This window comes from Rahnella victoriana, assembly GCF_004330295.1.
Classification (GTDB): Bacteria; Pseudomonadota; Gammaproteobacteria; order Enterobacterales; family Enterobacteriaceae; genus Rahnella; species Rahnella victoriana.
Genome location: NZ_SJOJ01000004.1, coordinates 57672 through 115342, shown reverse-complemented (window position 1 = coordinate 115342; position 57671 = coordinate 57672). Strand labels below are relative to the sequence as shown.

Annotated in this window: 30 protein-coding genes (2 of these 30 cut by a window edge); 18 read left to right on the top strand and 12 right to left on the bottom strand. The window is 55.7% G+C overall.

Going from position 1 to position 57671, the window contains the following annotated elements:
- Window positions 1-1106 carry the 3' portion of an MFS transporter gene (locus tag EYY67_RS04905; protein ID WP_095922798.1) on the top strand. Its footprint begins 247 nt before the window's first position, so 1106 of the gene's 1353 nt are visible here — the last part of the coding sequence; its start codon lies beyond the left edge, outside the window; it ends in the stop codon at window positions 1104-1106.
- 51 nt (window positions 1107-1157) lie between these two features.
- Here the strand turns inward: EYY67_RS04905 and EYY67_RS04900 are convergent, their stop codons facing one another.
- Together EYY67_RS04900 and rsuA are read right to left on the bottom strand one after the other, a co-directional pair.
- On the bottom strand, window positions 1158-2357 hold the full coding sequence (locus EYY67_RS04900; protein WP_095922799.1) for a Bcr/CflA family multidrug efflux MFS transporter: 1200 nt from the start codon (window positions 2355-2357) through the stop codon (window positions 1158-1160).
- Window positions 2358-2383: 26 nt separating this feature from the next.
- Window positions 2384-3091 carry a 16S rRNA pseudouridine(516) synthase RsuA gene (gene rsuA / locus EYY67_RS04895; RefSeq protein WP_095922800.1) on the bottom strand — a complete coding sequence of 236 codons (708 nt, stop codon included), beginning with the start codon at window positions 3089-3091 and terminating at the stop codon, window positions 2384-2386.
- 332 nt (window positions 3092-3423) lie between these two features.
- Here rsuA and radD point away from each other — a divergent pair, with 332 nt between their 5' ends.
- Both radD and rplY read left to right on the top strand, forming a co-directional pair.
- Window positions 3424-5187 (top strand): DNA repair helicase RadD, encoded by a 1764-nt coding sequence (gene radD, locus EYY67_RS04890; RefSeq protein ID WP_119822552.1) that lies wholly within the window; start codon window positions 3424-3426, stop codon window positions 5185-5187.
- 136 nt (window positions 5188-5323) lie between these two features.
- Window positions 5324-5614 carry a 50S ribosomal protein L25 gene (gene rplY, locus EYY67_RS04885; RefSeq protein ID WP_095922802.1) on the top strand — a complete coding sequence of 97 codons (291 nt, stop codon included), beginning with the start codon at window positions 5324-5326 and terminating at the stop codon, window positions 5612-5614.
- A 227-nt stretch (window positions 5615-5841) separates the two neighbouring features.
- Here the strand turns inward: rplY and yejK are convergent, their stop codons facing one another.
- Window positions 5842-6846, bottom strand: coding sequence for a nucleoid-associated protein YejK (yejK, locus tag EYY67_RS04880; RefSeq protein ID WP_119822553.1), 1005 nt, complete (start codon window positions 6844-6846; stop codon window positions 5842-5844).
- A 232-nt stretch (window positions 6847-7078) separates the two neighbouring features.
- On the opposite strand from yejK, the gene EYY67_RS04875 reads away from it, so the two are divergent.
- The 6 genes from EYY67_RS04875 to EYY67_RS04850 all read left to right on the top strand — a co-directional run bounded on the left by EYY67_RS04875 (window position 7079) and on the right by EYY67_RS04850 (window position 13486).
- On the top strand, window positions 7079-7306 hold the full coding sequence (locus EYY67_RS04875; RefSeq protein WP_015696497.1) for a YejL family protein: 228 nt from the start codon (window positions 7079-7081) through the stop codon (window positions 7304-7306).
- A 24-nt stretch (window positions 7307-7330) separates the two neighbouring features.
- A complete protein-coding gene (yejM, locus tag EYY67_RS04870; protein WP_095922804.1) occupies window positions 7331-9112 on the top strand; it encodes an LPS biosynthesis-modulating metalloenzyme YejM in 1782 nt (593 codons plus the stop codon).
- Between the two features lie 187 nt (window positions 9113-9299).
- On the top strand, window positions 9300-10265 hold the full coding sequence (locus EYY67_RS04865; protein ID WP_131692968.1) for a glutathione S-transferase family protein: 966 nt from the start codon (window positions 9300-9302) through the stop codon (window positions 10263-10265).
- Between the two features lie 80 nt (window positions 10266-10345).
- Window positions 10346-10588, top strand: a complete 243-nt coding sequence (locus EYY67_RS04860) for a DinI family protein (RefSeq protein ID WP_095922806.1) — start codon at window positions 10346-10348, stop codon at window positions 10586-10588.
- 219 nt (window positions 10589-10807) lie between these two features.
- Complete coding sequence (locus EYY67_RS04855; RefSeq protein ID WP_131692967.1) at window positions 10808-12580, top strand: penicillin-binding transpeptidase domain-containing protein; 1773 nt, start codon at window positions 10808-10810, stop codon at window positions 12578-12580.
- Window positions 12581-13099: 519 nt separating this feature from the next.
- Complete coding sequence (locus EYY67_RS04850; protein WP_095922808.1) at window positions 13100-13486, top strand: helix-turn-helix domain-containing protein; 387 nt, start codon at window positions 13100-13102, stop codon at window positions 13484-13486.
- A gap of 133 nt (window positions 13487-13619) precedes the next feature.
- On the opposite strand, the gene ompC is transcribed toward EYY67_RS04850, so the two are convergent.
- Window positions 13620-14738, bottom strand: a complete 1119-nt coding sequence (ompC, locus tag EYY67_RS04845; protein WP_095922809.1) for a porin OmpC — start codon at window positions 14736-14738, stop codon at window positions 13620-13622.
- A gap of 777 nt (window positions 14739-15515) precedes the next feature.
- On the opposite strand from ompC, the gene EYY67_RS04840 reads away from it, so the two are divergent.
- Window positions 15516-17504 carry a DUF4034 domain-containing protein gene (locus tag EYY67_RS04840; protein ID WP_131692966.1) on the top strand — a complete coding sequence of 663 codons (1989 nt, stop codon included), beginning with the start codon at window positions 15516-15518 and terminating at the stop codon, window positions 17502-17504.
- 249 nt (window positions 17505-17753) lie between these two features.
- On the opposite strand, the gene EYY67_RS04835 is transcribed toward EYY67_RS04840, so the two are convergent.
- The 4 genes from EYY67_RS04835 to EYY67_RS04820 form a co-directional block, all read right to left on the bottom strand.
- Window positions 17754-18923: a beta-barrel domain-containing protein gene (locus tag EYY67_RS04835; protein WP_095922811.1), complete on the bottom strand. Its 1170-nt coding sequence runs from the start codon at window positions 18921-18923 to the stop codon at window positions 17754-17756.
- Between the two features lie 17 nt (window positions 18924-18940).
- On the bottom strand, window positions 18941-21118 hold the full coding sequence (locus tag EYY67_RS04830; RefSeq protein WP_095922812.1) for a type I secretion system permease/ATPase: 2178 nt from the start codon (window positions 21116-21118) through the stop codon (window positions 18941-18943).
- A gap of 50 nt (window positions 21119-21168) precedes the next feature.
- On the bottom strand, window positions 21169-22545 hold the full coding sequence (locus tag EYY67_RS04825; RefSeq protein WP_119822559.1) for a TolC family outer membrane protein: 1377 nt from the start codon (window positions 22543-22545) through the stop codon (window positions 21169-21171).
- 76 nt (window positions 22546-22621) lie between these two features.
- Complete coding sequence (locus EYY67_RS04820; protein ID WP_131692965.1) at window positions 22622-36655, bottom strand: Ig-like domain-containing protein; 14034 nt, start codon at window positions 36653-36655, stop codon at window positions 22622-22624.
- 665 nt (window positions 36656-37320) lie between these two features.
- Here EYY67_RS04820 and EYY67_RS04815 point away from each other — a divergent pair.
- The 4 genes from EYY67_RS04815 to EYY67_RS04800 all read left to right on the top strand — a co-directional run bounded on the left by EYY67_RS04815 (window position 37321) and on the right by EYY67_RS04800 (window position 42388).
- On the top strand, window positions 37321-38490 hold the full coding sequence (locus EYY67_RS04815; protein WP_095925179.1) for an MFS transporter: 1170 nt from the start codon (window positions 37321-37323) through the stop codon (window positions 38488-38490).
- A 40-nt stretch (window positions 38491-38530) separates the two neighbouring features.
- Entirely contained in the window at window positions 38531-41227 is a 2697-nt protein-coding gene (rcsD, locus tag EYY67_RS04810) for a phosphotransferase RcsD (protein ID WP_131692964.1), read from the top strand.
- A 4-nt stretch (window positions 41228-41231) separates the two neighbouring features.
- Window positions 41232-41882, top strand: a complete 651-nt coding sequence (gene rcsB, locus EYY67_RS04805; protein WP_013574620.1) for a response regulator transcription factor RcsB — start codon at window positions 41232-41234, stop codon at window positions 41880-41882.
- A gap of 269 nt (window positions 41883-42151) precedes the next feature.
- Window positions 42152-42388: a hypothetical protein gene (locus EYY67_RS04800; protein WP_119822562.1), complete on the top strand. Its 237-nt coding sequence runs from the start codon at window positions 42152-42154 to the stop codon at window positions 42386-42388.
- A 133-nt stretch (window positions 42389-42521) separates the two neighbouring features.
- On the opposite strand, the gene rcsC is transcribed toward EYY67_RS04800, so the two are convergent.
- Window positions 42522-45383 carry a two-component system sensor histidine kinase RcsC gene (rcsC, locus tag EYY67_RS04795; RefSeq protein ID WP_131692963.1) on the bottom strand — a complete coding sequence of 954 codons (2862 nt, stop codon included), beginning with the start codon at window positions 45381-45383 and terminating at the stop codon, window positions 42522-42524.
- A 127-nt stretch (window positions 45384-45510) separates the two neighbouring features.
- Complete coding sequence (gene gyrA / locus EYY67_RS04790) at window positions 45511-48162, bottom strand: DNA topoisomerase (ATP-hydrolyzing) subunit A (RefSeq protein ID WP_131692962.1); 2652 nt, start codon at window positions 48160-48162, stop codon at window positions 45511-45513.
- Window positions 48163-48421: 259 nt separating this feature from the next.
- Between gyrA and ubiG the strand changes: the two genes are divergently transcribed.
- Window positions 48422-49144, top strand: coding sequence for a bifunctional 2-polyprenyl-6-hydroxyphenol methylase/3-demethylubiquinol 3-O-methyltransferase UbiG (gene ubiG, locus EYY67_RS04785; protein ID WP_131692961.1), 723 nt, complete (start codon window positions 48422-48424; stop codon window positions 49142-49144).
- A gap of 69 nt (window positions 49145-49213) precedes the next feature.
- Here the strand turns inward: ubiG and EYY67_RS04780 are convergent, their stop codons facing one another.
- On the bottom strand, window positions 49214-52954 hold the full coding sequence (locus tag EYY67_RS04780) for an autotransporter outer membrane beta-barrel domain-containing protein (protein WP_131693009.1): 3741 nt from the start codon (window positions 52952-52954) through the stop codon (window positions 49214-49216).
- Between the two features lie 718 nt (window positions 52955-53672).
- Between EYY67_RS04780 and nrdA the strand changes: the two genes are divergently transcribed.
- The 3 genes from nrdA to yfaE all read left to right on the top strand — a co-directional run bounded on the left by nrdA (window position 53673) and on the right by yfaE (window position 57426).
- A complete protein-coding gene (nrdA, locus tag EYY67_RS04775; RefSeq protein ID WP_095922819.1) occupies window positions 53673-55955 on the top strand; it encodes a class 1a ribonucleoside-diphosphate reductase subunit alpha in 2283 nt (760 codons plus the stop codon).
- A 79-nt stretch (window positions 55956-56034) separates the two neighbouring features.
- The gene (gene nrdB, locus EYY67_RS04770) at window positions 56035-57165 is read left to right on the top strand and encodes a class Ia ribonucleoside-diphosphate reductase subunit beta (protein ID WP_095922820.1); all 1131 of its coding nucleotides are present in this window, start codon (window positions 56035-56037) and stop codon (window positions 57163-57165) included.
- On the top strand, window positions 57166-57426 hold the full coding sequence (yfaE, locus tag EYY67_RS04765) for a class I ribonucleotide reductase maintenance protein YfaE (RefSeq protein WP_095922821.1): 261 nt from the start codon (window positions 57166-57168) through the stop codon (window positions 57424-57426). It abuts the gene before it with no gap.
- A 139-nt stretch (window positions 57427-57565) separates the two neighbouring features.
- Here yfaE and EYY67_RS04760 read toward each other — a convergent pair whose 3' ends face one another.
- Window positions 57566-57671 carry the final stretch of a nicotinamide mononucleotide deamidase-related protein YfaY gene (locus EYY67_RS04760; RefSeq protein ID WP_131692960.1) on the bottom strand. It continues 1100 nt past the right edge of the window, so 106 of the gene's 1206 nt are visible here — the last part of the coding sequence; its start codon lies beyond the right edge, outside the window; its stop codon occupies window positions 57566-57568.

The following is a 57671-nucleotide window of genomic DNA, read 5'->3' as shown; positions in this document are numbered from 1 at the left end:
GCTCGCTGATTGCCTGGGCGGTGATCTCTATCCTGACCGGCTTTATCACCAATCAGTATCAGCTTCTGTTCCTGCGCTTCGCGCTCGGCGTGGCAGAAGGCGGGATGTTGCCGGTGGTGCTGACCATGGTCAGCAACTGGTTCCCGGATAAAGAACGTGGCCGCGCCAATGCTTATGTACTGATGTTCGCGCCACTTGGCGGAATGATCACCGCACCGCTGTCGGGCCTGATCCTGGATACGCTCGACTGGCGCTGGTTGTTCATCATCGAAGGGACGTTATCTTTCGTGGTGATGCTGTTCTGGTGGTTCACCATCAGCGACCGTCCTGAAGAAGCCAAATGGCTGTCAGACCGTGAACGCGACTATCTGGTGACTGAGCTGAACCGCGAACGTGAGGCCCTGCGGGCACTGGCGCCGGTGAATAACGCGCCGCTGAAAGAGGTGTTCCGCAACAAGTCCATCGTCAAACTGATCATCATTAACTTTTTCTATCAGACCGGGATTTACGGCTATACGTTGTGGTTGCCCACCATCCTGAAAAACCTGACCGGCGGCGACATGAGTTCGGTGGGTATGCTGGCGATTATTCCTTACGTCGGCACCATGCTGGGGATCCTGGCGATGTCGGTACTGTCGGATAAAACCGGTAAGCGCCGTATGTTCATCGCCCTGCCGCTGTGTGGCTTCGCCGCCTGTCTGGCCGCGTCTGTGGCATTCGGTCATAACATCATGGCGGCCTACGGTTTCCTGGTCGGTGCCGGTTTCTTCCTGCAAGCCGCGACCAGTGCCTTCTGGACCATTCCGGGCAAAGTCACCACGCCGGAAGTCGCGGGGAGCGCACGCGGTGTGATTAACGGTCTGGGGAATCTTGGCGGGTTCTGCGGACCCTATCTGGTCGGCGTGCTGGTCAGTCTGTACGGCCAGAGCACCGCGATTTATGCGCTGGTAGCCTCATTGCTGATTGCTGCGGCGGTCACCACCCTGCTGCCAAAAGAGTGCGACATGGCGCTGGTGCCGGGTGCGAAAGCCAAAGCCATGGCGGATGAATACGCCCGTGCCAAAGCCGCGCGCAGGGTTCAGGGAGTGAAAGCAGAAGTGGTTTAATGACCCAAAACGGTGCTGGTTTAGCTCCTCCCCCTGCGAAGGGGGAGGAAGTTATGCAGATACTGCTTTCGCCGGACGGCTGGCGTAGAGATACAGCAAGGTGGCGGCCAGGACACAGAACGCCATGGAGCCGACCATCGGCCAGGCGCTTTTGGCGGTAAACAGCGACAACACAGAGCCAATCGCCGCACCGGTGCCGAAGCGAATCGTCCCCGCCAGTGACGCCGCCGTACCGGCCATATGCGGGAAGTCATCCATGATCACCGCCATCGCGTTGGACGTCACCATCGCAATCACGCCGACATACCCCGCCACGCCAATCACCATCGCCCAGAATGGCAGCCCGAAAGTGCAGACGATCACCAGCCACATGCCCATCGTCAGCTGCACAAACAGCCCGAAACGGAACATTTTCACCGCGCCGGTCCGGCGCACATTGCGGCTGTTGATCAGCGTCAGAATGACCAGTGCAACGATATTCAGCGCAAAGTAAAAACCGAAATTCTGCGGCGATACACCGTTCAGTTCGATATAAACAAACGGACCGGCGCTGAGGAAGGAGAACATCCCGGCAAACGAGAAACCACTCGCCAGCATATAACTCAGCACACGTTTATGCCGAAACAGGGAAGCAAAGTTGCCGACGCTGGTGCGCAGATGGAATTTTTGCCGCCGCTCTTTGGGCAGCGTTTCCTTGATGTACACGCCCACCAGCGTCGCGGCGATCAGCGCGGCGATAGCCATTGCCCAGAAAATCGCGTGCCAGCTGAAAATCGCCATCAGCAAACCGCCGAGCATCGGCGCCAGCAACGGCGCAACTGTCATCACCAGCACCACGAAAGACATCATTCGTGAGAATTCATCTTTGGTGAACATATCGCGCATCAGCGCATTGATGACCACACTCGCCGCGGCCGCCGCCAGACCGTGCAGGAAACGCATCCAGACCAGTTGCTCGACCGACTGAGCCAGCGCACAGGCACCGGCCGCGACGGCAAAGATCAGCACGCCCCAGAAGATAACCGGCTTACGCCCAAGGCTGTCCGCCATCGGCCCGTAAAACAGCTGCCCTATCGCAAACCCCAGCACGTAAGCGCTGAGGGTCATTTGCACGCTGCCCGCCGGAACGCCATATTCCTGCGCAATCACGGGCATACTTGGCAGATACATATCGATAGCCAGAGGCATCAGCATCGATATCAATCCCAGGATGAAAATCAGTCCGATGTGGGAGACCGGTTTTTCTTGCACTTTCAGCTGCTCCAGTTAATAAAAAACTATCGCGAGGGAACGCCAACGCTGGCCACTTCCTGCTCAGTTAAAGGCCGGTACTGACCCGGTTCCAAATCTTCATCCATCACAATCTCACCGATACGTTCACGGTGCAGCGCGATCACGCGGTTACCGACCGCAGCAAACATGCGTTTTACCTGATGATAACGGCCTTCGCTGAGGGTCAGACGCACCAGACAGTCCTCGATTTTCTCGAGTTGTGCCGGTTTGGTCAGGGAATCTTCGTTATGCAGCTGAACGCCCGCTTCAAACTGCGCGGCGGTATCGTCAGCCAGCGGATGTTCCAGCGTCACCAGATAGGTTTTTTCGCAGTGATGGCGCGGGGAGGTAATGCGGTGCGACCATTGTCCGTCATCGGTCATCAGCACCAGCCCCGTGGTGTCGATGTCCAGACGCCCTGCCGCATGCAGCTTGTAAGCCACCGGCTCTTCGAGGAAATACAGCACGGTCGGATGATCAGGATCATCGGTGGAACACACATAACCCTGCGGTTTGTTAAGCATGAAATAACGCGGGCCGGTGATTTGATCCAGCACATTGCCATCAAATTCGACGCGTTGTTCAGGGCTGATTTTCATCGCGCCGGTTTTGACGATTTCACCGTCGACGGTGACACGTTTATTGCGCAGTTCACGCAACACAAGCGCGCGGCTTACACCTAATTGCTGAGAGAGAAATTTGTCCAGACGCATTGGATCGACTTGCCTTCATGGCGATCTGAGTGATCGCGTTACTGATAAAACACAAGACCCCGCCGCTGCGCTCAGGCAACTGACAGGGTTCAGGGTTGTTCGTTTCGTAATAATTGCAACGAGTTATTATTACTTCGGGGGGGCAGACACGCTGCCGCATTGAGGTGACCAGTATAGCCGCGCATCCGGTAAGGAAGAAGGAAAATAAGCAGGCTAAACATTCACGGCGGGTGATTTTTTTGCTCATCGCCATCCGGTGGATTTCTTGGCATACTTCATTACTGTTTTTATAAACAGGGTTGTTAACCGGAAAATCAACAGGTGATCATCGCGTGACTGCTTTTACCCTCCGCCCCTACCAGCAAGATGCCGTGGATGCCACGCTGCGTCACTTCCGCCAGCACGATGAACCGGCGGTGATTGTGCTCCCCACCGGTGCCGGAAAAAGTCTGGTGATTGCCGAACTGGCCAGGGTGGCGCGCGGGCGTGTGCTGGTGCTCGCGCACGTTAAAGAACTGGTGGCGCAAAATCACAGTAAATATCTGTCCTACGGGCTGGAAGCGGACATCTTCGCCGCCGGGCTGAACCTGAAACAAAGCAGCGGCAAAGTGGTGTTCGGCAGCGTGCAGTCCGTCGCGCCGAACCTTGACCAATTCAGCGGCGAGTTTTCCCTGCTGATTATCGATGAATGCCACCGGATTTCTGACGATGACAACAGCCAGTATCAGCAGATCATCGGCCATCTTAAAGCGCAAAACCCCCGTCTGCGTCTGCTCGGCCTGACCGCCACGCCTTATCGTCTGGGCAAAGGCTGGATTTATCAGTATCACCATCAGGGCATCGTACGCGGCGATGCGAACAGCCTGTTCCGCGACTGCATCTATGAACTGCCGCTGCGCTACATGATTAAAAATGGCTTTCTGGTGCCGCCTGAGCGGCTCGATATGCCGGTGGTCAGTTACGATTTCAGCCGCTTACAGGCCAACAGTAACGGCCTGTTCAGCGAAGCAGATCTGAATGACGAACTGCGTCAGCAAAAGCGCATCACGCCACACATCATCAGCCAGATCGTCGAGTTCGCGCAGGATCGCAAAGGCGTGATGATTTTTGCCTCGACGGTAGAACATGCCGGAGAGATTTACGGATTGCTGCCGGAAGGCGAAGCGGCGCTGATCAGCGCACAGACCCATGCGGTTGACCGTGACCGGCTGATCAATGCTTTCAAAGCCCGGCAGTTGCGCTATCTGGTGAATGTGTCGGTACTGACCACCGGTTTCGATGCACCGCATGTGGACTTGATCGCTATTTTGCGCCCTACCGAATCGGTCAGCCTTTATCAGCAAATTGTCGGACGCGGGCTGCGGCTGGCACCCGGCAAAACCGACTGCCTGATCCTCGATTACGCTGGCAATCCGCACGACCTGTTTACGCCGGAAGTCGGCAGCCATAAACCGGCGGGTGATAACAAACCGGTACAGGTCTTCTGCCCGGCCTGCGGTTTTGCCAATATTTTCTGGGGAAAAACCACCGAAGACGGCACCATTATTGAGCATTTTGGCCGCCGCTGTCAGGGCGTGCTGGAAGATGACGAAGGCAACCGCGAGCAGTGTGATTTTCGCTTCCGCTTTAAAAGCTGTCCGCATTGCGGCGCGGAAAACGACATCGCCGCACGGCGTTGCCATCAGTGTCAGGAAATTCTGGTCGATCCGGATGACATGCTGAAAGCGGCGCTGCGTCTGAAAGATGCGCTGGTCCTGCGCTGCGGCGGCATGAATCTGGAAAATGGCCGCGACGACAAAGGCGAATGGCTGAAAATTACCTATTACGATGAAGACGGTGCCGACGTTTCCGAACGCTTCCGCCTGCAAACACCGGCCCAGCGCATGGCGTTTTTGCATAACTTCCTGCGTCCCCACCAGCGCGCGCCGGGCGTACCGCTGGAATGGAACACCGCTGCGGATATCGTCGCGCAGCAGGTTTTATTACGTCATCCGGATTTTGTGGTGGCGCGCATGAAAGGCCAGTTCTGGCAGGTGCGGGAAAAAATGTTTGATTATGAAGGCCGCTACCGGCGCGCCAATGAGTTGCGCGGGTAACCGACAATAGGACTTTTAGTCCGGGTGGTTATCCGGTATCATACCGCCCGCTTTCGCCTTGTGTGGAAGTTGCAGTACTCAACTCGTCACTCGGTCGCAGGTGGCGGGGCAAACTTTCTTATATAGAGAAACATACATGTTCACTATCAATGTAGAAGTACGTCCACAGGACGAGCAGGGCAAAGGTGCGAGCCGCCGCCTGCGTACAGAAAACAAATTCCCGGCTATCGTTTACGGTGGCTCAGCTGCTCCGGTTTCTATCAAACTGGACCATGATTCTGTTAAGAACATGGAAGTTAAAGCGGAGTTCTACTCTGAAGCTATTACTCTGGTTATCGACGGTAAAGAAACCAAAGTTAAAGTTCAGGCTGTACAGCGTCACCCGTTCAAGCCAAAACTGGCTCACATCGACTTCGTTCGCGTTTAATCGCTGACCAAGTTGTTGCGCATCGGGACGCCGTGCGAGAACAAATAAAAAACACCGCCCAGGCGGTGTTTTTTATTGGGCGCTATTCAGGTTTGCTCCTCCCCCTGCGAAGGGGGAGGCGGGAGGGGGTTTTAAGGGCTAACACCCTTTGCTAAAGCACACTTCAACATCTTGATTTTGCTTTTAATACCCCACCCCAACCCTCCCCTTCGCAGGGGAGGGAGCGATTATTTATTGCCCGCTTTGCGCTGCAACTGATCCCGCAAATTCGGTGGCGTGCCTTTGATGGTCAGGGTATCCGTGGCCGGATCCCAGAAGATGCGTTCGCCCATCAGCATGGCGTCAAAGTTAATGCTCAGCCCGCCGCCGCTGCCCGCGAATTTGGTGAGCTGACGTAAGGTGCTGCGATCCGCCGGGAAAGTCTCTTCCAGCTGATAACCTTGTTCCTGCGTAAACTCTTTGAATTTCTTGTCATTCCACGGCGGCAGTTCTTCGGACAAATCATCCAGTGCGATTTCTTCGCCCGCCTGTAACTGCTCGTTGCAGTAGGTATAAACCTGCTGACGGTAATTCTGACGCTCATTTTTATCGAGCTGCGCTTCGGTACAGAAATCGTCAACCGCCTGCAACAGGCCGCGGTTTTGCGCCTTGGTGTCCAGACCTTCGGATGCCCCGAGGAAATCCATAAAGAAGTCAGAGACTTTGCGCCCTACCCGGCCTTTCAGGAAAGTCAGGTAACGGGTGGATTCCGGGTTGGTTTCCCATTCGGTCAGATCAATACGCGCCACGATATCCGCATGATTGATATCGAGATAATGAATGCTGCTGACATCCAGCTGTTCATTGACGCGCATGCTGCTGCGGCTGTTGAGCACGGCGACCAGCAAATATTCCACCGCCAGGAAGCGGTAATGACAGAACAACACCACGCCGCCTTCGGCAAACGGGTATTTCGCCAGTTCGTCACGCAAACGCCCCGTGGCGGCGCGGCTGAATGACAGGAAATCGTCGTCCCCTTTGCGGCAACTGCGTAACGCCACAGCCAGTTCGCTGTCTTCATTGAACAAACCGTAGGCTTTGCTTTTGGCACTGTAAACGCGGTGCAACTCCGCCATCATTTCATCAACGGCCGCATTTGGCGTCAGCAGCGTATCGCGCAGCACAACATCCAGCGTTTGCTCGTCACGTTTGTTCAACTGGTGCAGAGCGATCTGCTCAATATCCAGACTCATGGGGGACTCTCTCCTGTAAGAATTGCAGCCGTTTAAGAAGGGCGTGCCTGCGGGGCGTATTCAAACACCGAAGTTCTAAAGCCGCAACCGCTCATGCCTTAGAAAGAAGAATTTAATCGCGCAGCCCGCGCATCAGCAAGACGAAGTAGGAAGGGGGTTATAAAAATGCGGAAAGTGAGTCTGTGATACGCTAAGATATTGGACTTTGTCAGATCAAGAAGCACAATACTCTATGGCACAATCATCCCGTTACAGTGACGAACACGTTGAACAACTCCTTTCCGAGCTGGCAACCGTTCTGGAAAAACACCGCGCCCCGACAGACCTGTCTTTGATGGTTCTGGGCAATATGGTGACAAACCTTATTAATACCAGCGTCGCTCCTGCACAGCGCAAAGCCTTGTCTCAGTCTTTTGCGAAGGCGTTGCAAGCGTCGATAAGAGAAGATAAAGCCCATTAATCCATTACTTGCCCAAAACCTCTCATGGTGACGAATCGTCAGCGCTATCGCGAAAAAGTATCCCAGATGATCAGCTGGGGCCACTGGTTCGCCCTGTTTAATATCCTGCTCATTCTGGGGATCGGCAGCCGCTACCTGTTTGTTTCTGACTGGCCTTCTTCATTGCAGGGGCGTATTTACGCACTGGTCAGCTGGCTTGGGCATTTCAGCTTTATCGGTTTTGCTGCCTATCTGCTGATTATTTTCCCGCTCACTTTTGTGGTGATGTCGCAGCGCCTGCTGCGGTTCCTGTCTGCCATTCTGGCGACCGCCGGGCTGACGCTGATCCTGGTCGATACCGAAGTCTTTACCCGTTTCCATCTGCACATTAATCCTGTGGTCTGGGAACTGGTGGTGAATCCCGGCCGGGGCGAGATGGCGCGTGACTGGCAGCTGATGTTTATTGCTGTGCCGGTGATTTTCCTGCTCGAAATGTTGTTCGGCACCTGGGCGTGGCAGAAGCTGCGCAGCCTGAACCGCCGTAATTTTGCCAAACCGATTGTGGTGCTGTTTATTGCCAGCTTCTTTGCGTCGCACCTGATGTACATCTGGGCGGATGCCAACTTCTATCGTCCGATCACCATGCAGCGCGCCAATCTGCCGCTGTCGTATCCGATGACAGCGCGTAAGTTCCTCGAAAAACACGGTCTGCTGAATGCCGAGGAATATCAGAAACGCCTGATCGAACAGGGCAATCCGGAAGCGCTGGCAGTGGAATATCCGCTGAACAGCATCAGTTTTGCGAAAACAGGTTCCAAATATAACTTGCTGATGGTGGTGCTGGACGGCGTTCATACCGCCACGCTCGATAACGACATGCCGGTGCTGAGCGACTTCGCCCGACACAACATCCGTTTTGATCAGCATTTCAGTTCCGGTAACCGTAACGATACCGGCCAGTTTGGCCTGTTCTACGGGATTTCACCGAGCTATATGCAGGGCATTCTGGCGGCACGTAAGCCTTCTGCGCTGGTGACCTCGCTGGAGCAGCAAGGCTATGAATTTGGCCTGTTTGCTTCCGACGGCTTTAACAGCCCGCTGTACCGTCAGGCATTGCTGACTGACTTTACCCTGCCGCCGCCGGTGAAACAGACCGACGCGCAGACGGTGTATCAGTGGCAGCAATGGCTGAATGTGCGCGGTAACGGCCCGTGGTTCTCGTATGTGAACCTGAACGGTATCAGCGCGGCATTACGTCAGAATGGCGACAGCGTACCGGTCGGCAAACCCTTTATCCGTCGTTATCAGTCGGGTGCGCAGACGGTCGATGAACAGATCAAGGCGATTCTGCAGGCACTGAAAGATCGCGGCGAACTGGATAAAACCGTGGTGGTGATCACCGCGTCTCACGGCATCGAATTCAACGAAAACGGGACCTGGGGTTCCGGCAATGCCATGAACCGCCAGCAGTTGCAGGTTCCGCTGATCATCCACTGGCCGGGGACACCGGCGCAAAGTATCGATAAGCTGACCGACCATGCCGATGTGATGACCACGCTGATGCAGCGCCTGTTGCACGTGACCACCGCGCCTGCCGATTACTCTCAGGGTGAGGATTTATTTGCAGCCAAACGTCGTCACAACTGGGTAACCACCAGTGATGACGGAACGCTGGTGATCACCACGCCAGATCAGACGCTGGAACTCGAGACGGACGGTGATTTCCGCGCGTTCGATGCGCACGGCAAGCGGATTAAAGATCAGAAACCGGAGCTTGGCCTGCTGTTGCAGGTACTGACCGATGAAAAACGCTTCCTGGCAAACTGACGTTCGCCGCCAGACATGAAGCCGAAAAAGCCAGCCCTCAGCGGTTGGCTTTTTTTTGCCCCGCATTTCCCCTTCAAATTATTTGACCTTCTCTATGAAAATTATGTCGTTTATAGCCCGGCCTGAAACCGTTAGCTTGGGATCTGAATTCTAACAAGCTGATAAAAACAGAGCGGAGTGCGCCATCGTGTCAGGACTGGTCAACGGAAAATGGGTAAGCGGCGACGTCGCGAAAGAAGAAATCAAAAACGGTGCCTTTCATCGGGAAGACACCGCGTTTCGTGAAACGCATATCGAGCCGCAGGCGGGGCGCTACCAGTTGTTCATCTCTTTGCTCTGCCCGTGGGCATCGCGCACGCTGATTTTCCGCCATCTGAAAGGACTGGAAAAATTCATTCAGATTTCGGTCGCGCAGCCGGTAATTGGCGAAAATGGCTGGACGTTCGATACGCCGCAAGATGCAGGCGATAAGATTGCGCCGGTCAGCTATGTTCATCAGCTGTATACCGCCAGCGACGCCACTTACACCGGTAAGGTATCGGTGCCGGTGTTGTGGGATCGCCAGGAAGGCCGCATCGTCAACAATGAATCCGCCGACATTATCCGCATTCTCAACCATGCCTTTGATGCGCTGACGGGTAATCAGGATGACTTCTACCCTGCCGCCCTGCGCGAAGAGATCGACCGCTGGAATGAGATGATTTATCACGACGTCAACAACGGGGTTTACAAGACCGGCTTTGCGAAAACGCAGGAAAGCTACAACGCGGCCGTAACCCGGTTGTTCAGCACGCTCGATACCCTCGAGGCACATTTACAGACTCACCGTTATATCGCCGGTGAATATCTGACCGAAGCCGACTGGCGGCTGTTCGTCACGCTGGTGCGTTTTGACAGTGCCTATCACGGTGCCTTCAAATGCAATATCCGCCGTATCGAAGACTACCCTAATCTTTCAAATTATTTGCGCGAACTCTACCAGTGGCCGGGGATCAGCGACACGGTAAACCTCCCGCACATCAAACAGGGCTACTACGGCATTCTGTGGCTTAACCCGACCGGCATTGTTCCGGCAGGCCCGGAACTGGATCTGCGCCGCCCGCATGATCGTCAGCGTCTCAGCGGACGCGGGGTGATGCACACAACCGGCTAAAAATCACTTGGACCCGCAGGCATAACACTGTATATTTGAACAGCTATTTTTTTTTGCCAGTCATATTGATGAGGAATGTTATGCGGGTCGAACTGATTTTTGACAAACGGAATGTCTCCGGTATCCCGAATGCCAGTGAAAAGATTGAAGCGGAACTGGTCAAGCGGGTTCACCGGCTGTTTCCTGACGCGGAAGTAAAGGTCAAACCGATGCAGGCCAACGGGCTGAACACCCACGGCGCCAGCAAGCAGGAACGTTCGCAATTAAACCAAATGTTAGAAGAAATGTTTGAAGAAGCCGATGAATGGCTTTCGGTGGAGTAAAAATCCGCGCCGCCGTTGCACTTGCTTACAAAGGGCAATTGAAATAAACAATCCATCGCGGTGGCTTAATATAAGATGTGCGTGTTATACGAAATTCATTATCAATCAGAGCGATGAGTTGCACAAAACGTGGTTCAGACAGGGCTGATTTCTCCGGCCACTTGTTCCCCGCGCCTTCGCTTTTCGCTTCACATGCGTCAATGACTTTGCGAAACCGCCATGCCACCGAGCCCAAGAAAATCCAGCGCCCAACCTAATTTTTACACCAAGCGCTTTGCGCTGATTTGTCTCGGTATTGTCTTCTGCCTGGCGCTTCTGCTGGGCCGCGTGGGTTATCTGCAGTTACTTAACCAGCCAATGCTGGAGAAGGAAGCCGACTCACGCTCTCTGCGCTCCACCGTCATTCCTGCCGGACGCGGAACCATTGTAGACCGTAACGGTCACCCGCTGGCGCTGAGCGTCGCCTCAAAAGACATTATTGCGGATCCGTTCCGTGTGCTGGAACTGCACAGCGATCTGAACAGCCCTAAGTGGCAATATCTTGCTTCCGCGCTGAATATGCCGCTCTCCCAGTTGCAGCAAACCATCACCAGTGATCCGCAACGCCGCTTCGTTTATCTTGGCCGCAAAATCGAAGAAGGCATTGCCGCCGATATCAGCCAGCTTCACCTTGGCGGTATCACCAGCCAGCTTGATGACAGCCGCTATTATCCGATGAGTGAAGCCGCCGCCAATCTGGTGGGAATTGTCGGCACCGATAATGAAGGGCTGAACGGCATCGAGAAAGGCTTTAATACGCTGCTGCAGGGCAAACCGGGTATGCGCGAATACCGTCAGGATCGCCATGGCAATGTGATCGGTGTGCTTAAAGAGGTGCCGCCGCAACAACCGCCGACCATCAACCTGAGCATCGACAGCTTCATGCAGTACGTGCTGTATTCCCGGCTGCGTGATGGCGTGACGCTCAACCAGGCGGAGTCCGGTGCCGCCGTTCTGGTGGATGTGAATACCGGCGAGATTTTAGGCATGGCCTCCTACCCTTCTTACAACCCGAATAACTACGCCGGAGTTCAGGCGAAGAACATGCGAAATGTGGCGATCAGCGACAGCTTCGAGCCGGGTTCGACGGTGAAACCGCTGGTGGTGATGGCCGGTCTGAACCGCCATATGATCCGCCCGGATTCGGTACTGGATACCCATCCGTACACCGTTAACGGTCACCTGATCCGCGACGTCGGCCACTGGCCTGCGCTGACCATCACCGGCATTTTGCAAAAATCCAGTGACATTGCCGTTTCGCATATCGCGCTGGCGATGCCCGCCAACGTGCTGGTGCAGCTTTATCAGTCGTTCGGTTTAGGCAAGCCGACCGACTTAGGCATTGGCGGCGAAAGCAGCGGTTATTTCCCGGCGCACCGTGATCGCTGGGCCGATATCGAACGCGCCACTTTCTCGTTTGGCTATGGTCTGCGCGTCACCCCACTGCAAATTGCCCGCGAATACGCCACTATCGGCGCGGAAGGCATTTACCGTCCGCTGTCGATCACCAAGGTCACGCCGCCGGTGCTGGGCACCCGCGTGATGTCGGCTGATGTGGTCAGAACGGTTATTCATATGATGGAAAGTGACGCCCTGCCGGGCGGTTCCGGCCTGAGCGCGGCAGTGCCGGGCTACCGTCTGGCCATCAAAACCGGTACGGCGGAAAAAATGGGTGCCAGCGGCAAATACGATGGTGGTTATATCAACTACACCGCCGGTGTGGCCCCTGCCAGTAACCCGCGCGTGGCGCTGGTGGTGATGGTCAACAACCCGCAGGCAGGTAAGCACTTCGGGGGGTCAGTGGCCGGGCCGATCTTCGGCCAGATTATGGGTGAAATCCTCAACCATATGAACATTGCGCCGGATGCGCTGGTGCCGGAAACGCCACCAACAACGGTGATTAATGGGGGTCAGAAAACCGATCTGGTGCGCCGTCCGGCAACGGATGGTTAAACGAAACCTCTAAAATTCGTTAAAAATTCCTGACAGGCTGGATCTCACAGAAATAAGCGGTTAACGTTCGCAGACTTATTGGCTGAACGGCTGGCTGAAGACCTACTGTGGAGGAAGAGCGTACGCTCTGAAAGAAAAAGCATGAAACGGCTTCTTATCGTCTTTCTGATATTTGTTGCGGTTTGTCTGGGTGTGATTGCACTGAATATGCAGGGCAACGGCCCGTGGTAACTGATTGCCGTTCCCTGACGCGGAACAGGGGGAGGCATCACTTTGCCGGGGCGTAAGCACTTCGTGATGTTGATTATTCTTATTCTGGTCGGGATCGTTCTGGTGGATGACGGCATCGCCCGGTTAATCCACTGGATCCTGTTACGTTAGGATCAGGCCCGTCTGGCTGTGCGGCTTACCGGGCCATTGTTGTCTGCTCAACCCCTGACCCACTCAGAGCAACACCTGCCACGCCAACCTGACGAACTCGTGTATAATAGCGGTATTCAACCTTAATACAGACTGGTTATGGCTCAAGACATTCATCTCGCTATCGTCTGCGCACTCAGCAAATGGATTGAAGGCCACCTTGGTCGCGTGATCCACCTGGAAGAACTGGCTGAGTACTCAGGTTATTCGCTCTGGCACATGCAAAAACTGTTCAAGGAATCGACCGGCATTTCTCTGGGGAAATACATCAGGGAAAGACGTCTGGCGAGCGCTGTTTATCAGCTGAGCAGCAGTGAAACGCCGATTTTCGATATCGCGATGGATTTCGGTTTCGGCTCGCAATCGCATTTCACCTACATGTTCCGCAAGCGTTTCAACATTACGCCACATGAATTCCGCCAGAACCCTGACATCGAACTCGATGTGTCTCCCCCGCTGCATCTGATCCATCAGAAATCAGCCTGAGGCTGCCTGAGTCCTGCTCGTCTCCCCCACGCTTTACCCAAAAAAAACGCGACCCTCAGAGGCCGCGTTCTTTTTACTGCACATTCTTTATTGCTAAAGACTACGCGCTATTCTGTGTCTGAGAAAGGCACGCTTAGAACTGATACACCAGACCTACCGCCGTCACGTCATCGGTGTTGATACCGGCGTTATCGGTGAAGGTGCTGCTGTCGATCAGGTTGATTTTATAGTCAACGTAGGCTGACATGTTTTTGTTGAAGTAGTAAGTCGCACCCAGGTCAACAAATTTAACCAGATCCTGATCCTGATAGTTGTTACCCAAACGGTCTGAACCTAAATCTTTACCGCGGGTTTGGTTATAGGCCACGAACGGACGCAGACCGAAATCGAACTGGTAGCTGGCGTAGGCTTCAAATGCCTGAGATTCGTTTGCATAACCGTAAGCTTCTGAATCGGTAGAACCGAAGCGGGAAGCGTTATACGCCTGAGTAAACATCGCGGCCAGATAGACGTTATTGGCGTCATATTTCAGACCGCCGGTATAGCCTTCGGCTTTTTTACCGTCGCCCATGATACCGGTTGCGGAGTTTTGCTCATTGGTACGGTCAGAGTTAAAGAAGGCACCCGCCACGCTGACGCCCGCGCCAATGTCGTAGCTCAGGGACATACCGTAGCCGTCGCCGTTCTGCGTCAGCACATCACGCGTACCCGGTTCGCCGCCGCCGTCATTTTTACCCTGATATTGCAGAGCAAAGTGCAGGCCATCCACCAGACCGAAGAAGTTATCGTTACGGTAAGTCGCCACGCCGTTAGTACGCTGGTACAGGAACTGGTCTGCGCCGTACGTCGAACCATCGAACTCAGGCTGCATGTCGGTCCAGGCGGCCACATCGTACATCACGCCATTGTTACGACCGTAGTCGAAAGAACCCATGTCGCCAAATTTCAGACCCGCGAAGCCATAACGGGTGAAGGAGGTATTGCTGGAACCTTCATCCTGATTCGCCTGAACCTGATATTCCCACTGGCCGTAACCGGTCAGCTGATCAGTGATCTGTGTTTCACCTTTGAAGCCCAGACGGATGTAGCTCTGGTCACCGTCTGAACCCGCATCATTTGAGAAGTAGTGCAAACCATCAACTAAACCGTACAGGTCCAGTTTATTACCATCTTTATTATAAACTTCTGCCGCACTTGCTGAACCCGCTACCACTAACGCAGGGATCATGAGTGAAAGAACGCGGAGTTTCATTTTTCTGTCCTCGATAGGTGTCGGACCGTGCCACTGAATGTAAAGTACACGTTTTTTACTGTTTTAAATCTGCTTAACGCTTATTGGTATCTGTATAAATGTTGGCCCGACATGGCAAATCCATTCTCATGATATAAATTCTATTAATCCAGAAAGAAAATGATACGAAATTAGTTAAGACATTTCGTTCATATTTAAACGTGTAACAAAATATTAATTTTGAGTAATTTTTCAGCTTAAGATAATTGTTAAAATAAAGCACGCAAAGCTAAATTCAAATAATTACCCTTAAAAACAAACACTTATGCAAAATACTTACCGCACTAAGTGATAAAGCAAACATTCGTATTTAATATATACTCTCTCTCGCTATCATCATTATTTGTTATTTAATTACCCTCATTCCCCGTTTTGTGGAAACAACAGCCGACCCTTTGTGGTCGGTTTTTTTTCGTTTCGTGAAAATATGATCACGTCCTGTGATATTCATCACTAATTATATCGCGACGGTTAACTGTATTTCTCCATAATAACCTCATCATTTCTCCTTATTTCAAAACCCGATTTTCTTAATAATTGCTATCTAATCACCTAAATTAATAAGGTATTTTAGGAAAGTTATTAACCGGTAATTGTGGAGAGGCAATGTTAGTCACTGACCGTTCAGATCCGTTACTATAGCCAAAGTCAGACCAATCCCGCTGAAAGCCAGCGGGAAGACCGTTAGACTGCCGGTGCCACGTAATGCCTTCTTTATTCAACTGTTCAGGGAACCTCATGCCACAACAGGACCAGCTCGACAACCTCTCCAAAGCCAGAATGCTTCTGGCAACCCGCCGTTTTCTAAAACTCGACGAGTGGCTGTTGTCACAGATGCGTGGCTGGCAAAATCAGGGCGAAGGTCACAGCGATTATGGCCTGCTGATGCACCCGTCCACCCTGTTTACCGGGACAGAATCTCCCCCGCTTAATCCGCTGGAAATACTCAGCGACTGGGCGCAGCAGTGTCCGCAAAGCTACCACGCCCATGTGCTGCTGGGCATGGTCTGGCATGAACACGCCTGGATAATCCGCCAGCCGCAGGGCGAAAATGAGACGGAAGATCACCAGTGGCTTGGCGCGCAACTGTGCTGTGATTATGCGGTTCTGGCGTTTTTACGTGCCATAGAATTGCATCCGCGTCCGACCCATGCCCTGCGTCATATGATGAATCTGAGCGGCGGTTTCGGCGAGCCGTACTGGCTGAAAGCCCTGTTTGCCGGTGAAATCCCTAAGCCCCTGCATGAGAAGTTTTCAATTCAGGGCAGTGAAATCTGGCAGGCTGGCGTGGCACATCTCCATGCCCTTGGTTTTGAACCCGCAACCCACTGGCCGCAGGCGTTGCCGGTAGCATTACAACAAACCCGCAAGCCCGGCGAAGACGCGCTGGATTACTGGCTGCGGATGGCCATGTCAGTACGCCATGCTGATGCCGGCACCATGGCTTCCTATCTGTTATTCCATTCCGCGTTCTGGGGCGGCAGCGACGAGCAACAGATGCAGATTATCGACAGTCCGCTTTGTGCTGAATTCAGTGATGAGGAGCGCAATCAGTTCCGCGCTACTGCTATGTGCGATGCCCTCTCCGGGGACATCGCTGACCGCGAGTCGCCACGGGCGCTTGAATTACAGCAACGTTTAGCCGCGTTGCTGGCGACACCTCTCGAACCGGCGACCCGCATCCGTCTGCTGGATCTGGCCGGGATTTGTACCGCGTACTGGCAGGATGATGATCAGGCCGGACTGGCCGTTTATGACGAATTATTTGCCGTTTCCCCGCAGGCGATGCCCGGCCATTCCGCGCAGATGTTTATTTCGCGTGCCGTGCTGGCAAATGGTCACGAGGAAGGGTTGCCGGTCCTGACACAGCTGCTGACCCGCGGACTGAGTCAGGCCAATGATCCGCTGCTGGTGGCGTTTGCCGCCACTGCGCTGCAATTTGGTTTGTACGGATTACCCGCCCGGCCGGAGCTGAGCGACGGCCTGATGGAGCACGCCTGGTCGCTGATCCAGCAGTCCGGCGATGATCAGCCGCTCAGCGATCTGGTCACACTGGCGCATGACATGGCAATCAATGACGATATTGATGCCGCGCATTTTCTGATGACCGGCATGGCCCGTCACGGCAGCGCCATTCACTGTTATGAGCTGTATTTCTTCTACCGCAACGGCTGGCATCAGGATGTGCCGGAGCACTATCACAACGACAGCAATGCGATGGATTGCGTGCTCAGCGCCGCCCGTTCTGGCATGGTGCCTGCCATGTTTACCTGTGCCAACGCCCTGCGTGAAGGGTTGGGTGGCGAACCGGATTACGGGCAGGCGATGCAGTGGTATCAGCGCGCCATGGACGCCGGACACCTCTCCGCCGCCTACTTCCGCGCCAGCTGCGCGCTGGATAATGGCTCAGACGCCGAAAAACGTCAGGCGGCACAAACCTGGTTACCTGAAATTCTGCACAATCCGGCACACCCTGATCGGGCCGACGCCGCCTATACCCTCGGCATGGCATATCTGACCGGTACCGGCGTAAAGAAAAACCGCTACCTCGCTGATAAATTCATGGAATTCGTGCTGGAACTGAACCCGGAATCGGAGGCCGCGAAACAGGTTCACGACGATCTCAACGGTTCCCTGCGCGCCAGAATGAATCTGTGGCAGGACAAGCGGAAGGCCGAAGTGGAAGATCCGGTGGCGGAGTTTCGTTTGCAGGAGCCGCTGCAATAGCGGGCTGATATCTTGGGTTGTCGCCCATTCCGGCCTTAAGGGTTTTAAACGGTATAGACCGGCCACATGGGTAACAGTTATAAATGGCATAGCAGAGGACAGCTCCCTCCCCTGCGAAGGGGAGGGTTGGGGTGGGGTATTAATGCAAAATCAAAAAGTTGATGTGCTCACCTCAACTTTCTTTTCGCTTGTAAAACCCCCTCCCAACCTCCCCCTTCGCAGGGGGAGGAGCAAAACACGTCGTTTTTCTTATCTCTCCCTCAGCGATTCCTTCACCTTATTCAACGGTTTAATCAGATAATCCAGCACACTTTTCTGGCCGGTTTTGATGTCTACATTCGCCACCATGCCGGGCACAATCGGGAACTGGCGTCCGGCTTTGTTGGTCAGGAAGGCTTTATCGGTACGGACATACACGCGGTAGTAATACTGGTCACGCTTTACTTCGTCCTGCAAGGTGTCCGGCGACACGCCTTCGACCTTGCCGTCGAGGTCGCCATATATGGAGGAATCGTACGCTGAGATTTTTACCGTGGCAGGCAATCCCGGACGGATATAGGCGATATCACGCGGATTGATGCGGGTTTCGATCAGCAGCTGATCTTCAATCGGCACGATTTCCATCAGCTTACCGCCGGGTTGTAATACGCCGCCGACGGTGGAGACCTGTATGTCTTTGACGATGCCATGCACCGGCGAATACAGCTCAGACCGCGTGACCTGGTCTTCCTTCCCGGCCATCACCTGCAATTCGGCGTCGAGATCGGCGTTGTTTTTTACCTGCTCCTCACGCGCGCGCACTGCGTACTGGTTAACGGCATCGTCAATTTTTCCGCGCAGTTCACTGGCCTGACGTTTAAGGCGGATCACTTCCACCTGCCCCGCCGCGCCTTTTGCCACCAGCGGTTGCGTCATGTTGATTTCGTCATTCACCAGTTTGAGCGACTGTTGCAGATTACTGACCGTTTCATCCCGGTTCTGCTTGCGCGATAAATATAACTGCCGTTCACGCGCCACCAGTTCGGGGGATTTCATGGTCTCCGGACTGAATTTCAGCGGTGCGCCGGTCAGTTCGGCACTCAGACGTTCAGACGATGCCCGCAGTGTCCGCACACGGGAAGCCGCTTCACCGTAGTTCGACTGCGAACGGGTCGGGTCGAGCTGCGCCAGAAGCTGGCCGCGATTGACCACCGAACCTTCCTGCACCATCAGTTTTAAAATCACGCCGCCGTCGAGAGAATCTATCTGCTGGGCCTTGCTGGACGGCGTCACCTTGCCGGTGCCGACGGTGACTTCGTCGAGCACGGCAAAGCGCGCCCAGACGAAAAATACCAGCAAACTGGCCAGCGTCACCCAGATAATCCACGACACTTTGCGGCTTTCGGCTTCCAGTTCATCATGCAATGTCAGATGTGCCATGCGGTGTCCTTAGCAGCTCAGGCTGCGCCTTGTTTTTTATCGTCCACCACGGCTGCCGCCGGTGCGGGCGTGTTACTGGCCGCTTTGGCGAGGATCTGATCCCGTGGCCCGTCAGCCACCACCCGCCCGTTATCCATCACCACAATTCTGTCCACCAGTTTGAGCAGCGCCGGACGGTGCGTCACCACGATCAGCGTGCGCCCCACCAGCCAGCCGTGTAACTGGCGGATGACGTAATCTTCCAGTTGTTCATCCATGGAGGCGGTCGGTTCATCCATCAGCACCACCTGCGGATTACGCAGGATCATGCGGCTGAGCATCACCATTTGCCGCTGGCCGCCGGACAACCCGCGCCCACCTTCATTGATGATTTTATCGAGGCTCGAGGCATCCGCCTGCACCATCGACAGCGCACCGCTGATCCGCAGCGCCTGGATCATTTCCTGATCGGTGGCATGCGGATAACCCAGCATCAGGTTCTGGCGCAGGGTGCCGAAAAACAGCCGTGAATCCTGCGACAGATAACCCAACTGGCGGCGGATATCGGCCGGTTCAACTTTGGTCATGTCGACACCGTCGATCAGGATTTTCCCCTGTGACGGACTGGCCTGGCCGGACAGCAATTTCAGCAGGGTGGATTTCCCCGCGCCGACTTTGCCGAGGATCGCCACCCGTTCGCCCGGTTTGATCTCCAGCTGGCCGATGCCTAACACGTTCGGCGCGTTTTCTTTGTCGTAGGTGTATTGCAGATTGCGCACGTTGAAATGACCGCTGAGCGTCGGGCAATGCGACAGCTCGGCATCCGCGGGGCGATCGACAGGTTTTTTAAGCAATTCATCCAGCCCGCGCATGGCGCTTTTGGCGTGCTGCCAGCGGGAAAAGACCATCGTCAGCTGCATCAGCGGCGCGATGGTGCGCGATGACAACATGCTGCTGGCGACCAGCGTCCCGGTGGTGATATCGCCGCTCAGCACCAGATACACCCCGAACACCAGCATGCCGCCATAAGTCAGTTGCTGCACGGTAGAGGCCCAGCCGGTCAGGCGTGCGCCCCACACACGTTGCTTCATGCCCACCGCCGCGCTCACTTCGTGGGTCTGCTCCCACTGACGCTGAAAATAGGCTTCCGCCTGCAATGCCTTGATGTCTTCGATGCCTTCGATGGTCTCTACCAGCACGGCGTTGCGCAGCGCACTTTCACGCATACCTTCTTTCGCCAGTTTGGCCATCGGCCACTGGATCAGAATGCCGGGGATGACAATCAGCGGGATCGCCAGCAGCGGAATGATCACCAGCGGGCCGCCGATGAAAAACATGATGCCGAGGAACAGGAACACAAACGGCATGTCTGCCGCCGCGCTGATGGTCGTTGAGGTCAGCAGTTCGCGCACCTGATCGATTTCGCGCAGCTGAGAAATAAAGGAACCGGTGGATTTGGGACGGTCGTCGTTTTTGATGTTCATCGCCCGCACGAAAAACAGCGAGGAGACTTTCAGGTCGACTTTTTTGCCCATTAAATCGGACACCAGCGTGCGCATCAGACGGATGACATATTCCATGCCCGCCGCCAGCACCACGCCGAAAAACAGCACCCACAATGTCGGGTAAGACTGCGCCGGGATCACGCGGTCGTACACCTGCATCGAGAACAAAATCCCGGCCAGCGCCAGCACGTTACCGAGAATGGACGCCAGCGAGATCTCGGCAATTTTGCGTCCGGAGCCACGAAAATTCTCCCAGAACCAGTGCTTTTTATGCGGCTGAACAAACTGGTCGATACGCTGATCGCGCCCGCGCGGCGCCACGCCCACCAGAAAGACCGGCCCGTTGCTTTGTTCCAGCAGCACCACCAGTTCGGCGGAACGCAGTAAATCGCCGCCGTCGCTCAGCCAGTAATCCACCGTGCCGTCGTCGTGCAGATTTTCCAGTACCGCAATGCCGCCCTGTTCGAGGGTGATCACCGCAGGCAATACTTCCTGACGCCAGCGCACCTGATTCCAGCTGACCATACCGACCTGAAGTCCCATCAGACCGCTGAGCCGGTCGAGCTGACGCCGCAACGGCTGATGTTCAAACCAGCGCATTTGCTGGCGAAGATAGAGCGGATCTGCTGGCTTACCGAATGTTTCGGCCACACGCCCCATGGCGCTTATCCAGACGTCGATCGACAAAGGTGTTGTTGCTTCATTACTCATTTCAACCTCGTTATCGAATGCTTCTGGGTTATTCCCGTCCTGCCCGTGCGTTACAGCGACGGGATGGTGTCACCTGTTTGTTTCTGGCGGTCGATGCCTAACATGTCGACCAGATTGTCGACCGCAGCGGCGTAACGCACCGTGGCGTCCCAGCCGTCATACAGCGCGCCGATGCGCGAGGTGTCGGCCTGAAAGACGTCCTGTTCGACGCTGAGTAAATCGTTCAGGCTGCGCTTGCTGAGTTTGTATTCGTCCTGATAGACGCTGCGGGTGTGCGTCGCGCTGCCAAACTGTTGCTCGCCAGCAAGCTGGCGCTGCTGCCCGCCGATCATGTCGGCATAGGCCGTTGAGGCTTTCTGGTTGATATCCAGCTTGGCTTTTTCCACTTCGGCCTGCGCCGCCTGCCGCTGGCCTTCTGCCGCGCGGACTCTGGCGCTGACCGCGCCGCCCTGATACACCGGCGCATCCACCGCCAGCTGAACCTGATCATCCCAGTAAGAACCGCCACCGCCGCTGTTTTCATAGCGCGTGCGTCCCGCCTGTACTTTCAGGGTCGGCCAGTGCTGGGCCTCGTTCTGATTCACTTCTTCGATCGCCGCCTGCTGTTTGGCCTGTGCGGCGCGAACCAGCGTGCTGCTTTCGTAAGGGATTTTGTCGAGGGTCACTTTCTGATCCAGCAGGCTTTGCGGCAGATCCGGCAGATTGTCGGAGACCACGCCGGTCAGCACCGTCAGTTGTGCCTGTGCGGAGCGTTGCTGCGCGCGGTATTGTTCGACGGTGGCTTTCATACCGGCAATGCGCGTTTCCGCCTGCAACACATCGGACTGAGAACTCAGCCCGGCGTCGGCGCGCAGTTTGGCGGTGTCCCGCACCCGTTCAAGAGAGGCAATGTTGTCACGCGCCGCCAGGCTCAGTGCCTGATAGCGTTTGACCGAGAGATAGGCCTGCATGGTGCTGAGCGCCACGTCGGTCATGGTGCTGTAAAGCGAATAGCGATAGGAGTCAGACAGGTATTCCTGCTGACTGATGCTGCCGCCGGTACGACCGAAGTCATACAGCAACTGGCTGAGCTGGACACCCGCCGAGGCGTTGTTGCTCAGGCTGCCCGCGGAGTCGGTCTGATGGGATTTTCCCGCCGTTCCCTGTAAGGAAATCTGCGGATACCACGCACTTTTGGCCTCATCAAGATTGCCTTTGCCGACGCGGATTTGCGCGGCGGCCTCGGAGATTTGCGGATTGCGCGCAAACGCCCGCAGGATGGCATCCTGTAACGTCAGGCTGGCGCGCATTTCTTCCGTTGGCGCGGCCTGCCAGTTAAATTCCGGCTGTTTCACCGCAGCCATCACACCCGTATTCCCTGTTAACCCGGTCAGGCACAAGGTGCCCAATATGACGGTCAGTGACCGCATCACTCTCTTATTTTTCATTACCGACACCACTTAATTACGCCGATTGATTTTTTGGTACTGCGCCTCCCCCTTCGCAGGGGGAGGAGTACAGAAATTAACTCTGTTGTACGTGCAGACCGTGCTGCACCAGAACGTCTCCCAGGGTGTTTGAGGCATCCATGGATGCGTTGTGGTACACGTCAAACGTCAGGCCATCGACGGTGCGTTGTCCGGTTTCACTCCATGCGCCGTCAGTGCCGATGTGCAGATTCACCAGACTGCCCTCGCCGCCTTTGATGATCACTTCATCGGTCGGGTTATCCTTCACGTTCAGCGCCTCATGCAGGTTCAGGGAAATGCTGTTGGTGCCGGAATTGCCCAGGTCGAAGATGTCGATATGCTCGACTTTCAGTCCGAGTACGGTCAGATCCAGATGCTGATTGGTGCCCGCCAGCAGTAAGGTATCGACACCGGTGCCGCCGTCGATTTGCGAGAAATCGAGGGTATGCACTGAGATGGTATCGTTGCCCGCGCCGCCGATAGCCACGCCGTCAGTTGCCGTCAGGTCGATGGTGATACCGCCAATGGAGAACGCCGTGTCCGCGTGCGCGGTAGTGTCTGCCGTGGTGGTGTCGTGCGTGGTGGTGGTTGAAGCACTGGTATCAGTTGTCACCAGCGGATCCGTCAGCGTGCTGGCGGCGTGCGTCACTGAGGTATCCGTAGTTGTACTGGTATCGGTGGTGTGAACCGCCGCCAGCGTATGGGTATCGTCCACTGACAGCGACTGAACCTGCGCAACGTTGGCGTCCGCCGGCAATGTTGAACCTACCGTCAGCCCGACGTGCGCATCGAATCCGTTACCGGCCGCATCGACCGCTTTCAGTTCAACCACCGCGCCGAGCAGTGCGTTCAGTAAGCCAATCACGCCGTAACTGCTCAGCAGTGCACTGGAAAGTTTCACTGTCCACGAACCGTCCGCCTGCACGGTTCCCGCCAGCGTATTGCCCAGCAGGGTCACACTGACCTGACCGCCCTGTGCGATGTTGCGGCTGGTCCCGCTCAGGGTCAGCCCCTGACCACCCAGAATGCCGCCTACCACACCGAGCGTCAGGCCGAGAACCGGGTTCAGTGCCACCTGCGGCAGTGCATGCGTCAGTACGCTCAGCGGGTTAGACACAATCGCGGTATTACCCACAAGATCCGCAACCGAGACAGAAACCTGCGTTGAGCCATCCGACAGCCCTTTCAGCTCTGCCGAGGTGAACGGCACACTCCACGCGCCGTTGGTGATGGTACCGGTGTGTGTTACGCCACCAATACTGACCGACACCGTGCCGTTGAGCAGGTTGGATGTCCCGCTGATGTTGGTGTTAACCCCGGCTTCGGCGGCATTGAGATACTGGTCTCCGCCAAACAGGGTATTGACCAGCAGCGTCGGCAAGGTGTGGATCCCCACCGTCGCCGTGGCGTTACCGCTGACGGCGTGACCGGCGGCGTTAGTCACCGAGGCACCGACGTTCAGCGTTCCGTCCAGCAGGCCCGACAGAGTGAGCTGCGGGACCGCCACGCTGAAGGTACCGTCGGCTTTCACCAGCGCCGTCAGGGTATTGCCGCCCACGTTCAGGGTCACGGTCGATCCCTGCGCGTTGGTGGTGGTCCCGCTGATGGTTTGGGTCAGCAGCGCATCTGCCGCGTTCAGCAGGCCATCGCCAAACAGCGGGTTAAGCGTGATGGTTGGCAGCGACTGCGACACCACATTCAGCAGACCGGTGACAGAGGCCGGGTTACCGGATCCGTCCGTCAGGCTGGCGACCACCGACTGCGTGCCGTTAACGATGGCGGAGAGATCGAGCGCCGGCACGGTGACACTGAAGATGCCGCCCGCGCCCACTGTCGCCAGATAGTTTTTGCCATTCAGGGAAACCTGAACCTGAGTGCCCTGCGCCACGTTGGTGGCGACACCGCTGATGGTCTGTCCGGTCAGCAGGTCAACCACATTCAGCACGCCGTCGCCGAACAGCGGGTTAAGGACAATCGATGGCAGGTTGTGGATACCGACATTCAGCCCCACGGTATTGGACGCCGTGTTGCCCACCGCATCGGTCACCGAGGTGACGATGGTCAGATTGCCGTCCAGCAGCCCGGCCAGTTGCAGCGGGGTCAGCGACGCGGTGAATTTGCCGTCACTGCCTACGGCGGCCGTCAGATTAATCAGCCCCCCGCCGATGTTGATATTGACCGTTTCACCGACATGCCCGTTGGTGACTGTCCCGCTGATAGTTTGCGTCAGCAGGGCTTCAGCCGCGTTGAGGATGCCGTCTGCACCGAACACAGGATCCAGCACAATTTTCGGTACCGCGTTGATGATCGAATTCAGCGTTCCGCTGGTGGTGCTGGTGTTACCGCCGCTGTCGGTCACGGAAACCCCGACCGTGAAGGTGCCGTCGCCGAGGGCTTTCAGGTCACCCGGTTGCAGGGTGATGCTGAACGCACCGCTGGCATCGGTTGCGCCGAGGAAGGTTTTCCCGCCCAGCGTCACCTGCACCTGCGTCCCGGTGGTCACGCCGCTGACCGTACCGCCAATCACCTGCGTGGTCAGTGCGTCAGCCGCATTCAGCAAGCCATCGCCCAGAACCGACGTGAGGTTAATGACCGGTTTGACCAGATCCAGCACCGCGTTCGCCACCGCACTGCCGACGTTGCCCGCCGCATCGGCGACCGTCACGCTGACCGCCGCAGTGGTACCACTCAGCAACCCAAGAACGGACGGCGGAACGGTGACCAGGAAATGCCCCGTCGCATCGACCACGCCGTTAATGGTTTGCGTGCCGACCTGCACGGCAATGGCGGTTCCCGCTGCCACGTTGGAGACCGTACCGCTGATGGTCTGATTCACCAGCAGATCGGCGATATTCAGCACGCCGTCGCCAAACACGGTGTTGAGCACCACCTGCGGCAGATTGTGGATGGCAATGCCCACCGGAACAGTGGTGGTGGAGGTGTTACCCGCCGGATCCGTCAGGGTGATCCCCAGATTCAGATTGCCGTCCAGCAACGCGCCCAAATCGCCCGGCTGGATCTGAAGGTCCCAGGTCCCCGCCGTCACGGTGGTGTTGTAGGTTTTACCGCCGAGGGTCACGGTCACCAGAGTGCCGTCAACCGCCGTCGCTACCCCGCCGATGGTTTGCGCCAGCAGCGATTCCGCCGCATTCAGCAGACCGTTGCCGCCAAACAGCGGATCCAGATCGCCCAGAACCGGAAGCGTTTTAATGACGTCCAGATTCAGCACGGAGGCTTTCACGTTGCCTGCGGCATCGGTGAGGTTAATGTTGAGCACCTGCTGGCCTTCACCCAGCGCACCGAGTAACGCCGCCGGAATGTTCAGCGACCAAGCGCCGTTCGCCCCGACAATCGCCGAAAGCGGCGTGCCGTTGATGACAGTCGAGACCACCGATCCCACGCCCGCGCCAATCGCCGTCCCGCTGATGGTTTGCGCCACCTGCGATTCCGCCAGATTGAGGAAGCCGTCCGTCAGCCCGAGACCGCTGGTCACATTCAGTGCCAGCAGTTTGTTGAAGAAGATATCCAGACCGGTGCTGACGCTGGTGGTGTTACCCGCCTGATCCGTCACGGTAGCTGCCAGAGTCAGGGTGCCGTCGTTGAGCAGAAGCAACTGCGCTGGCGTCAGGTTGAGCGTCCATGCCCCGCCCGGCTGGATCACTGCCGTACCAATTGACGCACCGCCGAGAGTGACGTTGACGGTCTGACCGTCTGCCCCGCTGGAGGTACCGCCGACCAGTACGTTGGCCAGCGATTCCACCAGGTTAATGACGTTATTACCGGCCACCACATCCAGCGCCAGTAACGGTGCGGCGGTATCAACGTTCACGGTATGCGGAACCGCCGTGCCCACGTTGCCTGCCGCGTCTGTCAGCGTCGCGGAGATCACGTTGGTCGCGCCGCTACCTTGTGGTAATGCCTGCAAATCGGCTGCCGGTACGCTGACGGACCAGGTGCCGCCTGCCTGTACGGTGCCGCTGTAGGTTTTGCCATTCAGGTTGACAACCACCACACGCCCCACGTCGCCGGCATCCGCCGCACCGGTAATCAGCTGCGCGGATTTCGACTCGGTGCTGTTGAGAACATCGTCGCCGGTAAAGGCATTGATCGTCACCGTTGGCAAGGTGGTATCCACCAGCACGCCTTGTGTGGCATTGGTTAATGGATCCAGTGTTGACGCGGTAACCGTCGTGGTGGTGCCATTGGTGAATTCAGTGGCAGCCACAGACACCGACCAGACGCCACCGGTGACCGTCGCCGTGTGCGCCACGCTGCCCACCGTCACGATAACCTCTGTGTTGTCCGGTACGTTCAGGGTTTTACCGGAAACGGTTATGTTCAACGGACTGCCATCCGCCACATTAATGATGTTGTCGCCGGTGACCGGATCGATACTGATGGAGAACGCTGGCGGTGTCAGGTTGACCGTGATTGGCGCTGAAGCCCCTGTTGCCGGGTTACCCGCCAGATCGCTCACCGTGACGCCGATCGTCTGCCCGGTGGTCAGCGTACCGAGTTCAGCCGGTGTCAGCGTCACACTCCATGAACCGTCACCCAGCACCGTAGCCTGATGGCTGATGCCGCCGACGGAAACCGTTACCTGCTGCCCCGCCTGCACGTTCACCGTGGTACCGGTGATGGTTTGCGTGCTCTGGCTTTCGGTATAGGTCAGGTCAAAACCGGCACCGGCGAAGGAGGTCACTGCCACCGTTGGCAAGAGCGTCACGGCAATGCCGACATCCGCCATGGCCGAACCGGTATTGCCGCCGCCGTCGGTGACGGTGACGGTGATTTCCTGCGGTCCCTGTGGCAGATCGGCGAGTTCGCCAGCCGTCAGAGGGGCTGACCAGTTACCGTTCGCATCCACCGTGACACCGGGGATCGTCAGACCGCCAATGGTCACCACCACGGTTTGATTTGCCCCCGTCAGCCCCGTCGTCCCGGTCAGGGTCTGCGTGACCCCGGCTTCGGTCGCGTTCAGGTAACCGTCGCCAAACGGCGTGTCGATGGTGACATCCGGCACGGTGAGATAGCTGGTGAATGGCAATGTCGCTGGCGTGGTGTTGCCTGCGGCATCCGTCACCGTCACGTTGATATCGTGCGTGCCACTGCCCAGAGAGTTCAGCACGCCCGCAGGCAGGCTGACCGCCCAGTCGCCCGTCGTCGGATCGACGGTCGCAGTATAAATGGTGCCGCCCACGTCGATGGTCAGTTTAACGTTCTGGTTATCGCCGGTGATCCCGGTGTTACCGGTAATCACATTCACGCCTCCCGCTTCCACGATATTCAGACTGCCATCACCAAAGGGTTGATTAATAACCGGATCCGGGGCAGAAAGATGCGACGTGAAGGACAGGGTGGCATCGGTATGGTTGCCCACGCCATCGGTCGCCGTGACGGTAATCAGGTGTGCCGCCGTCGGGGTGCCAAGACTGGCCAGCTGCACAGGTGTCAGGTTGAGGCTCCAGTTGCCGGTAACCGGATCAACCGCGGCGGTAAACGGACTGCCGGTCATGCCTGCAATCGCCACGCTGACGGTTTGACCTGCGCCTGTCACGCCGGTGGACCCGGTAAGCGTCTGGCCGCCCACAGCCGTCGATTCGGCAATGTTCAGCGTGCCGTCACCGAACGGCAGATTGATGGTCGGTGCCGGCACGTTGTGGATTTGCACGTCAACCGACGCCGTCAGCGGCGAGGTGTTGCCCGCGCTGTCGGTGACAGTCACGACGACCGGCCAGGTGCCGTCCTGCAAGCCCAGCAACTGCGCTGGCGTCAGGGTAACCGTCCAGGTTCCGGCAGCAGAATCCACATCCACCGGCACCGCGTTACCGTTAATCACCACCGTGACGGTCTGACCCGGCGAGGTAATACCGGTGGTACCGGTAATGGTGCCGCCCGCTGTGGCTTCATCGAGATTCAGCACGCCGTCACCGAACGGGATATTGATTCCCGCCACAGGCAGAACATGCGTCAGCGCCGTGAAATCGAGCGTACCCGCTTCACTGCTCGGGTTACCCGCACTGTCTGTCGCCGTCACCGAAATGGTGTGCGTGGCATCCGTCAGCCCCAGTAACACAGAAGAAGGCACCGTGGCGGTCCATACGCCATCCGCCCCGACGGTCGCGGTGACCGCCGTGCCATCTATCGTCACCGTCACGGTCTGGCCTGCGCCGACAATGCCGGTGGAGCCAGTGATCAGCTGGGTTGCGCCCGCTTCGGCGGCATTCAGCACGCCATCCACAAACGGCGTATTGATGGTCGGTATGCCCGGTTGGGTCAGTGCCACATTGAGGCTGGCGCTGGAAGAAGCCGGGTTAAGCGCCGTATCCGTCGCCGAGACGCTGATCTGTATTGGCCCGTTGTCCAGCCCGCTGAGCAGACCCGGTGCCACGACGGCAGTCCAGCCTGTTCCGAGGGCATTTACGACACCGGAGATCGGATCCGCCAGCCCCGGAATGGTGACCAGCACGGCAGTGCCCGCCGCCAGCCCGCTGCTGGTGCCGTTCAGGGTAAACCCGGCGGCCGCTTCGGCAATGTTCAGCACGCCGTCACCGGCAATCAGACCGACCGTCAGGGTTGGCAGTGAATGCGTGGCCAGGGTGAAATTGCCCGAGCCGGTGACAATGTTGCCTGAGGTGTCAGTGACGCTGACGCCGAAGGTTTTGTTGCCATCGGTGGTGAGCGCCTGCACATCCGCGCCCGGAATGGTCAGCGACCAGACGCCCTGATCGCTGGCGGTGGTCAGATAATCCTTACCATTGAAGGTCACTTTGACCGTCAGGTTAGGATCGGTGGTCCCGCTTACCGGGACGCCCAGCGCGGCTTCGGCCAGATTGATGATGCCGTCACCGCCGGTATCCACGGTCACGGTCAGCAACGGCGGAATAGTATCCACGGTCACATCGTGCGTGCTGGTGGCGACGTTTTGCGCCACGTCATCCGCAGTAGCCGTAAAGGTGTTGTTGCCGGACGGCATCGCCTGAACCTGCGCGGCGGTCATCGGGAAGCTCCAGCTGCCGTTGGCCTGCACGGTGGCCGTATAGGTCGCCGTGTAGTCTTCGCCGGTAATGACCACCGTCACCGTGCCACCCACAGGAATATGCGTGGAGGTGCCGCTCACGGTCATGCCCTGATTGTGTTCGGTGATATTGATGTAATCATCGCCGGAAATGGCGTTGATGGTCAGGGTCGGCAGGTCGCCCGGCTGGGCGATCACGGTGGCGTTATGCGACGCTGACGCCGGGTTACCGGCCAGATCAGCTGAAGTCGCTGTTACGGTAATCGGCCCGTCGGACAAGGTCGCCAGATCCGCCAGCGGCACGGTTGCCGTCCATTCGCCATTCGCACCGACGAGGGCATTGTAGTTTTTGCCGTTAAAGCTCACCACCACCGTCTGTCCGGCTTCGAGATTGGTGGATGTCCCGGTGATCGGGATATCCGCACCTTTTTCTACCGCATTAATGTAATCATCTTCCGACACCGCTGTGATGGTCAGCGTTGGCAAGTCAGCCGCCGCCGCATCCACGGTGAAGGAATGATTGCCGGTGGTGGTGTTACCGGCGGCATCAGTGATGGTCGCGGAGAGTGTGTAAGTGGTATCTGCCAGCGCCTGTACCACAGAACTTGGCAGCGTGAAGCTCCAGGTTCCGTCCGGCTGGACGATCGCCGTGTAGGTCACATTGTTGAAGCTCAGCACCACAGAAACCGTTTGTCCTGCATCCGGGATATCTGATGTGCCGCTGATCACCACCGGCTGCAAGGTTTCCGCCGCATTAATAATGTCGTCCGTCGCCACCGGATCAAAGCTCAGCGTTGGCAGCGTGTAATCCACGGTGATGGCGCTGTTGGCCGTACCCGCATTACCCGCGCTATCGGTAGCTGTGACCACAATGTTTTGCGGACCTTCGGTGATTAACTGCAAATCCGCCGCACTGATATTCACCGTCCAGATACCGGCCGCATCGACAGTCGCCGCATGATCCACACCGCCGATATTCACAACGACGGACTGACCTGCGCCCGTGACGCCGGTGGTCCCGGTGAGCGTCTGGTCGGTGTCTGCTTCGCGCTGATTGAGGAAAGTATCGCCGAACGGCGTATCGATGGTCGGCACCGGCACGTTCTGCGTCACCACTCCGATACTGACCGGTGGCAGCGTGGTGGTGTTGCCTGCCGCATCGGTCAGTTCAGCGGTCAGCGGATAACTGCCGTCGGCCAGACCGTCGAGGGTGTTCGCCGGAATGGTGGTGCTCCAGCTGCCGTTTGCCTGCACCTCTGCGGTATAGGTCTGGCCGTTGAAGGTCAGTGTCACGATCTGCCCGGCATCGGCCGGATCGCCGTTCCCGCTCAGGGTGATCGGCGCGCCAGCTTCAGCGGCGTTAATCACGTTATCCGTCGCCACGAGATCCAGCGACAGCGCTGGCGGCGTGAAGTCCACGTCCACCGAACCCGGCAGCGTGCCGGTGTTGCCAGCGGCGTCGGTCACCGCCACCGTAATCGTGTTGGTACCTTCACCGAGACCCTGCAAATCTGCCGCAGGAATAGTGACTGTCCAGCTTCCGTCGGTCGCCACGGTGCCGGTGTAAGGCGTGCCGTCAATGGTGACCGTCACCGTCTGGCCGTCGCCGGTCAGCCCGGTTTTCCCGGTCAGGGTCTGATCGGTCGCGGCTTCCGCGCTGCTCAGCAAGCCATCGCCAAACGGCGTGTTGAGCGTCGGTTGCGGCAAGGTGGTGTAAATGCCCAGATCCTGCGTGGTGGTGACCTCTCCCTGATCGGTGGTCACGGTGGTCACAATCACATGACTGGTGCCGTCCGCCAGATTCGCGACATCCCCCGACGGAACATTGACCGTCCAGTTGCCGTCGGCATCGGTCTGTGTGGTGTACGTCGCGGTGCCCAGTTTGACGGTGACGTCAGTGCCTTCCGGTACATTGGCGGTTTTACCGCTGATGTCAAAACCGGTACCCGCTTCGGTGGCATCGATTTTGTTATCGCCGGTGATCGGGTTGATGGTTACACCGCCCAGTGCGCTGTTCACGGTGAAGTCTTCACTGTTAACAGCAGGGTTACCGGCTTTATCCGCGACAGAAACCTCAATGGTTGCCTGGCCGTTTTGCAGCGTCTGCAAGGTCCCCGCCGGAATGCTGACGCTCCATGCGCCGCTGGCCTGCACTGTGGCTTCATACTCAATGCCGCCGACAGTCACGATGACCAGTTGCCCGGCTTCCACATTGGTCGTCGTGCCGCTGACGGTTTGCGGGTTGGTGCGCTCTGCGCCATCCAGCGTGCCGTCTCCGGCAAAGAGATCAATGTCGATGGTCGGCAGGAATGCCGGATCCGCTGTCACGGTCACCGGTGCGGTGGCGGTGCCTGCGTTACCGGCGGCATCGGTGACGGTCGCGGTCAGGGTATAGGTGCCGTTGGCGACGTTCGCCAGCGCATCCGCCGGAATGTTCACCGTCCAGCCGCCGCCTGCTGCCACGGTGCCGGTATAAGTGTGTCCGCCAATGCTGATAGTGACGGTATCCCCCGCCTCACCCGCCCCCGCCGTACCACTGACCGGAATAACCGCTCCGGCGTCGGCGGCATTGATGGTGCCGTCGCCCGCCACCGGCGTGGTGATGGTGACAACGGGCGCGACAGTATCGATGGTCACCGGCGCACTGATATTGCTGGTGTTGCCTGCCGCGTCAGTGACCGCAACCTGTACAGCGCCAGGTCCCTGCGGGAGGGTCTGCAAATCCCCGGCCGGGACGGTGGCGCTCCAGTTCCCGCTGGCATCCACTGTCGCAGGGTAACCATTACCGCCGATGGTAACGGTGACAGTTTGTCCGTCGCCGCTGACGCCGGTGCTGCCGGTCAGGGTCTGACCCGCCGCCGCTTCACTGGCATTAAGCTGGGTATCGCCAAACGGCGTATTAAGCGTGGCCGCCGGTACGGAATGAATGATCACGCCGAAGTCGCTGCTGCCGGACACCGGATTGCCTGCTGCATCGGTCGCGCTGACTTTCACGGTGTTATTGCCGTCATTGAGCAGTGCCAGATCGGCGGCCGGGATTTGTGCGCTCCAGGCACCGCCGACGCCAACCGTTGCCGTGTAGGTTTTGCCGTTCAGCGTGATGGTCACCACGCCGTTAACCGGCACGTTGCTGGATGTGCCGCTGAGGGTAATACCCGCCGCCGCTTCACCGGCATTAAGCTGGTTATCACCCGCCACCGGATTGACCGACAGGCCACTGAGCAGGTTGTTGACGGTCAGGGTTTCGCTGCCGGTCGCCACATTCCCGGCTTTATCCGCCACGGACACGCTGATTTGTGTGGTGCCGTTGGCAAGAAGCGCCAGATCCGCCGCCGGTACGCTGACGCTCCAGCTACCGCTTGGCTGAACCACCGCCGTGTAAGAGTGACCGTTGAGCAGGATCAGCACCGTCTGACCGGCTTCCACATGCGACGTCGTTCCGCTGAGTTGCTGTGCGGTTTTTTGCTCCGCGCCATCCAGCACGTTGTTGCCCGCAAAGGTATTGACGCTGATGGTCGGGCTGTTAGCCGCATCCGCCGCCACCTGCACGCTGGAATTGACCGTGGTGCTGTTACCGGCGGCATCAGACAGCTGAACTTTCACCGGATAGCTGCCGTCTGCCACGCCGTTAAACGCGGCAGCCGGGACGGAAACGCTCCACTGGCCGTTGGGTTGCACAATGCCGGTATAGGTTTCGCCGTTGAGGGTGACGGTGACCGTACGTCCTTGCTCAGAAATCGAGGCCGTGCCGGTGATCGCCACACCGTCCGCCGCTTCTGCGCCGTTGATGTAACCGTCGCCGGAGACCGGATTGACGGTCAGCGTCGGTGCGGTGAAATCTGCGCTCGCATTGCCGCTCACGCTGGCAGTGTTACCTGCGCCGTCGGTGGCATTGACGGTGATCGGCACATTGCCCGCCGGTAAAGCCTGCAAATCGGCCGCCGGCACTTTCACTGTCCAGCTACCGTCTGCGGCGACGGTGGCGTTATAGGTGTGACCACCCAGCGTAACGGTAACCGTCTGACCATCGCCAGTTTTGCCGGTGGTGCCGCTGAGGGTCTGTCCGGCGGCGGCTTCTGTCGCATTGAGCAGGCCATCAGTAAACGGGGTATTGAGGGTTGGCACCGGCGCGACGTTATCCACACCGACGGAGACGCTGTTATTGAGCGTCGTACCGTCCAGCGCCTGAACGCTGGCGGAAAGTTGCAGGCCAGCGGGATCCGTTCCCAGAGATTGTAAATCGGCGGATGACAGTGCCAGAGACCATTTGCCGTTTGGCTGCACCAGGGCAAGGCGGATCAGTGAACCGAACGTCACCGTCACCAGCGCAAACGGCGCGACGCCGAGCGTGGTCCCGGTGATCAAAATACCGTCATTGGTTTCGGTGACGTTGATGACGTTGTCGCCGGTCACCGGATCAATCGCGATGCCATTGTCAGTGGAATCCACCGTGAAGGTATCGTTGCCGGTCGCCGGGTTACCGGCTTTATCAGACACGCTGACATTGATGGTTTTCGTGCCGTCGGTCAGCGCGACCATATCGGCTGCCGGAATGATCACACTCCAGTTACCGCTGGCCTGCACCGTGGCTTCATAGGTATTGCCGTTGAGCGTAATGGTGACAATCTGACCCGCTTCGACGCGGGTCGTGGTCCCGGTCAGCACCTGAGCCGTCTGCACTTCTGCGCCATCCACGGCGTTATCACCGCCAAACGCATTCACCGTAATAACCGGCTGAACCGTGGCATCCGCGACAACGTGCAGCGGGCTGGTGCTGGTGGTGCTGTTACCCGCCGCATCCGTCAACGTGGCGCTGACGGTGAAATCACCGTTCAGACCGGTCAGGGTACCTGCCGGAATTTGCGTGCTCCATGCGCCGTTATCGCCGACCACGGCGGTAAAGGTATTGCCATCAATGGTGATGGTGACCGTTTTGCCCGCGTCAGCCACTGAGGCGGTACCTGACAGGGTCAGTGCGCCCGCCGCTTCGGCCAGACTGATTTGCCCGTCGCCCGCCAGCGGATTGATCACCAGTGTTGGCGCGACGGTATCGACGGATACGTTGGTAGTCAGCGAGTTGTGGTTACCGGCAGAATCGGTGACGTTCACCACCACAGAATTCTGGCCCTGCGGCAGGGTTGATACCGCCGAGGCTGGCAGCGTGACGGTGTAAGTGCCGTTTGGCAGAACCGTGCCGGTGTAAGTGTGGCCGTCGATCACCACGCTGACGGTCTGACCCGCGCCTTTCAGCCCGGTGTTACCGGTCAGGGTCTGGTTAGATCCCGCCTCGGTATTGTTGAGCACGCCGTCGCCGCCAAACGGTGGCGTCAGGGTGACGTCGCCCGGATGCGTAGCCACATTGACGCTGGCGTTGACACTGACGCCCGCCATGCTGACTTTGACGGTGGTCGCGCCATCGGCCAGCGCCTGCAAATCAGCCGCCGGGACGTTGATGCTCCAGGAACCGTTTGCCGTGGTGGTGCCGGTATAGGTTTTGCCGTTCAGCGTCACCGTCACGACGGTGCCAGCTGGGACGTTCGAGGCAATCCCGCTGATGGCCAGCGGTGACTGCGCTTCGGTCTGGTTAAGCTGGCCGTCACCGGAAATCGGGTTCACCACAATCCCGGCGAGGGACGCATTGACGGTCACATTTTCGTTGGTGGTGGCGGTATGGCCCGCGGTGTCTTTCACGGTCGCGTTGATGGTCAGCGTACCGTTTTCCAGCCCGAGCAGATCGGCGGCAGGCACGGAGACACTCCATTTGCCATTGGCCAGTACCGTCGCGGTATAGGTTTTGCCATTCAGCGTGATGGTGACAACCTGACCGGCGGTGACATGGGTCGTCGAGCCGCTGATGGTCTGATTCACCTGACGTTCCGCGCCATCGAGCACGTTGTCTCCGGCAAAGGCGTTCAGGGTGATGGTCGGCGTGGTACTGACCACCGAGGTATTAACCGTCAGATCATGGGTTACCGTGGTGCTGTTACCGGCAGAATCGGTCAGCGCGACACGGATGTCATACTCGCCGTTCGCCAGCGCCGCGACGCGGTTGGCCGGAACAGTGACCGACCACGCGCCATTGCTGCCGACGGTCGCGGTGTAATTCACGCCGTTCAGGGTGACGGTGATCGTGCGCCCGGCTTCTGACGCGGAGGCAGTACCGGAGACAACCAGCGGCTGGTTGTGTTCGGCAGCGTTGATAATATTGTCGCCGGAAACGGCGTTGACGTTGATGACCGGCGGTGTGGTGTCGACCACCACGGTGACGCTTTTGCTGATACTGGCGCCCGCACTGTTGGTCACTTTCACGGTCACCACGTAAGTGCCGTCCGCCAGTCCCTGCAATTCACCGGCGGTCAGCGGTAAATTCCACGCCCCGCCGCTGCCAATTTTTGTGGTGTAGGTTTTGCCGTTGATGGTCAGGGTGATCGTATCACCCGCTGCCACGTTGGTCGCCACGCCGGAGAAGGTTTGGGTGCTGCGCACTTCCGTGGCGTTCAGGCGGTTATCACCGGCGAACGCGCCGAGCGTCAGGGTCGGGGTATCGCCGCCCTCGTTGCCGCCGTTATTGCCGCCATTGTCGCTGCTGCTGCCACCACCGCCCCCGCCGCCACCTGCGGCAATCGCAATACCCGCACCCAGCGCGATAACGCCCAGCACGGCACCTAAGACCGCGGGATCAAAATTGGAAGAATCAATAACCAGCGCGCCCACGCCCGGAATGGTTTCATAGGCGGGAACAATCGGTACCGCAGCCGCAGTGGCCCCGGTATCGACAAAAGCGGCGTGCTCAATCGGATGCACGCCGTCATCGAAAATCAGTTCACTGTGATGGCCTTTGCCATCGGTGTCGAAGAAGCTGTGGTAGCGGACCGTGCGGCCATCCTTCATGTGGATGACCAGATCATTGCCGACACGCTCGTAGCTGGTGACGGCATCACGCGTGGCATGCACGCGTACGATACTGATTTGATTGAGGGTGACGTCCTGGCTGGAATTTGAAACCTGAGAGATTACCGCACCGTTTGTACGAGAAAGAACATCTGTCACTACGCTACCGTTCTGAGCCATGTTGTACCCCTGTAACACCAGTTGTTGCCCACACGTGCAAAGAACCGCTGTGCCGGTTATCGGGGCAGAGCAGTTCCACATGTATGAAGACCATTAAGAAAAATGGGTATACTTCCAACTGGTGTTTGGGACGTCATAGACTACAAAACAAACAAAATACAGCGTCGTTAATGCATTTATGTCTTTTTTTAGGATGCGTAAAAAACATCATTTCGGTAATTTTTTGTCCGAAACTCCATAAGTTATATGCATGATTTGGCTTAAGTGCCATAAAAAAAGATAATCAATGAGATTGAAAAATTTCATTAAAGTTAGCCAAAATATAAGTTTGACGGATTTAAAATCCTGTCCTAGTCACAATTCGCGCTAAACATAACTATAAAAAACAACATCTTTGCAACTTACCCATGAAGAGTAAGCGGGCTTATTATTAATAAAATCAAGTGTTAGACTCAGGCTTTAACCATCAAAATGACTTACCAATTGTGTGATCGTCTTTTAGATTTTCTGGCGTTAACCTATTTCACTAACAAATAATTAAGACTATGTGCAATCACAGTAACTTATGCTTTCTGATAAAGTGTCCGGTCAGTCAGACAGGTGGAATGTGAGTCACCCTTCTTACGTACAGCAAAAAGGATTTTACCGTCATGTCTCATGACCCGATGACCACAGATTCATCCCCTGCCTTACCGCGCGCGGCCGCCTCTGTACCGGGCGTGGCGCAGCAACATGCAACACGACTGACGTTTCTGCTTTCGGGCTTTGCCATGGCCGCCTGGGCACCGCTGGTGCCCTTTGTGAAATTGCGTCTGGCGATCAGCGACGGCACGCTGGGACTGCTGCTGTTGTGCATCGGCGCAGGCTCGACCTTTTCGATGCCGCTGACCGGTTTTCTGACCGGTAAGCTGGGCTGTAAGACGGTGATTCTGATTGCCAGCACCTTGCTGTTGTTGTCTTTGCCTTTGCTGACGCTGATGGACAGCACGGCGGGCATGGCGCTGATCCTGCTGGTGTTCGGTGCCGCAATGGGCATGATTGATGTGGCGATGAACGTGCATGCGGTGGTGGTGGAAAAAGCCAGCGGACGCGCGATGATGTCCGGGTTTCATGGCTTCTTCAGCATGGGCAGTATTTTTGGCGCGCTGGCGGTCACCGGGCTGCTGTTTCTCGGGCTGACACCGTTTCAGTCGGTGGTTCTGGTGGTGATACTGCTGGCGATTCTGGTGGTGTTTACCAGTCCGCATTTGTGGCGTCACACCCGTCATGAAGGCGACGGCCCGATATTTGTGCTGCCCCGTGGCTGGGTGGTATTGCTCGGATTTTTATGTTTTGTGATGTTTATGACCGAAGGGTCAATGCTGGACTGGGGCGCACTGTTCCTGACGACGGAACGCGGCGTGTCGGCCCATCAGGCCGGTCTGGGTTACGCGGTGTTCTCCGTCGCCATGACCGCCGGACGTCTTACCGGTGACCGGATCATCGCCACGTTTGGCCGTTTTAATGTGCTGATGTACGGCAGTTTATGTGCCAGCCTCGGGCTGGTGTTGCTGACCACCGTCGATAATTTGTGGATAGCCGGACTGGGCTTTGTCATGATTGGATTTGGTGCCGCTAATCTGGTGCCCATCATGTTCAGCGCGGCGGGAAATCAGACGTCGATGCCCGCCAGTATGGCGATTGCGTCGGTGACCACATTGGGCTACGCCGGGATCCTGGCCGGTCCGGCATTGATCGGTTTTATTGCGCAAGTCAGCAGCCTGTCCATTGCCTTAGGTTGCGTGGCAGCCATGATGTTATGCGTCGCGGCCTGCGCCAGAGCCGTTGTCAGATAAAAAAGAGTGATAACAAGAATGAAGGAAAAAACTCATCATCATGGCTGGTAAATACTTATCGCTGACCTCGACCAATATCACGCGGTTCTTTTGGTTCTTCGTTTTGCTGCTGGTCATGGGGCTGGGCCTGTATGGCTATAATTACACCAATGCTTATCTGAACGATAAACTGCGCACGGTGCAGAACACCGCCGAACTGCTGCAAAAACGCATCGATAAGTACCGTTATATGACCTATCAGATTTATGACAACTTCACCGGCCAGCCGCTGTCGCCGGAAGCGGTCAGCGCGCAGGAAATCCGCCTGCGTCAGGACATGTATTTTGTCTCGAAACCTCACAAAAAAACCGATGCGCTGATTTTCGGTACACATGACAGCTCAACGCTGGATCTGACCCTGAAAATTTCGGCGTTTCTGGATGACCAGTGGGGCGCCACTAACCAGCCGTATTCGCTGTACTACCTTAACGGTCAGGACAACAGCATGCTGCTGGTCACCACCGTGCCGCTGCAACAGCAGGATTCCCGCCTGAAGGAAAACTACTTCACCAGTACGCTGCAATCGCGTCGCGCCGAAATGTTGCAACAGGCCAACACGCTGGATGAACGTGAAAGTTATTCGGCTTTGCGTAAATCACGCCAGAGCAATGATTACTCTTTCTCACTGCGCACAACCTTCAATAATCCGGGCCATCTGGCGACCGTGATTGCCTTCGATCTGCCGATGAGTGATCTGATCCCTTACAACATGGCGCGGGATAATTTCCAGCTTAATGGCAACACCACCGCCGTGAATGAAGGCGATCCGGCAGATGATGACAACGCCGCCGCCAGCAGCATTGTGATGCAGGGCTGGTCGCTGGTGTTTGACGTGCCGCTGAGCAATTCCCCGCTGTCGCTGACCTATCACGTGCCGCTGGTCAGTCTGGTGGTGGATCTTTCCCGCAATAACTTCTGGCTGATCCTCATCAACCTGTTCCTGATGGGTCTGGCGATGGCCAGCATCTATTTCATCCGCCATCAGTACATCCGGCCAAGCGAGAATATGGCCGCGCAGTTGCAAATGCAGCAGGCGCTGAATCAGGAAATCATCTCGGGTCTGCCGCTCGGTTTGCTGGTGTATAACTTCAGCAATCACAGCGTGATCCTCAGTAACAAAATCGCTGATCAGCTGTTACCGCACCTTAGCCTGAATAAAATCGCCAATATGGCCGAGCAGCATCACGGCACCATTCAGGCAACGGTGAATAATGAAGTCTATGAAATCCGCATGATCCGCAGTCAGATTTCGCCGGAAACTTACCTGTTTATGCTCCACGATCAGGATAAAGAGGTGATGGTGAACCGCACGCTGCAACAGGCCAAACGTGAGTTTGAGAAGAACCTGCAGGCGCGCAAACTGATGCTGCATAATTTGGGCATTGAGCTGAATCAGCCGTTGCAGGAACTGAACGGGCTGGCGGTCGCGCTGGTGGAAGAACAGCAACCCGAAGAACGTCAGACGCTGGAAGGCAAGCTGCTCAATGAATCGCGGAATGCGCTGACGCTGGTGGATAACATCACCCTGCTGACCCGGCTGGAAACCCAGGACTGGCAACCGGCCAATGAAAGCTATGTGCTGTCGGCGATGGTTGATGAACTGCTGCTCGAGGCCCTGCCCCGCCTGAGTCAGAAAGGACTTGGCTTGCTCAATCATTTCCAGATTGCGCCGGACGCCACCTTTACCGGCGATGTGCAGGCCGTGAAGAAAATCCTGTCCCTGCTGCTTGATTACGCCATTGTCACGACGTCTCTGGGTAAAGTCACGCTGACCAGCGAACAGGACGAAGATCGCCCGGATCAGCTGATTTTCCACATTAACGACACCGGCAGCGGAATTTCCAAAGAAGAATTGAGCAATCTGAATTATCCTTTCCTGAGCCAGACGTTAGTCGATCGCTTTAATCACGGCTCCGGGCTGACATTCTTCCTGTGTAATCAGTTGTGCAAAAAACTGGGCGGTCAGCTGGAAATCCGCAGCAAGCTCAATATCGGCACGCGCTATACTGTTCGCGTTAAACAGCGTCAGGAAGCGCAGGAAGTGGAAGCGGACGACGAGAAATTACTCAACGATGTGACGGTGTTACTCGATATCACATCGGATGAAGTTCGCGGTATTGTTACGCGGACCATGAACGCTTACGGCGCTGTCTGCATCGTGGCGGATGACCGTCAGGTGGCGCGGGAATATGATGTTTTACTGACAGATAATCCGCAAAACAGTGACAAATTTACGCTGCTGCTGACCGACGATGAGTCCGGTTTCCAGCAGCTTGAAAAGCATTATATCCGCGTCAATTACAACATCAGCAGTGCGCTGATCGACGCAACCTTACTGTTAATTGAGCAGCAATTTGCTGTGTCCGATGACAGTGTTTCACCCGAAGAACCCGGAGAAGACTCTCTCGACTTTTATGAAAAGCAGCTAAAATCAAGCGATTACTATCAGCTTTTTGTCGAGACAGTACCGGAAGATCTTGAGAAACTGTATAATGAAAACCAACGCCGTGATTTCACATCACTTTCCCAAACAGCACATCGTCTCAAGGGGGTGTTCGCCATGCTGAACCTGACCCCAGGCAAGCAAATGTGTGAATCGTTAGAACAATACATCGCAGATGGCGATGCATTACAGATTACTGAAACCATCAATCACATTGATTCTTTTGTCTCCAGACTGCTCCAGCAAGGTAGCTAATCACATGAATAATATGAACGTAATTATTGCTGATGACCATCCTATCGTCCTGTTTGGTATTCGTAAGTCCCTTGAACAAATTGAATGGGTGAATGTTGTAGGCGAGTTCGAAGACTCAACGGCACTGGTTAACAGCTTAAGCAAACTTGATGCCCATGTGTTGATCACAGACCTGTCCATGCCGGGCGACAAATTCGGCGATGGCATCACGTTGATCAAATACATCAAACGCCATTACCCGCAGCTCTCCATTATTGTTCTGACCATGAACAATAACCCGGCGATCCTCAGTTCTGTTCTCGATCTGGATATCGAAGGGATTGTGCTTAAACAAGGCGCACCCACCGATCTGCCGAAAGCGCTGGCCGCTTTGCAGAAAGGTAAAAAATTCACGCCTGACAGCGTGGCAAAATTGCTGGAAAAAATCAGCGCCAACGGTTACGGCGACAAACGCCTGTCACCGAAGGAAAGCGAAGTGCTGCGCCTGTTCGCAGAAGGCTTCCTGGTGACTGAGATTGCCAAAAAACTGAACCGCAGCATCAAGACCATCAGCAGCCAGAAGAAATCGGCCATGCTGAAACTGGGCGTTGAAAACGATATCGCCCTGCTGAACTACCTGTCTTCCGTCAGCTCCCAGCCGGTGGATAAAGACTAACGTTTCAGAAAATATATTATTTCAGTCACATGTCATGATATCGGTTGACCCTTTTCAGCCTTCAAACGCCCGATGAACTTTATCGGGCGTTTTGTATTTTAACGACAAATGGGACGCCGGGTGTTGTAGATTTCCACCGGCTCTCTTACCATCGTAAACGGATAATATTAACGAAGAGACAAAAGCTGTCTGGAGATGACGGCTCAGGATCATTATTGGCTGGCAGGTTTACCTGCACTCACATCAGTAAATGACTAAAGGAATAGAGAATGAGAACTCAAGTTGTAGAAAAAATGGTCAATACAATCGAGAAAGTCGCTGAAGACACTGGATTGTCTGTAGATGAATATATGCTGGCGCTCGCTGTCTCAATGACGGCCCTGATGAAACACAAAGGCAGTAACCTGATGGACATCAATATAAATGAGATGACACTGGTTGTCGGCCTGAGGAAAAATCCATCCGAGACTCCACCAGAAAGCGAAAGCAGTGCTTCAGTCCATTAACAGGGTTTCAAGGCAGTCTCACCTTTTCGCACGACTTATGTGAGATATCTGTTCCGTTATCCCTTATTCAGGACGGCTCACAGACGTACAAAAGGCACCTCACGGTGCCTTTTGTATTTTCCGACGTCGTCCGTCAGGACTGTCGTTTTTTGCGCACCAGCGCGCTGTAGTAGCTGAGGGTACTGCGCAGGGTATCGAGCGTGACCGGCTTCGACAGGCAGTTATCCATACCCGCTTCCAGACAACGCTGACGCTGTTCCGCCAGCGCGTTGGCCGTTACCCCAATCACCGGCAGCGTATGGCCCAGCTCACGCAGTTTTTGCGTCAGGCCATAGCCGTCGAGTCGCGGCATGTTGACGTCGCTGAGCACGATATCAATTTCATGAGCGCGCATGGCATCCAGCGCATCCATCCCGTCATTGGCGGTGACGACGATATAGCCCATTGTGCCCAGCTGATCTGCCAGCAGTCGGCGGTTGATCGGATGGTCGTCGACCACCAGCAGGGTGATGTCGCTGAAGTCCTGCGTCACTGCGGCTTCAGGTGCCGGTAAACCGCCCTCTTCCGCCGTTGCCTCAAGATGGTAAATCCGGTTGAGCAGCGCCGTGATCTCCAGCGGTGTCGAGGTGCTGTGAACCCAATAGCCCGGCCGGGTTTCCACCGGCGGACCGATATGATCGATAGAAAACTCGATTTGCGCCGCCAGCTCTCCATTATGGATGAACGGAGTATCGGTGATTAACACGTCTTCACGCTGACTTTGCAGCCCCGGTTCGCAGCGCTGAACATTCGCACCGTTGTAGCGCATCAGCTGCATCAGGTAGCTTTCCAGATACGCATTACGCACATCCAGCCAGACCGTTTTATCCTGCCAGTCATCCAGCGGCTCGCCCGACGGGAACGTGGCGTTATAGAGCGGAATTCGCACCGTAAACGAACTGCCCAGCCCCGGCTCGGATTCAACGTCGATATCACCGTCCATCAGGTTGATCAGTTTTTCACAAATCGCCAGACCAAGACCGGTGCCCTGGAAATGACGTTGCACGCCGGTTCCGACCTGGAAGAACGGATCAAACAGGCGGGTGATTTCCCGCTCGGGAATGCCGACGCCGGTGTCGCGTACCTGGAATTCGAGGTAGTTGCCGCAGGTTCTGACGTTCAGCACGATACAGCCGGTATCGGTGAATTTGATCGCGTTATTGAGAATGTTCGAAATGACCTGCTGTAAACGCACCGGATCGCCATTGAACGATAACGGCACGTTATGCTCGATAAAGCAGTACAGCCCGAGGCGTTTTTTCACCACCAGCGGCAGATAGTTACCGGCAATGTGGGTGATCACTTCGCGACAGGAGAAGTCCTGCGGCTCGATTTTCAGCTGCTCGGATTCGATTTTGGAGAAGTCGAGAATGTCGCTGATGATTTTCAGTAACAGCGCCGAGGAGTTGTTCATCGCCGTCACCAGACGGTCAACCCCCTGCGGCAGTCCCTGAGTTTGCAGTAAATCCAGGTTACCGATGATACCGTACAGCGGCGTACGTAATTCGTGGCTGACCGTCGCCAGGAACATAGATTTCGACTGGCTGGCCTGCTCGGCGGCGTTCGCCATTTCCTGCAGGGATTCTTCCATTTTCACCCGCGCGCTGACGTCGATCAGTACGCAAATCGCCACGTCTTCGTTTCTGTAACGCGAATGCACGAAGCTCAGCTGGATGTTGTTATTGTTCTTGGTGATAACATCGACGAAATTCGTCTGCTGATCGCAGATGATCCGCGTAATGCGCTGCCGGTCTTCCTGCGTCAGCATGCTGATATAGTTGTGCGCCAGCTCGTTACTCAGGATGTTTACGCCATCGCTGATACGCAAAATGGATATCCCGACCGGGGCTGAGGCCACGATTTTATGATTGAACTGCTCGTGCTCTTCCAGCCGGAAAGCGTTCTCCTCCGCCGGTAAAAACATTTTGCGCTCAAATACCCAGGCCAGAATAAACAGCAGCAGGCCGGAGAAAATATTCAGTAAGACGGCGTTAAATATCAGGATTTTAAACCGCTCAATCACCGTATTAAACGGCATGGAATACACCACGCTGAGGGACGATGGCGTCAGCGGCTTTTTATAAATAAGATCTTTGTAGCCATTCACGTATCCGAAATACGCGCTTTCCTGCGGATACACTCCCGGCGCGGGATTGGTGTGTTCATTTTCAGAAATCCGCAGCAAGGGTTGATCATCGGCGTCCAGCAGCGTGACGGAAGTGTGCTGGGCGTTCGGGTTGATCAGATCTTCCATACGCAGGTTTTGCTGAATGCCCATCAGCGCTTCCAGCTTGTTGCCAACATAAATCGGCGTCAGCACGTACAAATAACCGGAGTCTTTATTGTCGGACTGTGACACCCAGTACAGGCTGTTTTCTTTATCCTGACTCTTGCCGTTGCGGTATTGCAGGATTTTTTCGTGCAGCGATTTCAGTTGATCCTGACTCTCACGCTCAAGCGGTTCACTGCTGATACCGAAATCGACCAGACACAAATTCTCACCGCTGATATAAAACACGCGGTTGAGATCATAGGCATCGGAAAAATTGTCTTTCCAGTAGTGGATCATGTTACCCAGTGAAGACAGCGAATTACGGTAGCTGTCGTTGATCTGGGAACAATCAGATTCAGGGAACAGGGAGAGATACGTCGGCGTGGTATTTTTGGTGCTGATCATGCCATTGATGATATCCAGCCCGTTCATCGAGTCGCTGAGCCGTTTCTCTGCCATAAACTTAATGCTGTGCATGACGTCATTCGAGTTTTTGACGTAACTCTGCGCCAGATCGTAATTGAGGTTGTCCTCATCACGGATCTCGGATTCTTTGTTATGGAAAATACTCAGCACATAAAAGGTGGTCAGCAGCACCCCCAGTGTCCACAACATAAGCGCCAGCACCCGGAAAAGATAACGGGAGATCCTCAGCGTGGTGCGAAACGAAGCAAGATATTTCAAGGGTTAACCATTGATGTTACGGCTCTGAGAGCGGGATAAATTTGAATTCAGAATACACTATTGTTGCGGTTTCTATAAAAAAGGGCATAACAAATGTTATGCCCTTTTGTTATCTGACTAAGAAGACTTATTCTTCTTCGTCATCTGCTGGCTGATCGTCTTCACTTTCTGCGTCGTCTGGCTGGTCAGCCGCTTGTGCTGCTTCCAGTTCGCCCGCTTCGGTGGCTACGCCATCCAGTTCTTCGTCTTCTACCGGTTCTGCAACACGTTGCAGACCCACCACGTTTTCGTCGTCTGCGGTACGGATCAGCGTCACACCCTGGGTGTTACGGCCAACAGTACTCACTTCGGAAACGCGGGTACGCACCAGGGTGCCGGCATCGGTGATCATCATGATCTGATCGGCTTCATCCACCTGGATCGCGCCAATAACCGGTCCGTTACGCTCGCTCACTTTGATCGAGATAACGCCCTGCGTTGCACGGGATTTGGTTGGGTATTCGGTCGATTCAGTACGTTTACCGAAACCGTTCTGCGTCACAGTCAGAATACACCCGTCGCCGCGTGGGATGATCAACGACACAACGCTGTCGCCTTCGCCCAGACGGATACCGCGTACACCGGTCGCCGTACGGCCCATCGAGCGGACCGCTTCTTCAGAGAAGCGCACCACTTTACCGGCCGCAGAGAACAGCATGACTTCGTCTTTACCGTCAGTCAGGTCAACACCAATCAGCTCATCACCCTCGTTAAGGTTGATGGCGATGATGCCAGCGCTGCGTGGACGGCTGAAATCAGTCAGGGCGGTTTTCTTCACGGTACCGCTGGCGGTCGCCATGAACACATGACGGCCTTCTTCGTACTCGCGTACTGGCAGAATGGCGGTAATACGTTCGTTCGGCTCAAGCGGCAACAGGTTGACGATAGGACGGCCACGGGCACCGCGGCTGGCTTCCGGCAACTGATAGACTTTCATCCAGTACAGACGTCCGCGACTTGAGAACATCAGAATGGTGTCGTGGGTGTTGGCCACCAGCAGACGATCGATAAAGTCTTCTTCTTTGATGCGTGCTGCTGACTTACCTTTACCGCCGCGACGCTGCGCTTCGTAATCGGTCAGAGGCTGGTATTTCACGTAGCCCTGATGCGACAAGGTCACCACAACGTCTTCCTGATTGATCAGGTCTTCGATGTTGATGTCAGACGTATTGGCCGTAATTTCGGTACGACGCGGATCGTTATACTGATCGCGGATCGCTTCCAGTTCTTCACGAATGACTTCCATCAGACGTTCAGGGTTGGACAGGATGAACAGCAGCTCGGCGATTTGTACCAGCAGCTCTTTGTATTCATCCAGCAGTTTTTCATGCTCAAGGCCGGTCAGTTTCTGCAGACGCAGATCCAGAATGGCCTGCGCCTGTTGTTCAGTCAGGAAGTATTTCCCGTCGTGAATACCAAACTGCGGCTCCAGCCATTCAGGACGGGCTGCATCGTCACCGGCACTTGCCAGCATCGCGGCAACGTTGCCCAGATCCCATGAACGCGCCACCAGGCCCGCTTTCGCTTCAGCCGGCGTCGGTGCAGCACGGATCAGTTCAATGATCGGGTCGATGTTTGCCAGCGCGATGGCCAGTGCTTCGAGGATATGAGCACGGTCGCGGGCTTTACGCAGTTCGAAAATGGTACGGCGTGTCACCACTTCACGGCGGTGGCGGACGAAGGCAGACAGGATTTCTTTCAGGCCGAGAATTTTCGGCTGACCCTGATGCAGTGCCACCATGTTGATACCAAAAGAGGTCTGCAACTGGGTCAGGGAATACAGGTTGTTCAGCACCACTTCGCCGACCGCATCGCGTTTGATCTCAATGACAATACGCATGCCGTCTTTGTCAGACTCATCGCGCAGGGCACTGATCCCTTCAACACGTTTTTCTTTCACCAGCTCGGCGATCTTTTCGATCAGACGGGCTTTGTTCACCTGATACGGGATCTCGTGAACAATGATGGTTTCGCGACCGGTTTTCGCATCGGCTTCCACTTCCGCGCGGGCGCGGATGTAAATCTTGCCACGACCGGTACGGTAAGCTTCTTCGATGCCGCGACGACCGTTGATGATCGCCGCCGTCGGGAAGTCCGGCCCCGGGATGTGTTCCATCAGCCCTTCAATGCTGATGTTTTCATCTTCAATGTATGCCAGACAGCCGTTGATCACCTCGGTGAGGTTATGCGGCGGAATGTTGGTTGCCATACCGACGGCGATACCTGACGAGCCGTTGACCAGCAGGTTAGGAATACGGGTTGGCATCACAGAAGGAATTTGTTCGGTGCCGTCATAGTTTGGCACGAAGTCGACAGTTTCTTTTTCTAAGTCTGCCAGCAATTCGTGAGCAATTTTTGACATGCGGATTTCGGTGTAACGCATGGCGGCGGCGGAGTCGCCATCCACCGAACCGAAGTTACCCTGGCCGTCCACCAGCATATAGCGAAGTGAAAAAGGCTGAGCCATACGAACAATGGTGTCATACACCGCGGTATCACCGTGCGGGTGATATTTACCGATAACGTCACCGACCACACGGGCCGATTTTTTGTAGGCTTTATTCCAGTCGTTACCGAGGACATTCATTGCGAAAAGTACGCGGCGGTGCACCGGTTTCAAACCATCGCGCACATCTGGTAACGCACGTCCGACAATAACGGACATCGCATAATCCAAATAAGAGTTTTTCAGCTCTTCTTCGATGTTAATCGGTGTGATTTCTCTGGCAAGGTCGCTCATGGAGCTGCTATCCCTCTACTGATTATTCATGGCCGCTGCCCACGTAGGCATATATAGCGCAAAGGTGTAAAACTATACCACAAACCAGCCAAACGTGGAAAACAACCGCCCCCTTTTGCGTACTATTATCCAACGCGTTTCAAACCTTTGCGCAAACGGCTGCATTTCGTATAAACATTAACCAGAACCACAAAACTGCGCCAAAGCAGATGGAATATGTATAATCCGCTAATCAAGTTATAAGGAGTTCATCACGCTCATGGCAACCACACCGTCCTCAGCAACACAAAACATCGACCACGAAGAAATCGCCAAGTTTGAGGCCGTCGCCTCGCGCTGGTGGGATCTGGAAGGCGAATTCAAACCGCTGCACCGTATCAATCCGCTGCGTCTGAACTACATTCTCGAACGCGCCGATGGCCTGTTCGGCAAGAACGTGCTGGATGTCGGGTGCGGTGGCGGCATTTTGAGTGAGAGCATGGCGGTGGCGGGCGCGAAAGTCACCGGGCTGGACATGGGTGGCGAGCCGTTGCAGGTGGCGCGGTTACATGCGCTGGAAAGCGGAGTGAAAGTCGATTACGTGCAGGAAACCGTGGAGACACATGCCGAAGCGCATCCGCAGCAATACGACGTGGTGACCTGCATGGAAATGCTGGAACATGTGCCGGATCCGGCTTCGGTGGTTGCCGCCTGTGCGCGTCTGGTGAAACCGGGCGGTCACGTGTTTTTCTCCACCATCAATCGCAATAACAAAGCCTGGCTGATGGCGATTTTCGGCGCAGAATACGTGCTGAAGATGGTGCCGAAAGGCACGCACGACATCAAAAAATTCATCAAGCCGTCTGAATTGCTGAGCATGATTGACCGCACCGCGCTGTTTGAACGTCATATTATGGGGCTGCATTACAACCCGCTGACGGATCACTTTAAGCTCGGGCCAAACGTGGATGTGAATTACATGATCCACACGCAGGCCCTGTAAAACACGGCCAGCAAAAAAGGGTGACAGATCCGTCTGTCACCCTTTTTTTATGCTTTCTTTCCGGCCGTTTTACCAGCGGACAGTCAACCCGACGGAACCTTCGGTTTGCGAAAAATCATCCGACCCTTTTTGCTGTCCGATTTTGCCCCAGACGGTGGTATTCGCGCCAAGGTTGCCGCTGATACCGGCACTCAGTTCCGCGCTGTCTTTTGCCGTGTTATCGCTAAAACTCACACCGTCGACATTCAGGGAGGTCTGCGCACTGTTATGGCGGTAGCTGGCGTCGACGAAAGGTTTGATATGCAGCGTTTTGCCCGGATGAATATCCCATTCGCTGCGTAAACCCACTCGCGTCTGGATATTGTCATCACCCGCCTGTGCCACTTTTGACTGACTGGCCGAGGTGAAATCCTTCTGTTTCACGCCCTGATAAATCACCTGCGCCTGTGGTTGCAGGGTCCAGCTCCACTGATTTCCCTGCATCAGAGTGAAACGGTAACCGCCTTCCAGTGAGGCCAGAAGCCCGGATGAGTGATAATGATCGTCACCCGTATCCTCTTCGCTGACGCCGTTATCAAACCAGGCATATTGCAGCCAGCTGTCGAGATAGGCTCCCTGATGCGCCTGCGCATCCTGATACCAGGCACCGGTCAGCCCCACGGCGTAACCCTGACTGTCATTGTCGGATTTACGTCCGGTCAGCACGCTGGTGCTGTCGCCGCTGTTATGACTGTAGCCCGCCACCACACCCGCCAGTAACTCGCCATTGCCCGCAGAATGTTGCAGGAAATTGGCGCTGAGTTGCGCCACCGACGTGTCGTTGTGGCTGTCAATCTGATTGCCAAAGGTGGCGCTGTCGCGCGCGGTATCCACACGCAATTTCAGATGATCGTGATCGGCACCGGCATGATCCTGCGCCGTCATACTGAAGACGTTATTGGCGATGCGCAGGTTACTCATATAGCCGCCCATTTTCGGATTCAGCACCGGTGTAAAATCGTCACCACCGGGCACCGGCTCAGATTGCGGATCTGGCGTCACCACCTGCGAACGCAGATACCAGTCCTGATTATCCTGCACCAGCGAATAGTCGTAGGCCCCCATATTGATATATTGCTGATCGCCCGCCAGATGGAAATCTGCCGCGTTATTATTCGTTTGCGGGTCGGCAACAAAATCGACAACTTTGATGCCGGTTTGCGTGGCCTGCCCGATACCGCCGACCGGCACAATCGCCAGCGCGGTATCTCCGGACGTGTTGCCATTGAGGATCAGTTGATCGGTGGCCGATGCATCGCCGTTCAGTTCAGTATCCAGCGCAACGGTGCCGCCGCCGGTGTAATCACCGTTCACCGTCAGCGTATCCCCCGCTGTGCCGTTTTGCAGGCTGGCGGTTCCTGCGCTGTTATCCAGATTGCCATTCACCGTGACACCGGCCAGATAGGTTAAGGCATCAAGGGACATATTGGTGTTCAGCGTGCCTTGCAGACTCATGCCGGACGTGGCGTTGACCAGCGTGCCGTCCGTATCCGCAAACAGGCTGGCATCCAGCGCCGCAGAAGTGTCCTGATGGGTCAGCATCAGCTGGGTACCCTCGGAAATCACCACCGTCCCGCCGGAGGTCACATCGAGGCTTTGCACCTGCTGATCCAGCCCGGTTTCAAAAGTGGCATGGTCGCCGACATACAGGGAAGACGCGCTGGCGAGGATATTTTCCGCCCCGCCCTGTAAGGTGCCCTGCTCGACACGCACGGCGGAATGGCTGCTGCCTGTTGCGTCCAGAATCAGCGTGCCGTTGCCGGTTTTCGTGAACGTGCTGTTCACGTCCGCCTGCGCGCCGCTACTGTCGGCCATTAAACCGCCCCATTGCGTGGTTACGCCGTCGTCCACCTGCATCGTCCCTGAGGCCCGCATTTCAATGTCCCGCGCCTTGCCGGTTTGTGCTGATGTGGTATCGACCTGCCCGCTGCCGTCTGCTGGTGCGGAAACATCCAGCGTACTGGCCTGCGCCGGATTGGTGAAAATCACCTGACGGTTATACGCCTCATCGCCCAGCTGAGAATTGTCGGTGACCTGCAAGGTGCCGGAAGCAATTTGCGTGGTGCCGAGATAAGCGTTGTTATCCGCCAGCGTGACGCGCCCGGCTCCGGCATCAATCACGACATACACACCATCACCGGCAGAGGTGCCGTCACCGATGTGATAACCGCTACCCGCGCCGAGCGTCACCAGATCGTCGTTACCGATCACGGTGCCGCCGGTCCCGGTGATCGTCAGGCCGTCGCTGACCTGATTTGTCTCACCGTTGAAGGTCGACATATCCGATAAATCCAGCACGCCGCCCTCTAACACAATGGACTGCGGATCCGCCTGTAACAGGGCTAAATCGTCTGCATCGCCCTGCAGGCTGAGAACCGCATTTTGTTCCACCACAATGTCGCCATCCAGCCCCATGGACTGCGCGCCGGTCAGGGTAAAACTGCCGTTCTGCGCGACGGTCAGATCGCCTGCACCTGACGTGGTGCCCGCCATCGCGCCGCGGCTAACGATCACATTGCCGCCCGCATCAATATTGAGCGTGCTGTTTCCGTAGCCGGTAAAGGTATTTTTGAAGGTTTGCTGTGTGCTGCCGACATTCAGGATTGCGGTATCATTCACGGCAGTGTCACTGCCTAACACGATGCCCTGACAGGCACCCGCTTCAGTCTGACATTGTGTGTTACCCGCATTGATCAGGGTATCGTCGCGCCCCAGCGTCACCGTGCCTTCCAAAATATCGAAAAGGCCGGTAAAGCCGCTGTTGTCGGCATTCAGCACCAGTTCACCCTCGCCGCGTTTGAATATGACACCTTCACCGGCAATAGAATCATAAGCCCCGTCGTTGGCGGTATTGCCGATGATCAGCGTTTTATCTGCGGCAATATCAAAGTCCGCTTCGCTGTCGCCGAGATACATGAAACCACCGGCTGCGGCGTCCGCATCATCGCCGTAGTTGTAGGCGACGTTATCGTGGTAGTACGCCACGCCGTCGTTATCTTCATAATTTTCATCAATATTGATATCGACGAGGAAAGGCGTAGACGCGCTGCTGGTAAAGATGGCACCGCCTTCTCCTTCCGCCTGATTACCGGTAAATTCGCTGTTGGTGATAATCATGTTGCCGTGAGAGTCAGTGGTATTGTCCGTCGCGTCGATCGCGCCGCCGCTGCCATTACCGTTGCTGCCGTTTCCGCTGGTTTGCGCCTGATTATTCTCAAATAAAACATGGGTCAGGCGAACTTTATTATTCAGGGAGTAAATCGCCCCGCCCTTACCTTCTTCGGAAATATTGCCAGAAAAGACGCCATTGATAATGGTGAGGTCACCCACACCGCGATCGTTCGACCCGTTCATGTAAATGGCGCCGCCGTAATCATTGGCGACATTATCTGTAAAAGCGGTGTTAATTAAATAAACCGACGAGTCTTCGTTGGCATAAATCGCGCCGCCGCTGCCATTGCTTTTATTGTCAGTAAACAGGCTGTAACCGGTGGAATCTTCGGGGACGATCGCCAGCGAGGTATTACTTTCCAGATGAACCGCACCGCCTGATGCGTCAGAGACCGTCAGCCCGGAGAACTGCATTTCAGCCCCGTCGGCGACGGTGTAAGTATTGAGTGTCTCATCGGTCAGGGTTGTGGCACTGGCGTTGCAACTTTCAGTGATTTGCGTGCCTGAACAGGCCGGGAGGGTTTCTGCAAACGCAACGTCTGCCAATGGCAGTAAATTAAAGGCTAAAAATAAACACACTGTAATTTTATTGAATACCATCGACATTTTATTCCCGCACTGGTTAAAGACGGGCGAAGGTAATACAGGCGAGTGAGAGAGACGACTTAATGATAAATTTAGAATATATAAATGACTCAATATATTCACGGTATGTATTTATAAAATCACTGGTTTTCTCAGGGCTGCCTGTTTAAGAAAGTGTGATAAAAAATGAGAAAAATGATGCGCGCAAGGCTGACGGTGAGCGGCTTCCCGCTCACTGATAACGCCAAATCGCCAGCGGATGCAAGCGCTTTTTTTAGCCGGTTTGGGCGAATTTGCGTTAGGTGACGGGCGGCCGGGCGTTAAAACCTTAGTTTTTAGCGCGTTGGTGGGCGGGGGCGGCTTAACATGATTTTTTAGAATAGTTATCCAGATCAATATAGCGTTTTTTTCTAACGTTTAATAAACCGGCAGTCGATCACCTTTCATAAAAATATAAGAAAATCGTATCTCAGATATTGACAGGTTTGTCGCGCCAGCAATGACGGACTCCTCAGGCGGAAGCTGAAAATTTCTCCCCAACTTATCCACAAATCTGCCCGTTTTGTTCACTTGCAAAAGGGTCATTCAGTCACTATCTTGTCATCAGAAAATAACAAACCCACAATATATTGTGTTTATATCCTGACCAGCACACTAGGGACCTCTTGTGCTGTCGCCCGTGTTTTACGCGGCCAGGTCAGACCCTTTATAAACCTTTAAGGTATCGCACCCAATGAACCAAAGTCTGCTTGTTACTAAACGTGATGGCCGCACAGAACGCATCAACCTTGATAAAATCCACCGTGTCATTGACTGGGCAGCGGAAGGTCTTCAAAACGTATCAGTTTCTCAAGTAGAACTCCGTTCACACATCCAGTTCTATGACGGGATCAAAACCGCTGACATTCACGAAACCATCATTAAAGCAGCGGCTGACCTGATCTCTAAAGATGCCCCGGATTATCAATATCTGGCGGCGCGTCTGGCGATCTTCCACCTGCGTAAAAAAGCCTACGGCCAGTTTGAACCGCCAAAACTGATCGACCAGGTCACCCGCATGGTTGAAATGGGTAAATACGACAAACATCTGCTGGAAGACTACACGGCTGAAGAGTTCGAGCAGATGGACAGTTTTATTGACCACTGGCGTGACATGAACTTCTCCTACGCTGCCGTTAAGCAGCTGGAAGGCAAATATCTGGCGCAGAACCGTGTCACCGGCGATATCTACGAAAGCGCGCAGTTCCTCTACATTCTGGTCGCGGCCTGCCTGTTCTCCGGCTACCCGCGTGAGACCCGTCTGGACTACATCAAACGTTTCTACGACGCGATTTCGACCTTCAAGATTTCCCTGCCTACGCCAATCATGTCCGGCGTGCGCACCCCAACCCGTCAGTTCAGCTCCTGCGTACTGATCGAATGTGGCGACAGCCTGGATTCCATTAACGCGACCTCCAGCGCCATCGTGAAATACGTTTCCCAGCGTGCCGGTATCGGCATCAACGCCGGTCGTATCCGTGCGCTGGGCAGCCCGATCCGTGGCGGCGAAGCGTTCCACACCGGTTGTATCCCGTTCTACAAGCATTTCCAGACAGCCGTGAAATCCTGCTCTCAGGGCGGCGTTCGTGGTGGTGCGGCGACATTGTTCTACCCGATGTGGCATCTGGAAGTTGAAAGCCTGCTGGTGCTGAAAAACAACCGTGGTGTGGAAGGCAACCGCGTCCGTCATATGGACTACGGCGTGCAGATCAACAAACTGATGTATCAGCGTCTGGTGAAAGGCGGCGACATTACCCTGTTCAGCCCGTCTGACGTGCCTGGCCTGTACGATGCGTTCTTTGCCGATCAGGACGAGTTCGAGCGTCTGTACGAGAAATACGAGCAGGACGCCAGCATCCGTAAGCAGAAAGTGAAAGCGGTTGAACTGTTCTCGCTGATGATGCAGGAACGTGCCTCCACCGGCCGTATCTACATTCAGCACGTTGACCACTGCAACACCCACAGCCCGTTTGATCCGGCTATTGCGCCCGTCCGCCAGTCCAACCTGTGTCTGGAAATCGCGCTGCCAACCAAACCGCTGGATGACGTAAATGACGAAAACGGCGAAATCGCGCTGTGTACGCTGTCTGCTTTCAACCTCGGTGCCATCGAGAGCCTCGACGATCTGGAAGAGCTGGCAGTGCTGGCGGTTCGCGCCCTCGACGCCCTGCTCGATTATCAGGATTACCCGATCAAAGCCGCGAAACGCGGTGCGATGGGCCGTCGTACGCTGGGTATCGGCGTGATTAACTACGCGTACTATCTGGCGAAAAACGGCGTGCGTTATTCCGACGGCAGCGCCAATAACCTGACGCACAAAACCTTTGAAGCCATTCAGTATTACCTGCTGAAAGCCTCCAACGAGCTGGCGAAAGAACAAGGCGCGTGTCAGTGGTTCAACGAAACCACCTATTCACAAGGCATCATGCCGGTGGACACTTACAAGAAAGATCTGGATGCGATTTGCGATGAGCCGCTGCATCTGGACTGGAATACGCTGCGTGAAAACATCAAAACCCACGGCCTGCGTAACTCCACGCTGTCCGCGCTGATGCCTTCCGAGACCTCTTCGCAGATCTCCAACGCCACCAACGGTATCGAGCCACCACGCGGCCACATCAGCATCAAAGCGTCGAAAGACGGGATCCTGCGTCAGGTGGTGCCGGAATATGAGCGTCTGAAAGATCAGTACGAACTCCTGTGGGATATGCCGAACAACGACGGTTACCTGCAACTGGTTGGCGTGATGCAGAAATTCATCGACCAGGCGATTTCGTCCAACACCAACTATGACCCGTCGCGCTTCCCGAACAGCAAAGTGCCGATGAAACAGTTGTTGAAAGACTTGCTGACGGCCTACAAATTTGGCGTGAAAACTCTGTATTATCAGAACACCCGCGACGGGGCTGATGATGTGCAGGAAGACATGAAAGCCGAAGTGGCTGACGACTGCGAAAGCGGCGCCTGCAAAATCTAACCGTCTGTTTTAACTAAAAACTATTATTCAAAACCCCCGTCAGGGGGTTTTTGCCGAGCATTCCGAGGAAGTTAACGTCATGGCTTACAGTACTTTTTCCCAGAATAAAAACGATCAGCTTCTTGAGCCAATGTTCTTTGGCCAGTCGGTTAACGTTGCCCGTTTCGACCAGCAGAAGCATGAAATCTTTGAAAAACTGATCGAAAAGCAACTGTCCTTCTTCTGGCGTCCGGAAGAGATTGATGTTTCCCGCGACCGTATCGATTTTCAGGCGCTGCCGGAACATGAAAAACACATCTTCCTGAGCAACCTGAAATACCAGACCCTGCTGGATTCCATTCAAGGCCGCAGCCCGAACGTGGCGCTGTTGCCGCTGATCTCCATTCCTGAGCTGGAAACCTGGGTCGAAACCTGGGCGTTTTCAGAAACCATTCACTCACGTTCTTACACGCACATTATCCGTAACATCGTGAACGATCCGGCGATTGTGTTTGACGATATCGTGACTAACGAAGAAATCCTCAAGCGCGCGAAAGACATCTCCGGTTATTACGACACGCTGATTGAGATGACCAGCTACTATCATCTGCTGGGCGAAGGCACTCATCAGGTCAACGGCAAAACTGTCGTGGTGAACCTGCGTGAGCTGAAGAAAAAACTCTACATCTGTCTGATGAGCGTCAACGCGCTGGAAGCCGTCCGTTTTTACGTCAGCTTCGCCTGTTCCTTTGCGTTCGCCGAACGTGAACTGATGGAAGGCAACGCGAAAATCATCAAGATGATTGCCCGTGACGAAGCCCTGCATCTGACCGGGACTCAGCATGCGCTGAACCTGTTGCGTTCAGGTCAGGACGACCCGGAAATGGCAGAAATCGCGCAGGAATGTCAGCAGGAATGTCATGACCTGTTCGTGCTTGCCGCGCAGCAGGAAAAAGACTGGGCAGAATACCTGTTCAAAGACGGTTCGATGATCGGCCTGAACAAAGACATTCTGTGTCAGTACGTGGAATACATCACCAATATCCGTATGCAGGCGGTAGGTCTGGACGCGCCGTTCAAAACCCGCTCAAACCCGATCCCGTGGATCAACGCCTGGCTGGTGTCTGATAACGTGCAGGTTGCCCCGCAGGAAGTGGAAGTCAGCTCCTATCTGGTGGGTCAGATTGATTCTGAAGTTCACGCCGATGACCTGAGTGATTTCGAGCTGTAAATGACCGACAGAACCATCACACTTTCAGCAAACGGCCAGCAACTGGCCTGCAAAGCCGGACACCGGAATTTGCTGGAAGTGTTTGAACATCATCAGGTTGAAGTGGAATACCAGTGCCGTGAAGGTTATTGCGGATCCTGCCGGATGAAGCTCATCAACGGTGAAGTCACTTACAGTGAAAAACCGCTGGCTTTTATCTCCGACGGCGAGATCTTGCCGTGTTGTTGCATGCCGGTCGGGGATATTGAGATTGCGTTTTAGTCTTTACGCCTCCCCCTGCGAAGGGGGAGGACGGGAGGGGGTTTTAAGGGCTGACATCTCATCAAAGCCAATCTCAACTCTTTGATTTTGCTTTAATACCCCACCCCAGCCCTCCCCTTCGCAGGGGAGGGAGCTAAAGCTAAACCTTAGCAACGCGATCCAACCACGGATAATCCGCCACCGGTTCCCACCCGTTCAGGTAACGCCTGAGAAGATCCATCGCCACCATTGCTATCGTCTCCTGA

Bases quoted from the DNA above. Each gene is read 5' to 3' on its own strand.
- rplY (WP_095922802.1), top strand. From the start codon at position 5,324: ATGTTCACTATCAATGTAGAAGTACGTCCACAGGACGAGCAGGGCAAA.
- yejK (WP_119822553.1), bottom strand. From the start codon at position 6,846: ATGAGTCTGGATATTGAGCAGATCGCTCTGCACCAGTTGAACAAACGT.
- EYY67_RS04860 (WP_095922806.1), top strand. From the start codon at position 10,346: ATGCGGGTCGAACTGATTTTTGACAAACGGAATGTCTCCGGTATCCCG.
- EYY67_RS04840 (WP_131692966.1), top strand. From the start codon at position 15,516: ATGCCACAACAGGACCAGCTCGACAACCTCTCCAAAGCCAGAATGCTT.
- ompC (WP_095922809.1), bottom strand. From the start codon at position 14,738: ATGAAACTCCGCGTTCTTTCACTCATGATCCCTGCGTTAGTGGTAGCG.
- rcsD (WP_131692964.1), top strand. From the start codon at position 38,531: ATGGCTGGTAAATACTTATCGCTGACCTCGACCAATATCACGCGGTTC.
- gyrA (WP_131692962.1), bottom strand. From the start codon at position 48,162: ATGAGCGACCTTGCCAGAGAAATCACACCGATTAACATCGAAGAAGAG.
- EYY67_RS04850 (WP_095922808.1), top strand. From the start codon at position 13,100: ATGGCTCAAGACATTCATCTCGCTATCGTCTGCGCACTCAGCAAATGG.
- EYY67_RS04825 (WP_119822559.1), bottom strand. From the start codon at position 22,545: ATGAAAAATAAGAGAGTGATGCGGTCACTGACCGTCATATTGGGCACC.
- EYY67_RS04855 (WP_131692967.1), top strand. From the start codon at position 10,808: ATGCCACCGAGCCCAAGAAAATCCAGCGCCCAACCTAATTTTTACACC.
- rsuA (WP_095922800.1), bottom strand. From the start codon at position 3,091: ATGCGTCTGGACAAATTTCTCTCTCAGCAATTAGGTGTAAGCCGCGCG.
- EYY67_RS04780 (WP_131693009.1), bottom strand. From the start codon at position 52,954: ATGGTATTCAATAAAATTACAGTGTGTTTATTTTTAGCCTTTAATTTA.
- EYY67_RS04835 (WP_095922811.1), bottom strand. From the start codon at position 18,923: ATGGCACATCTGACATTGCATGATGAACTGGAAGCCGAAAGCCGCAAA.
- nrdB (WP_095922820.1), top strand. From the start codon at position 56,035: ATGGCTTACAGTACTTTTTCCCAGAATAAAAACGATCAGCTTCTTGAG.
- rcsB (WP_013574620.1), top strand. From the start codon at position 41,232: ATGAATAATATGAACGTAATTATTGCTGATGACCATCCTATCGTCCTG.
- nrdA (WP_095922819.1), top strand. From the start codon at position 53,673: ATGAACCAAAGTCTGCTTGTTACTAAACGTGATGGCCGCACAGAACGC.
- EYY67_RS04875 (WP_015696497.1), top strand. From the start codon at position 7,079: ATGGCACAATCATCCCGTTACAGTGACGAACACGTTGAACAACTCCTT.
- yejM (WP_095922804.1), top strand. From the start codon at position 7,331: ATGGTGACGAATCGTCAGCGCTATCGCGAAAAAGTATCCCAGATGATC.
- EYY67_RS04830 (WP_095922812.1), bottom strand. From the start codon at position 21,118: ATGAGTAATGAAGCAACAACACCTTTGTCGATCGACGTCTGGATAAGC.
- EYY67_RS04800 (WP_119822562.1), top strand. From the start codon at position 42,152: ATGAGAACTCAAGTTGTAGAAAAAATGGTCAATACAATCGAGAAAGTC.
- yfaE (WP_095922821.1), top strand. From the start codon at position 57,166: ATGACCGACAGAACCATCACACTTTCAGCAAACGGCCAGCAACTGGCC.
- EYY67_RS04815 (WP_095925179.1), top strand. From the start codon at position 37,321: ATGACCACAGATTCATCCCCTGCCTTACCGCGCGCGGCCGCCTCTGTA.
- EYY67_RS04820 (WP_131692965.1), bottom strand. From the start codon at position 36,655: ATGGCTCAGAACGGTAGCGTAGTGACAGATGTTCTTTCTCGTACAAAC.
- ubiG (WP_131692961.1), top strand. From the start codon at position 48,422: ATGGCAACCACACCGTCCTCAGCAACACAAAACATCGACCACGAAGAA.